The sequence below is a fragment of the Streptomyces sp. NPDC089919 genome (genome assembly GCF_040684615.1).
Lineage (GTDB): Bacteria > Actinomycetota > Actinomycetes > Streptomycetales > Streptomycetaceae > Streptomyces.
On the sequence record NZ_JBFBGK010000059.1, the window covers coordinates 1 to 49,760 of the forward strand.

General features: G+C 73.7%; 37 protein-coding genes, 1 tRNA gene and 3 pseudogenes. 25 read left to right on the top strand and 16 right to left on the bottom strand.

Features of this window, described 5'->3' with window-relative positions; all coding sequences use genetic code 11:
* Nucleotides 1-93: pseudogene (locus tag AB0O40_RS22640) on the top strand (hypothetical protein); the annotation flags it as partial.
* A 67-nt stretch (nucleotides 94-160) separates the two neighbouring features.
* On the opposite strand, the gene AB0O40_RS22645 reads toward AB0O40_RS22640, so the two are convergent.
* Nucleotides 161-3,436 (bottom strand): S41 family peptidase, encoded by a 3,276-nt coding sequence (locus tag AB0O40_RS22645; protein ID WP_365044532.1) that lies wholly within the window; start codon nucleotides 3,434-3,436, stop codon nucleotides 161-163.
* A gap of 210 nt (nucleotides 3,437-3,646) precedes the next feature.
* Between AB0O40_RS22645 and AB0O40_RS22650 the strand changes: the two genes are divergently transcribed.
* On the top strand, nucleotides 3,647-4,237 hold the full coding sequence (locus AB0O40_RS22650; protein ID WP_365044535.1) for a TetR/AcrR family transcriptional regulator: 591 nt from the start codon (nucleotides 3,647-3,649) through the stop codon (nucleotides 4,235-4,237).
* Between the two features lie 121 nt (nucleotides 4,238-4,358).
* Complete coding sequence (locus AB0O40_RS22655; protein ID WP_365044538.1) at nucleotides 4,359-6,554, top strand: MMPL family transporter; 2,196 nt, start codon at nucleotides 4,359-4,361, stop codon at nucleotides 6,552-6,554.
* An 8-nt stretch (nucleotides 6,555-6,562) separates the two neighbouring features.
* Here the strand turns inward: AB0O40_RS22655 and AB0O40_RS22660 are convergent, their stop codons facing one another.
* A complete protein-coding gene (locus AB0O40_RS22660) occupies nucleotides 6,563-7,000 on the bottom strand; it encodes an SsgA family sporulation/cell division regulator (RefSeq protein WP_365044541.1) in 438 nt (145 codons plus the stop codon).
* A 220-nt stretch (nucleotides 7,001-7,220) separates the two neighbouring features.
* Between AB0O40_RS22660 and AB0O40_RS22665 the strand changes: the two genes are divergently transcribed.
* The 4 genes from AB0O40_RS22665 to AB0O40_RS22680 all read left to right on the top strand — a co-directional run bounded on the left by AB0O40_RS22665 (nucleotide 7,221) and on the right by AB0O40_RS22680 (nucleotide 11,131).
* Entirely contained in the window at nucleotides 7,221-8,312 is a 1,092-nt protein-coding gene (locus AB0O40_RS22665) for an energy-coupling factor ABC transporter permease (protein WP_365044544.1), read from the top strand.
* 2 nt (nucleotides 8,313-8,314) lie between these two features.
* Nucleotides 8,315-9,079, top strand: coding sequence for a cobalt ECF transporter T component CbiQ (gene cbiQ, locus AB0O40_RS22670; protein ID WP_365044547.1), 765 nt, complete (start codon nucleotides 8,315-8,317; stop codon nucleotides 9,077-9,079).
* Entirely contained in the window at nucleotides 9,064-9,849 is a 786-nt protein-coding gene (locus AB0O40_RS22675; RefSeq protein ID WP_365044550.1) for an ABC transporter ATP-binding protein, read from the top strand. The genes cbiQ and AB0O40_RS22675 overlap by 16 nt, the downstream gene beginning before the upstream one ends.
* A 112-nt stretch (nucleotides 9,850-9,961) precedes the next feature.
* The gene (locus tag AB0O40_RS22680; RefSeq protein ID WP_365044629.1) at nucleotides 9,962-11,131 is read left to right on the top strand and encodes a serine hydrolase domain-containing protein; all 1,170 of its coding nucleotides are present in this window, start codon (nucleotides 9,962-9,964) and stop codon (nucleotides 11,129-11,131) included.
* Between the two features lie 26 nt (nucleotides 11,132-11,157).
* On the opposite strand, the gene AB0O40_RS22685 is transcribed toward AB0O40_RS22680, so the two are convergent.
* On the bottom strand, nucleotides 11,158-12,753 hold the full coding sequence (locus AB0O40_RS22685; RefSeq protein WP_365044553.1) for a penicillin-binding transpeptidase domain-containing protein: 1,596 nt from the start codon (nucleotides 12,751-12,753) through the stop codon (nucleotides 11,158-11,160).
* Nucleotides 12,754-12,843: 90 nt separating this feature from the next.
* Complete coding sequence (locus AB0O40_RS22690; RefSeq protein WP_365044631.1) at nucleotides 12,844-14,511, bottom strand: phospholipid carrier-dependent glycosyltransferase; 1,668 nt, start codon at nucleotides 14,509-14,511, stop codon at nucleotides 12,844-12,846.
* 142 nt (nucleotides 14,512-14,653) lie between these two features.
* Between AB0O40_RS22690 and rsmI the strand changes: the two genes are divergently transcribed.
* The 12 genes and pseudogenes from rsmI (at nucleotide 14,654) to AB0O40_RS22750 (ending at nucleotide 29,956) form a co-directional block, all read left to right on the top strand.
* On the top strand, nucleotides 14,654-15,553 hold the full coding sequence (gene rsmI, locus AB0O40_RS22695) for a 16S rRNA (cytidine(1402)-2'-O)-methyltransferase (RefSeq protein WP_365044556.1): 900 nt from the start codon (nucleotides 14,654-14,656) through the stop codon (nucleotides 15,551-15,553).
* 269 nt (nucleotides 15,554-15,822) lie between these two features.
* On the top strand, nucleotides 15,823-16,248 hold the full coding sequence (locus AB0O40_RS22700; RefSeq protein ID WP_365044634.1) for a hypothetical protein: 426 nt from the start codon (nucleotides 15,823-15,825) through the stop codon (nucleotides 16,246-16,248).
* 10 nt (nucleotides 16,249-16,258) lie between these two features.
* On the top strand, nucleotides 16,259-17,128 hold the full coding sequence (locus AB0O40_RS22705) for a TatD family hydrolase (RefSeq protein ID WP_365044559.1): 870 nt from the start codon (nucleotides 16,259-16,261) through the stop codon (nucleotides 17,126-17,128).
* Nucleotides 17,129-18,208: 1,080 nt separating this feature from the next.
* Nucleotides 18,209-19,288: pseudogene (locus AB0O40_RS22710) on the top strand (ubiquitin-like domain-containing protein); the annotation flags it as partial.
* Nucleotides 19,285-20,178, top strand: a complete 894-nt coding sequence (gene rsmA / locus AB0O40_RS22715; RefSeq protein ID WP_365044562.1) for a 16S rRNA (adenine(1518)-N(6)/adenine(1519)-N(6))-dimethyltransferase RsmA — start codon at nucleotides 19,285-19,287, stop codon at nucleotides 20,176-20,178. The pseudogene AB0O40_RS22710 and the gene rsmA, both read left to right, overlap by 4 nt.
* Nucleotides 20,175-21,095: a 4-(cytidine 5'-diphospho)-2-C-methyl-D-erythritol kinase gene (locus AB0O40_RS22720; RefSeq protein ID WP_365044565.1), complete on the top strand. Its 921-nt coding sequence runs from the start codon at nucleotides 20,175-20,177 to the stop codon at nucleotides 21,093-21,095. The genes rsmA and AB0O40_RS22720 overlap by 4 nt, the downstream gene beginning before the upstream one ends.
* A 129-nt stretch (nucleotides 21,096-21,224) precedes the next feature.
* Complete coding sequence (locus AB0O40_RS22725; RefSeq protein ID WP_365044568.1) at nucleotides 21,225-23,024, top strand: ABC-F family ATP-binding cassette domain-containing protein; 1,800 nt, start codon at nucleotides 21,225-21,227, stop codon at nucleotides 23,022-23,024.
* A gap of 150 nt (nucleotides 23,025-23,174) precedes the next feature.
* Nucleotides 23,175-24,881, top strand: a complete 1,707-nt coding sequence (locus tag AB0O40_RS22730; protein WP_365044571.1) for a PQQ-binding-like beta-propeller repeat protein — start codon at nucleotides 23,175-23,177, stop codon at nucleotides 24,879-24,881.
* A gap of 34 nt (nucleotides 24,882-24,915) precedes the next feature.
* Nucleotides 24,916-26,727 (top strand): PQQ-binding-like beta-propeller repeat protein, encoded by a 1,812-nt coding sequence (locus AB0O40_RS22735; RefSeq protein ID WP_365044574.1) that lies wholly within the window; start codon nucleotides 24,916-24,918, stop codon nucleotides 26,725-26,727.
* Between the two features lie 147 nt (nucleotides 26,728-26,874).
* A complete protein-coding gene (locus tag AB0O40_RS22740; RefSeq protein ID WP_365044577.1) occupies nucleotides 26,875-27,603 on the top strand; it encodes a response regulator transcription factor in 729 nt (242 codons plus the stop codon).
* A 113-nt stretch (nucleotides 27,604-27,716) separates the two neighbouring features.
* Nucleotides 27,717-28,694, top strand: coding sequence for a UDP-glucose 4-epimerase GalE (gene galE, locus AB0O40_RS22745; RefSeq protein ID WP_365044580.1), 978 nt, complete (start codon nucleotides 27,717-27,719; stop codon nucleotides 28,692-28,694).
* 506 nt (nucleotides 28,695-29,200) lie between these two features.
* On the top strand, nucleotides 29,201-29,956 hold the full coding sequence (locus tag AB0O40_RS22750; protein WP_365044637.1) for a response regulator transcription factor: 756 nt from the start codon (nucleotides 29,201-29,203) through the stop codon (nucleotides 29,954-29,956).
* On the opposite strand, the gene AB0O40_RS22755 is transcribed toward AB0O40_RS22750, so the two are convergent.
* Nucleotides 29,915-30,412: a MarR family transcriptional regulator gene (locus AB0O40_RS22755; protein ID WP_365044583.1), complete on the bottom strand. Its 498-nt coding sequence runs from the start codon at nucleotides 30,410-30,412 to the stop codon at nucleotides 29,915-29,917. The two genes, AB0O40_RS22750 and AB0O40_RS22755, sit on opposite strands and share 42 nt — an antisense overlap.
* Nucleotides 30,413-30,542: 130 nt before the next feature.
* On the opposite strand from AB0O40_RS22755, the gene AB0O40_RS22760 reads away from it, so the two are divergent.
* Both AB0O40_RS22760 and AB0O40_RS22765 read left to right on the top strand, forming a co-directional pair.
* The gene (locus AB0O40_RS22760; RefSeq protein ID WP_365044586.1) at nucleotides 30,543-31,412 is read left to right on the top strand and encodes a trans-aconitate 2-methyltransferase; all 870 of its coding nucleotides are present in this window, start codon (nucleotides 30,543-30,545) and stop codon (nucleotides 31,410-31,412) included.
* Nucleotides 31,412-31,783: a glyoxalase gene (locus tag AB0O40_RS22765; protein WP_365044589.1), complete on the top strand. Its 372-nt coding sequence runs from the start codon at nucleotides 31,412-31,414 to the stop codon at nucleotides 31,781-31,783. The genes AB0O40_RS22760 and AB0O40_RS22765 overlap by 1 nt, the downstream gene beginning before the upstream one ends.
* Before the next feature lie 88 nt (nucleotides 31,784-31,871).
* On the opposite strand, the gene AB0O40_RS22770 is transcribed toward AB0O40_RS22765, so the two are convergent.
* The 4 genes from AB0O40_RS22770 to AB0O40_RS22785 form a co-directional block, all read right to left on the bottom strand.
* Nucleotides 31,872-33,608, bottom strand: a complete 1,737-nt coding sequence (locus AB0O40_RS22770) for a VCBS repeat-containing protein (RefSeq protein ID WP_365044592.1) — start codon at nucleotides 33,606-33,608, stop codon at nucleotides 31,872-31,874.
* A gap of 91 nt (nucleotides 33,609-33,699) precedes the next feature.
* On the bottom strand, nucleotides 33,700-35,427 hold the full coding sequence (locus tag AB0O40_RS22775; RefSeq protein ID WP_365044595.1) for a VCBS repeat-containing protein: 1,728 nt from the start codon (nucleotides 35,425-35,427) through the stop codon (nucleotides 33,700-33,702).
* A gap of 194 nt (nucleotides 35,428-35,621) precedes the next feature.
* Nucleotides 35,622-36,296, bottom strand: a complete 675-nt coding sequence (locus AB0O40_RS22780) for a TetR/AcrR family transcriptional regulator (protein WP_365044598.1) — start codon at nucleotides 36,294-36,296, stop codon at nucleotides 35,622-35,624.
* Entirely contained in the window at nucleotides 36,293-37,273 is a 981-nt protein-coding gene (locus tag AB0O40_RS22785) for a fatty acid desaturase (protein ID WP_365044601.1), read from the bottom strand. Before AB0O40_RS22785 ends, AB0O40_RS22780 begins: the two co-directional genes overlap by 4 nt.
* A gap of 331 nt (nucleotides 37,274-37,604) precedes the next feature.
* On the opposite strand from AB0O40_RS22785, the gene ppc reads away from it, so the two are divergent.
* Nucleotides 37,605-40,337, top strand: a complete 2,733-nt coding sequence (ppc, locus tag AB0O40_RS22790; RefSeq protein WP_365044604.1) for a phosphoenolpyruvate carboxylase — start codon at nucleotides 37,605-37,607, stop codon at nucleotides 40,335-40,337.
* An 88-nt stretch (nucleotides 40,338-40,425) separates the two neighbouring features.
* Here the strand turns inward: ppc and pth are convergent, their stop codons facing one another.
* From pth to AB0O40_RS22815, 5 genes are all read right to left on the bottom strand, one after another.
* On the bottom strand, nucleotides 40,426-41,019 hold the full coding sequence (gene pth, locus AB0O40_RS22795; RefSeq protein WP_365044605.1) for an aminoacyl-tRNA hydrolase: 594 nt from the start codon (nucleotides 41,017-41,019) through the stop codon (nucleotides 40,426-40,428).
* Nucleotides 41,020-41,113: 94 nt separating this feature from the next.
* The gene (locus tag AB0O40_RS22800) at nucleotides 41,114-41,698 is read right to left on the bottom strand and encodes a 50S ribosomal protein L25/general stress protein Ctc (protein ID WP_365044608.1); all 585 of its coding nucleotides are present in this window, start codon (nucleotides 41,696-41,698) and stop codon (nucleotides 41,114-41,116) included.
* Between the two features lie 197 nt (nucleotides 41,699-41,895).
* Nucleotides 41,896-42,873 (bottom strand): ribose-phosphate diphosphokinase, encoded by a 978-nt coding sequence (locus AB0O40_RS22805; protein WP_365044611.1) that lies wholly within the window; start codon nucleotides 42,871-42,873, stop codon nucleotides 41,896-41,898.
* 123 nt (nucleotides 42,874-42,996) lie between these two features.
* Nucleotides 42,997-44,442, bottom strand: a complete 1,446-nt coding sequence (gene glmU, locus AB0O40_RS22810; RefSeq protein ID WP_365044614.1) for a bifunctional UDP-N-acetylglucosamine diphosphorylase/glucosamine-1-phosphate N-acetyltransferase GlmU — start codon at nucleotides 44,440-44,442, stop codon at nucleotides 42,997-42,999.
* Nucleotides 44,443-44,552: 110 nt separating this feature from the next.
* A tRNA-Gln gene (locus AB0O40_RS22815) sits at nucleotides 44,553-44,624 on the bottom strand.
* A 220-nt stretch (nucleotides 44,625-44,844) separates the two neighbouring features.
* Between AB0O40_RS22815 and AB0O40_RS22820 the strand changes: the two genes are divergently transcribed.
* Complete coding sequence (locus AB0O40_RS22820) at nucleotides 44,845-46,095, top strand: histidine kinase (protein ID WP_365044617.1); 1,251 nt, start codon at nucleotides 44,845-44,847, stop codon at nucleotides 46,093-46,095.
* A gap of 68 nt (nucleotides 46,096-46,163) precedes the next feature.
* Here AB0O40_RS22820 and AB0O40_RS22825 read toward each other — a convergent pair whose 3' ends face one another.
* On the bottom strand, nucleotides 46,164-46,673 hold the full coding sequence (locus AB0O40_RS22825) for an SUKH-3 domain-containing protein (protein WP_365044620.1): 510 nt from the start codon (nucleotides 46,671-46,673) through the stop codon (nucleotides 46,164-46,166).
* A gap of 8 nt (nucleotides 46,674-46,681) precedes the next feature.
* The gene (locus AB0O40_RS22830) at nucleotides 46,682-47,257 is read right to left on the bottom strand and encodes a YwqJ-related putative deaminase (protein WP_365044623.1); all 576 of its coding nucleotides are present in this window, start codon (nucleotides 47,255-47,257) and stop codon (nucleotides 46,682-46,684) included.
* A gap of 266 nt (nucleotides 47,258-47,523) precedes the next feature.
* Here AB0O40_RS22830 and AB0O40_RS22835 point away from each other — a divergent pair, with 266 nt between their 5' ends.
* Both AB0O40_RS22835 and AB0O40_RS22840 read left to right on the top strand, forming a co-directional pair.
* A complete protein-coding gene (locus tag AB0O40_RS22835) occupies nucleotides 47,524-48,501 on the top strand; it encodes an SMI1/KNR4 family protein (protein ID WP_365044626.1) in 978 nt (325 codons plus the stop codon).
* An 8-nt stretch (nucleotides 48,502-48,509) separates the two neighbouring features.
* Nucleotides 48,510-49,760: pseudogene (locus AB0O40_RS22840) on the top strand (hypothetical protein); the annotation flags it as partial.

Genomic DNA, 49,760 nt, shown 5'->3' on the forward strand with positions numbered 1-49,760 from the left:
CAGGTGGTGGCCAACGCGAAGGCGCTGGCGGCGGCGCTGCTGGAGCGGGGCTTCGACCTGGTCTCCGGCGGTACCGACAACCACCTGATCCTGGCATCGGCCTGGTAGCAGTCAGGCCCGGCTCGGGAGAGCCGTTCGCGGGGGCCCCGGGGGCCCGTCCTCACTGGCGCGGCGGCAGCTTCGGCCGCCGCCGGTCGGGTACGTCGCTGTAGCCGGGGGGCGCCGAGGCCGGCCGCCGCTCCAGCAGTTCCAGCGCCAGGTGCACCGCGTCGTCGAGCTGGGCGTGCCGGCCCTCGGCCCAGTCCAGCGGGGTGCGCTCTATCTCCAGGTCCGGCTCCACGCCGTGGTTCTCCACGGACCAGCCGTACTCGTCGAACCAGGCGGCGTTCATCGGCACGGTGATCACCGTGCCGTCGCCGAGGGTGTGCCGGCCGGTCATGCCGACCACCCCGCCCCAGGTCCGCTGGCCGACCACCGGGCCCAGCCCCAGCAGCCGGAAGGCCGCGGTGATCATGTCGCCGTCCGAGGAGGTCGCCTCGTCGGCCAGCGCCACCACCGGTCCGCGCGGCGAGTTGGAGGCGTAGGAGACGGCCTGGGCGTTGCGGGTCAGGTCCCAGCCCAGGATCCGCCGGGTCAGCTTCTCGACCACCAGCTCGCTGATGTGCCCGCCGGCGTTGCCCCGGACGTCCACGATCAGCGCCGGCCGGGAGACCTCCAGCCGCAGGTCGCGGTTGAACTGCGCCCAGCCCGAGCCGCCCATGTCGGGGATGTGCAGGTAGCCGCACTTGCCGCCGCTGACCTCGCGGACCACCGCGCGGCGCTTGGCCACCCAGTCCTGGTAGCGCAGCGGCCGTTCGTCGATCAGCGGCACGATCGCCACCCGGCGGGAGCGGCCCTCGCCCTGGGCGGGCTCGAAGGTGAGCTCCACGGTGGTGCCGCCGGCCGCCGCCAGCAGCGGGTAGGGGCCGGCGACCGGGTCCACCGCCCGCCCGTCGACGTGGGTGAGCACCGCGCCGTCCCGGATGCCGGTGCCGGCCAGCGGGGAGCGGGCCTTGGAGTCGGAGGACTCGCCCGGCAGGATCCGCCGGACCGTCCACGCGCCGTCCCGGCAGACCAGGTTGGCGCCCAGCAGCCCCATGGCCCGCTGGTAGTGCGGGGGGCCTTCGTTGCGCCGGGCGGGGGAGACGTAGGCGTGCGAGGTGCCGAGCTCGCCCAGGAGTTCGCGCAGCAGGTCGGCGAACTCGTCCGGGGAGGCGACGCGTTCCACCAGCGGCCGGTACTGGGTCAGCACCGCGTCCCAGTCGATGCCGCACATCTTCGGGTCCCAGAAGTACGCCCGGATGATCCGCCCGGCCTCCTCGTACGCCTGCCGCCACTCGGCCGCCGGGTCGACCTCGTGCAGGATGCGCCGCAGGTCCAGGTAGACCGTGGAGTCCCCGTCGCCCGACTCGGTGGCGGGCACCGCCCGCAGCTCGGCGTCGTCGACCACCACCAGCCGGCTGCCGTCCCCGCTGACCGCGAACCAGTCGAGGTCCCCGACCAGTTCGGCCTTGCGGGCCTTGGTGATGTCGAAGTGCTCCAGGCTGGGCTTGCCGGAGGTGTCCGCCGGGTTGGCGAAGGTCTCGCCCAGGGCGCCCGAGATGGGCCAGCGCAGCCAGACCAGCCCGCCGCCGCTGACCGGGTACAGGGCCGAGTACTTGGAGGCGGCCACCGGGAAGGGGGTGACGCGGTTCTCCAGCCCCTCGACCTCCACGGTCACCGCGCCCTCGGCGGCGCCCTCGGTGTCCGCCGGGTCCAGCCCGCCCGCCGCCGGCCGGCCGTCGGGCAGCAGCGCGAAGGGCGAGGGGGTGGCCGAGGAGAGCGGCACCAGGTACGGGCGGCAGCCGAGCGGGAAGGACAGGTCGCCGGTGTGCACGTCGTACACCGGGTCGAAGCCGCGCCAGGAGAGGAAGGCCAGGTAGCGGCCGTCCCGGGTGAAGACCGGGTTCTCGTCCTCGAAGCGGCCGTTGGTGACGTCCACGATCACCCGGGCGCCGGGGCCCGCGATCCGCGCCATCTTGATCTGCCGCAGCGAGCGCCCGATGCCCGGGTGCGACCAGGTCAGCCAGGTCCCGTCGGGGGAGAAGGCGAGGTCGCGCACCGGGCCGTTGGTGGACCGGATCAGCTCGCTGACCCCGCCGGTCGAGTCCTCGGTGGCGTCGATCAGCAGCAGCCGGCCGTCGTCGGAGGCGACGGCCAGCCGCTCGCCGTCGGGGTCGGAGAGCAGTTCCTGGACCCGGCCGAGCTCGCCGGAGGCCAGCCGGCGCGGCTCCCGGTCGCCGCTGGCCCGGGGCAGGTAGGCGATCTCGATCGCGTCCTCGCCCTCGGCGTCGGTCACGTACGCGACCTGCCCGCCCGAGCCCAGCATCTCGGGCAGCCGCACCCGCACGCCGGGGGTGTCGGCGATGGTGCGGGCCGGCCCGTCGCGGTGGGTGAGCCAGTAGAGCGAGCCGCGCACCACCACGGCGCTGGCCCGGCCGGTGGCGTCCACCGAGAGGGAGTCGACGTGGGCGGCGGCGGAGACCGAGTACGTCCGCCGGCCGGTGCGCGAGCCGCCCAGCCGGACGGCCAGCTTCCGGGGCTCGGCGTCCGGCCCCAGGGAGTCCACCAGCCACAGCTCGCCCGCGCACTGGTAGACCACCCGCCGCCCGTCGCTGGCGGCGTGCCGGGCGTAGAACTCGTCGTGGTCGGTGTGCCGGCGCAGGTCGGTGCCGTCGGGCCGGCAGGAGTAGAGGTTCCCGATGCCCTCGTGGTCGGAGAGGAAGGCGATCCGGCCGGCGACCACCATCGGGCTCTCCAGGTGCCCGCCGATGTCCGGCAGCAGCCGCTGTCCGTGCAGCCACAGCCGGCCGGTCGCGCCGCCGCGGTAGCGCTTCCAGGCGGCCGGTTCGTGCGGCGGCTTGCCGGTGAGGAGGAGGGTGCGCCGCTCGCCGTCGAGCTCGGCGGTGGCCAGGTCGGAGACCGGCCCCCAGGGCAGCCGCTTCCCGGGGGTGCCGTCGGTGGACTGGGTGTAGGCCCAGGAGTAGTACGAGAAGGGCTGGCCGTGCGAGGAGACCGCCAGGATGTCGCTGCGGCCGTCCTGGTCCGGCGGGGTCCAGCCGCAGACGCGGGTGTCGGTGGAGCCCCAGTAGCTCAGCCGGCGGGCCGGGCCGCCGTCCACCGGTGCGAGGTGGATCTCGGGGTCGAGGCTGCGCCAGGTGGTGAAGGCGATCTGGCGGCCGTCCGGGGAGAACCGCGGGTGGCCGACCCGGGTGCGGTCGACCGTGAGCCGCCAGGCGCGGCCCGGGCTCTCCCCCTCGGGGACCAGCGGGGCGATCCAGAGATCGTCCTCGGCTGCGAAGCACAGCAGGTCGTCGTGCAGGTGCGGGAACCGGAGGTACGCGAGGTCGTGGCTCACCCCCCAATGCTTTCCGCGCGGGAGGGGCCCGGCAACTCGTACGGATGAACGCATGAGCGCGCGGGCCGGCGCACTGGAGGCGCACGGCAGCGGCGGTCGGGGCGTGACCGAGGCCACCTCGCAAACGAAACGGAACGGTTTCGTTCTCTGGAGGGGCCGGGGTATCGTCTTAGCGGTACGAAACAGTTTCGTTCGGATGGAGTCGGGAAGATGGCCGACACGGGCGCCGCACGGCGCAGCCGGATCACCCCGGAGCGGGAGGCCGAGCTGCACGAGGCCGTACTCGAACTCCTGCGCGAGGTCGGTTACGAGGCGCTGACCATGGACGCCGTCGCCAGCCGGACGAAATCCAGCAAGGCCACCCTCTACCGCCAGTGGGGGAGCAAGCCCGAACTGGTCGCGAAGGCGCTGCGCTGCACCCAGCCCGTCTCCCTGCGGGAGATCGACACGGGCACGCTGCGCGGGGACTTCGCGGTGATGGTCGCGAACTCCGACGACGCGCAGATGGCGAAGGACACCGCGCTGATGCGGGGCCTGGCCCATGCGGTGCACACCAGCCCCGAGCTCCACAGGGCGCTCCGGGAACTGCTCATGGAGCCCGAGATCACCGGCCTGAACGCCATGCTCGGGCGGGCCGTGGACCGGGGCGAGGTGAGCGCCGGCTGTCCCGCGCTGAAGTTCGTGCCGCACATGCTCATCGGGGCCTTCATCGCCCTGCCGCTGATGGAGGACCGCACTCCGGACCAGGCCTTCCTCTCGGACTTCATCGACTCCGTGGTCTTCCCCGCCCTCGGCGTCTGAACCCGCGGGCGCCCCCGGCGCCCGCACCGCTCCACAGGACCACCTGACACGCCGCTCTCGTCGTCGGGCCGGCTTCCGCATGCCCTGATCCACACCACGACCTGAACGGGAGACCCACCTCGTGGCGACCTTCCTCTACCGACTCGGCAGGGGCGCCTTCAAGCGCCGACGCCTCGTCGCCCTCGTCTGGGTGGCGCTGCTGGTGCTCGCCGGTTTCGGCGCGTCCTCGGCCGCGGCCCCCACCTCCGGCTCCTTCTCCATACCCGGCACGGAGGCCCAGAAGGCCTTCGACCTGCTGGAACAGCGCTTCCCGGGCTCCCGGGCGGACGGCGCCACCGCGCGCGTCGTCTTCAAGGCCCCCGCGGGCAAGAAGATCACCGACCCGGCCGAGAAGGCCGCGGTCGAGAAGGTGGTCGCCGACCTGAAGTCCGGCTCGGGCCAGGTCGAGCGCGTGGTGGACCCCTACGAGGGCGACGCCGTCAGCCACGACGGCAAGACCGCCTACGCGCAGGTCACCTACAAGGTCAGCGGGATGGAGCTGACCGACGAGACCCGTGACGCGCTCAAGGAGTCGCCGAAGGACGCCCAGGCCGCCGGCCTGAAGGTCGAGATCGGCGGCGACGCGCTCATGGCCGTGCCGGAGAACGGCGCGGGCGAGGCCATCGGCGTGCTGATCGCCGGCATCGTGCTGGTCATCACCTTCGGCTCGCTGATCGCGGCCGGTCTGCCGCTGCTGACCGCGCTGCTCGGCGTCGGCATCGGCGTCTCGACCATCACGGCCCTGGCCAACGTCCTGGACCTGGGCTCCACCACCTCCACGCTCGCGATGATGATCGGCCTCGCGGTCGGCATCGACTACGCGCTCTTCATCGTCTCCCGCTACCGCGCGGAGCTGGCGGAGGGCCGGGAGCGCGAGGAGGCCGCCGGCCGGGCCGTCGGCACCGCGGGCTCCGCGGTGGTCTTCGCCGGTCTGACCGTGGTGATCGCCCTGGCGGGCCTGGCCGTGGTCAACATCCCGATGCTCAGCAAGATGGGCTTCGCCGCCGCCGGCACCGTGGTCATCGCGGTCCTGGTCGCGCTCACCCTGATCCCCGCGCTGCTCGGCTTCGCCGGCCGCCGGGTGCTGCCGATCGGCTCCAAGAGCAAGCTCTTCGGCGGCGGCCGGGCCAAGGCCTCCGACGCGGTCGACAAGCCCAACATGGGCACCCGCTGGGCCAGCTTCGTGCTGCGCCGCCCGGTGATGGTCCTGCTGGTCGGCGTCCTCGGCCTCGGCGCTATCGCGCTGCCGGCCGCCAAGCTGGAGATGGGCCTGCCGGACGACGGCGCCCAGCCGGTCAGCACCACCCAGCGCCAGGCCTACGACATGCTCTCCGACGGCTTCGGCCCGGGCTTCAACGGCCCGCTGCTGGTGGTCGTGGACGGCGACAAGGCCGCCGCGGACCACGCGGTCGACCAGATCAAGGGCATGAAGGGGGTCGTCGCGGTCACCCCGCCGACCCTCAACAAGGCCGGCGACACCGCGATGATCACCGTGATCCCCAAGGACCGGCCCTCCTCGGAGGCCACCGAGAACCTGGTCCACGAGATCCGCGCGAAGAGCTCCGACGACGTCCTGGTCACCGGCCAGACCGCGATGAACATCGACTTCTCGCAGAAGATGAACGACGCGCTGGTGCCCTACCTGGCGCTGGTGGTCGGCCTCGCCTTCCTGCTGCTGATGATCGTCTTCCGCTCGGTGCTGGTGCCGCTCAAGGCCGCCCTCGGCTTCCTGCTCTCGGTGGTCGCGGCGCTCGGCGCGGTGGTCGCGGTCTTCCAGTGGGGCTGGCTGGCCTCGCTCTTCGGGGTCGAGCAGACCGGCCCGATCATGAGCATGATGCCGATCTTCATGGTGGGCGTGGTCTTCGGCCTCGCGATGGACTACGAGGTCTTCCTGGTCACCCGCATGCGTGAGGCGTACGTCCACGGCGAGCGCCCGGGCCAGGCCATCACCACCGGCTTCCGGCACGGCGCCCGGGTGGTCGTGGCCGCCGCCGTGATCATGATCGCGGTCTTCTCCGGCTTCATCGGCTCCAGCGAGCAGATGGTCAAGATGATCGGCTTCGGCCTGGCGATCGCGGTGCTCTTCGACGCCTTCGTGGTCCGCATGGCGATCGTCCCGGCCGTGCTCGCGCTGCTCGGCCACCGCGCCTGGTGGCTGCCGGCGTGGCTGGACAAGCTGCTGCCCAACGTCGACGTCGAGGGCGAGGGGCTGCGCAAGCACCTCGGCGACGCCGGCGAGGCCGACCCGGACCAGGAGCGGGAGCTGGTCCGCGTCTGATCAGCCGGTCACCGCGCAACGGACGGCCCGGTCGCACCATCGAGGTGCGGCCGGGCCGTTCGCGCATACGCGGGGCGGGGCGAGGTGCCGGCCGTGGCGGGCGAGGCGGCGTGCGCCCGGCGCAGGAAGCGGCGCAGCGCCGAGGTGTCGAACTGCACCACGGCGACCCCGTCGGGGGAGTGGAACTCGACCACCGTCTGCACCCGCCCGCACGGCCAGACCCGGACGTCGCCGGTGCCGGTGGGGGACTGGATGCCGGTCTCCAGGGTGGTCCGGGAGAGCACCCACTCGTTCTCGGTACCCTCCGGCGAGACGCCGGCCGGGAAGACGATCCGTACGGCCAGCGGTTCGGCGGGGGCGAACCGCAGCGCGACCGGGATCGCGCGGTAGAGGGGGTCGTCGGTGACGACCCGGCCGCGGACACGCTCTTCGATCGGCGAACTCACAGTCCCGGCTCCTCACGACGCGACAGGCGGACACCTTCTTCAAATGTCGCATATGTCCGATGTAAAGGTGCGGGGTGCGAAGTGCGCCCCCTCCGGGCGCTTTCTTGAACCGCGGACGCTCTTGCCACCTGTTTGCAGGTAGGTCCTATCATCAAGCGTTTGCCCAGTCCGGCCGAGAACGCCGGCCGGAGCCGAGGCCACAGCAAGAAGCGGAGCACCCATGCACGTCCCCGACGGATTCATCAACGCACCCGTCTCGGTGGCCGCCGGAGTGGTGGCCGCCGGAGCCGTGGCCGTCAGCCTGCGCGGGGCCCGGCGGGAGCTGGCCGACAGCACCGGCCTGCCCGACGCGGCCGGCCGCACCGCACCGCTGGCCGGCCTGGTGGCCGCCTTCATCTTCGCGGTGCAGATGCTCAACTTCCCGGTCGCCGCCGGTACCAGCGGACACCTGCTGGGCGGCGCCCTGGCCGCGATACTCGTCGGCCCCTGCACCGGCATCCTGTGCGTCGCGGTGGTCCTGCTGATGCAGGGCGTGCTCTTCGCCGACGGCGGCCTGACCGCTCTGGGCGTCAACATCTCCACCATGGGCGTGGTGACCGTCCTGGTCTCCTACGCGATCTTCCGGGGCCTGGTGAAGGTGCTGCCGCGCAGCCGCCGCTCGGTCACCGTCGCCGCCTTCACCGGCGCGCTGGTCTCGGTGCCGGCCGCCGCCGGATTCTTCACCCTGCTCTACGCCATCGGCGGGACCACCGACGTCCCGGTGGGCAAGGTGCTCACCGCCATGGTCGGCGTGCACGTCCTGATCGGCATCGGCGAGGCCTTCATCACCTCCCTGACCGTGGGCGCCGTCCTCGCCGTCCGGCCCGACCTGGTCTACGGCGCCCGGGGCCTGTCCGTGCCGCTCAAGCTCCGGGTCGGCGGCGCGCTGGTCGACGCGCCCGCCGCCGCGCCGGCCGCGGTGCCCGCCGCCGCCCGCTCCACCCGCAGGGTGTGGGCCACCGGCCTGGTCACCGCCCTGGCCCTGGCCGGCTTCGTCTCGTACTACGCCTCCTCGAGCCCGGACGGCCTGGAGAAGGTCGCCGCCGACAAGGGAATTGACCGGCACGTCGAGCCGCACGCCGCCAAGGACTCCCCGCTCGCCGACTACGGCGTCAAGGACATCGCCGATGCCCGCCTCTCCGGCGGCCTGGCCGGTGTGATCGGCGTCGGCGCCACCGTCACCGTCGGCAGCGGCGTCTTCTGGGCGCTGCGCCGCCGCCGTCCCGAGGACGCCGGCACCCCCCGGACGGCCGACGCCCCGACGGCGGCCTGACCGTGGGCGCGGGCCACGCCCACAAGCTCTTCCGGCACGGCCACTCACCGGTCCACCACCTGCCGCCGCACTGCAAGCTGGCCGCGGTCTTCTGCTTCGTCGTGGTGGTCGTCGCCACCCCCCGCGAGGCCGTCTGGGCCTTCGCCCTGTACGCCCTGCTGCTCGCGGGGGTGGCCGCGACGGCCCGCGTCCCGGCCGGCTTCATCGGCCGCCGGATGCTGATCGAGGTGCCGTTCGTCCTCTTCGCCGTCCTGATGCCCTTCGTCGCCCAGGGCGAGCGGGTCGAGGTGCTGGGCACCTCGCTGAGCATCTCCGGCCTCTGGGGCGCCTGGAACGTCCTGGCCAAGGGCACCCTCGGGGTCGCCGCCTCGGTCCTGCTGGCCGCCACCACCGAACTGCGCGAACTGCTCCTGGGCCTCCAGCGGCTCAAGCTGCCACCGCTGCTGGTCCAGATCGCGAGCTTCATGATCCGGTACGGCGACGTCATCAGCGACGAGCTGCGCCGGATGTCCGTGGCCCGCCGCTCCCGCGGCTTCGAGGCCAGCGGCGTACGGCACTGGGGCGTGCTGGCCAAGACCGCGGGCGCCCTCTTCATCCGCTCCTACGAGCGGGGCGAGCGGGTGCACCTGGCCATGGTCAGCCGGGGCTACACCGGGACCATGCCGGTGATCGACGACCTCGCCGCCTCGCGCACCCAGTGGGCGTACGCGGCCGCACTGCCGGCGGCGGCCCTCGCCGTCTGCCTGACCGGATGGATGACCCTGTGACCGACCGGACCGCCGCCACGGAAGCCCCCTCCCTCGAGGTCGCCGGGCTCGCCTTCGCCTACCCCGACGGCCACCAGGCCCTCTTCGGCGTGGACCTGACCGTCCACCGGGGCGAGCGGGTCGCGCTGCTCGGCCCCAACGGCGCCGGGAAGACCACCCTCGTCCTGCACCTCAACGGCATCCTCGGCGGCGGCGTGGGCACCGTCACCGTCGCCGGGCTGCCGGTCGCCAAGCGGCACCTCGCCGAGATCCGCCGCCGGGTCGGGATCGTCTTCCAGGACCCCGACGACCAGCTCTTCATGCCCACCGTCCGCGAGGACGTGGCCTTCGGCCCGGCCGCGGCCGGGCTGCGCGGCGCGGAGCTGGACGCCCGGGTGCACCGGGCGCTGGAGCAGGTCGGCATGGCGGAGTTCGCCGACCGGCCGCCGCACCACCTCTCCTTCGGGCAGCGCCGCCGGGTGGCCGTGGCCACCGTGCTCGTCATGGAGCCCGAGATCCTGGTGCTGGACGAGCCCTCCTCCAACCTGGACCCGGCCTCCCGGCGCGAGCTCGCCGACATCCTGCGCTCGCTGGACGTCACCGTGCTGATGGTCACCCACGACCTGCCGTACGCCCTGGAGCTCTGCCCCCGCTCGGTGGTGCTCAGCGAGGGCGTCATCACCGCCGACGGCCCCACCCGGGACCTGCTCTGCGACGAGGAGACCATGCGGGCGCACCGCCTCGAGCTGCCCTTCGGCTTCGACCCGCGCAGCGTGGCCGTCCCGAGCTAGTCCTGGCGACCCCAGTAGGGGCCGACCCGGAAGCGAGCCGGATCGTTTCACGTTGCACCATGTTGTGTACGGCACCACCGGGGTGCCGGGCACGGACAGCAGGGAGCCGGACGTGGACGTCCAGGGCGGCGTGGCGGCGGGATACGAGCCCGTCAGGGACGCCTTCGTACGCAACTTCACCGAGCGGGGCGACCGCGGCGCGGCGGTGGCGGTCTACCGCGACGGCCGCAAGGTCGTCGACCTGTGGGGCGGCCTCCGGGACGCCGACGGCGGCCCCGGCTCGGCACCCTGGGAGGAGGACACCGCACAGGTCCTCCGCTCGGGCACCAAGGGCGCGGCCGCGGCCGTCCCGCTGCTGCTGCACCAGCGCGGCCTGCTCGACCTGGACGCGCCGGTGGGCACGTACTGGCCGGAGTTCAAGGCGGGCGGCAAGGAGCGGGCGCTGGTCCGCCACCTGCTCTCGCACCAGGCGGGCGTGCCGGCCCTGGACACCCCCCTGACCCCGGCACAGGCCGAGGACGGGCACTCCGGGCCCCGGGCGGTCGCGGAGCAGAGCGCCCGGTGGGAACCGGGCACCGACCACGGCTACCACGCGCAGACCTTCAGCTGGCTGCTCGGCGAGCTGGTCCGGCGGGTCACCGGCCGCACCCTCGGCCGCTGGTTCGCCGAGGAGGTCGCCGGCCCGCTCGGCCTGGACCTGTGGATCGGGCTGCCCCCGGAGCTGACCCACCGGGTCGGCCGGGTCGCCGCCGTCACGCCCCCGCCGCCCGCCGCCGGCGCCCTCAAGCTGCGCCCCCGGCGCACGGTGACCGCCGCCTACGCGGACCCGGACTCGCTGACCCGGCGGGCCTTCGGGGCCATCGACCCGCTGCCCGACGAGAACGACCCCGGCTTCCGGGCCGCCGAGCTGCCGGCCTCCAACGGCATCGCCACCGCCCGGGGCCTGGCCCGCTTCTACGCCGCCACCATCGGGGAGACCGAGGGCGCCGGCCGGCTCTTCGCCCCCGCGACCACGGCGCTGGCCCGTACCGAGGAGGCGGCTGGGCCGGACCGGGTGCTCGTGGTGAACACCCGCTTCGGCCCCGGGTACATGCTGCACGGCCCGGCCTCGCCGCTGTACTCCCCGGCCTCGTACGGCCACCCGGGCCGCGGCGGCTCCCTCGGCTTCGCCGACCCGGAGGCGGGTCTGGGCTTCGGCTACGTGACCAACAGCCACGCCGGCTCGGTGACCGCCGACCCCCGGGCCCAGGCCCTGATAGCCGCCCTGCGGACGGTGGCCTGAGGCCCGGGCCGGCCGGACGAGCGGGATCAGTCCGCGGAGAGGACCGAGGCGACCAGGGGGCCGGCGGCGTCCGCGCCGTGGCCGCCGCCCGCGACGTAGGCCGCCGCGACCAGGTCACCGCGCCAGGCGGTGAACCAGCTGTCCGGGTTGGCCGCGCCGTCCACCTCCGCCGAGCCGGTCTTGGCGCCCTTGTCCCGGCCCGGTACCGAGGCCATCGCGCCGGCGGCCGTCCCGCTCGCCGCCGTCCGCCGCATCATCTGCCGCAGCTGCGCCGAGACCGAGGGCTTCATGGCCCGCTCGGCCGTGGCGACCGTACGGTGGTCCACCTCCGGGGAGACCACCACCGGCTGCCGGAAGGCACCCGTCTTGGCGGTGGCCGTGATGGAGGCGACGGTCATGGCGTTCATCCGGACCCGGCCCTGGCCGATGTACTCGGCCGCCGCCTCGGCGCCGGTCGCCGCCGGCACGTCCCCGTCGAAGGTCGGCACGCCCGTCTGCCAGTCCAGCCCCAGGCCGAAGACCTCACGGGCCTCGTCGGCCAGCGCCGACTCGTCGTCCACCTTCTTGATCTGCTTGATGAAGGCCGTGTTGCAGGAGCGCGCGAAGCTGTCGGCGAAGGGCCGCCCGGCCGAGGAGAACCCGCCCTGGTTCCGGAAGGACTTCCCGTACCAGGACACCGACTCCGGGCACTCGGCGGTCCTGTCGGCGGCCACCACGCCCCGGTCCAGCAGCATCGCCGCCGTCACGATCTTCAGCGTGGAGCCGGAGGCCGTGGTGCCGAGCAGCGCCGCGTCGAAGCCGTCCCCGCGGTGGTTCGCCACCGCCAGCACCTCGCCCGTGCTGGGCCGCAGCGCCACCACCGAGGACTCCGGGTGCCGGGCCACCGCCCGCTCGGCCGCCGCCTGCACCCCCGCGTCCAGCAGCGTCCGGACCTGCCCCGGTACGCCCGGGTCGACGGTCAGCAGGGTCCGCCGGGGCCCGTCCGCCAGCGCCGACTCGATCCACAGCTCGGCGCCGCCCCTGCCGCCGGCCCCCGCGTACTTGCTGCGCAGACCGTCCAGGAGGGGCCGCAGCGACGGGTACTTCTCGCCGCTCAGCACCTTCCCGTGCCGGTCCACCGCCACCACCGGCGGCTGCTCGGGCTCGCCCGTGCGCAGCTTCTCCCCGGCCTGTAGCTGCGGGTGGATCACCGACGGCACCCAGTCCACCAGCGGGTCCCCGCTGGTGAGCCCGCGCACCACGGACAGCGCCGAGGAGTACTGCAGCGGCTTGGTCTTCCCCTGGTACGAGACCTCGGCGCGCACGGTGAACGGCACCCGGTCGTTCACCACCGGGCCCGGGGTGATCACCGCCTTGGTGATGTGCGCCCGGTCGCGGTACTCCGCCACCGCGGTCTGCGCGGCCTCCGGGTTGTTCGTCAGACCGGCGGCCGCGCGCTGGTCCCCCGCGGCCCAGGCGGCGAGGAAGTCCTTCGCCGTCCGCGCCGCCTCCTCGGCGCTCGGCGGACCCGTCGGATGGTCCGCCCCCACCGGCGCCAGCAGGCTGTACACCCCCAGCCCCGCTCCGCCCGCCATGGCCAGGAACACCCCGCCCACGATCGAGGCCTTGACCCCACCCCTCATCACGAACCCCTCCCCAGAGATTTTTGAACGTGATCAAAATAGCGGAGGGGGGTCGCGGTGTCCTGAGTATTCCTACTCAGGACGCGCGGCTCAGACCCAGGTGTCGAACCACATCCGGTTGCGCCAGGAGTCCAGGGGGATGCTCTGACCTGTGTAGATCGGATAGAAGTAGATGAAGTTCCACACGATCAGCAGGACCAGGACGCCCGCGCCGACCGCGCCGACGGTGCGGCGGCGTTCGGTGGCGTGGGCGGGGCCCAGGAGGGCGCCGATCATCATGGCCACCGCCAGGCACAGGTACGGGACGAAGACCACCGCGTAGAAGTAGAAGATGGTCCGCTCCTGGTAGTTGAACCAGGGCAGGTAGCCGGCCGCCACCCCGCAGGCGATCGCGCCGGCCCGCCAGTCGCGGCGGAAGAACCAGCGGTAGAGCACGTACAGCAGGGCGAAGCAGGCGCTCCACCACAGCAGCGGGGTGCCCAGGGCCAGCACCTCGCGGGCGCACTTGCCCGCCGTCGAGGCCGGGCAGCCGTCGGCGCCCGGGGCCGGGGACTCGTAGAAGTAGGAGACCGGCCGGCCCAGGACCAGCCAGCTCCACGGGTTCGACTCGTAGGTGTGGCCGGCCGTGAGGTTGACGTGGAACTTGTAGACCTCGGTCTCGTAGTGCCACAGGCTGGTCAGCCAGTCCGGCAGCCAGGACACCCCGCCCTGCTTGGCCGACCAGTCGCGGAAGTAGCCGCCGCTGCCGTCGTCCGGGCTGAGGATCCAGCCGGTCCAGGAGGCGAGGTAGACGCCCAGCGAGACCGGGACGGTGGAGAGGAAGGCCGGGAACGCGTCCCGCTTGAGCATCGCCACCCAGGGGGCGCCCGCGCCCGCCACCCGGCGCGCCGAGACGTCCCAGACCACCGTCAGGATGCCGAAGAACGCCAGCACCACCAGGCCGTTCCACTTGGTGCCGAAGGCCAGGCCCAGGCAGACGCCCGCCACCAGCCGCCAGGGCCGCCGGCCCAGCCGCAGGGTCTCGGCCACCACCGAGTCCGGCCGGGCCCGGCCGTCCTCGTCCAGCGGCAGCGCCGCCGCCAGCCGGGCCCGCGCCTTGTCCCGGTCGATCAGCAGCGCCCCGAAGGCCGCCAGCACGAAGAACATCAGGACCAGGTCGAGCAGGGCCGTCCGGCTCATGACCAGGTGCAGCCCGTCCACCGCCATCAGCAGCCCCGCCAGGCAGCCCAGGAAGGTGGACCGGAAGAGCCGCCGCCCGATCCGGCAGAGCATCAGCACCGACACCGTGCCCAGCAGCGCGGTCATGAAGCGCCAGCCGAAGGGCGTCAGGCCGAACATCCACTCGCCCAGGCCGATCACCCACTTGCCCACCGGCGGGTGCACCACGTACCCCGGGTCCAGCGGCAGCGCGAGGCCGGACGGGTCGCGGATGATCGACTTGTCGATCTCCTTGGGCCAACTGGCCTCGTACCCCTGCTTGATGGTCGCCCAGGCATCCTTGGCGTAATACGTCTCGTCGAATATCACCGCCTTGGGGCTGCCCAGGTGCACGAACCGCACCACCCCCGCGACCAGCGCCACCAGCAGCGGGCCGGCCCAGGCCAGCAGCCGCCCGGCGCGCTCCCCGCCCGCCGCGGAGATCCCGAGCGAGGCCCAGAGCCGAGGAGAGGCCTGCGCGTAGGGGGGCACCAGCCGGTCGCGTACGTCCACCAGCGCGGACGGCGCGGGCACGTAGCCGAACCGGCGCAGCCGGTCCAGCCGGCTCTCGGGTCCGGTGGGGTCAGCCGGGCCGGGCGGGGCCCCCGCGGGGCTGGGCTGGGGCGTCGCGGTACTGGTCACCGGGTCATCGTAGGGAACACATCTGTGTGAGACCCCTGTTCCGGGCTGCGAGGATGGAGGGGTGACAGATCAGCAGCCCCAGCCCAGCCGTCCCCAGCCGAACTCCGCCGGGGTGCTCGTGCTCGCCGGCACGCCCATCGGCGACATCGCCGACGCGCCGCCGCGGCTGGCCGCCGAGCTCCAGGGCGCCGACGTGATCGCCGCCGAGGACACCCGGCGGCTGCGCGGACTGACCCGGGCGCTGGGCATCCACACCTCCGGACGCGTCGTCTCCTACTTCGAGGGCAACGAGTCCGCCCGCACCCCCGAGCTGGTCGAGGCGCTGGAAGGCGGCGCGCGGGTGCTGCTGGTGACCGACGCGGGGATGCCCTCGGTCTCCGACCCCGGCTACCGGCTGGTCGCGGCCGCGGTGGAGCAGGACATCAAGGTGACGGCCGTGCCGGGGCCCTCCGCGGTGCTGACCGCGCTGGCGCTGTCCGGACTGCCGGTGGACCGCTTCTGCTTCGAGGGCTTCCTGCCCCGCAAGGCCGGCGAGCGGCTGGGCCGGCTGCGCGAGGTGGCCGAGGAGCGCCGCACCCTCGTCTACTTCGAGGCCCCGCACCGGCTGGACGACACCCTCGCCGCGATGGCCGAGGTCTTCGGCGCCGAGCGCCGGGCCGCCGTCTGCCGCGAGCTGACCAAGACGTACGAGGAGGTCAAGCGCGGCCCGCTGGCGGAGCTCGCGGCCTGGGCGGCCGAGGGGGTCCGCGGCGAGATCACCGTCGTCGTCGAGGGCGCCCCCGAGACCGGACCGGCCGAGCTGGACGCCGCGGAGCTGGTGCGCCGGGTGCAGGTGCGCGAGGAGGCGGGGGAGCGCCGCAAGGAGGCGATCGCGGCCGTGGCGGTGGAAGCAGGGCTACCCAAGCGCGAGGTGTTCGACGCGGTCGTGGCGGCAAAGAATGCGGCTCAGAAGGTGCCGTAAGACGGTAAAGGACTAACCTGAAAAGCAAAGATTAGGCCGCGCACCGGGCACTTTGGGCATGTACTGCCCAAAGTCCGTCCATAAGTCGACAGGGCCTGATGCGCTCCCGCCGGAAGAGGCGTCCACTGGCTAGTGCCACCAGCGGAACCAGAGGAGCTGGCATGAGTGAGATCGCAGACACCCCCGTCCCCGCAGCGGCCCCGGTCACGGCCGCCCGTCCCGTGGACACCGGCATAGCCACGGTCCGCGAGGCCTATTCGTTCGCGTGCATGAAGTGCGGGTACGGCTGGGAGCAGTCGTACGAGATCGAGCACCACGTGGACGGCAAGGGCCAGCCCTTCATCATCTACACGGTCCAGGGGGAGCGCGTCCCGTCGCCGCTGTCCAACCCGACCTGCATGAACTGTGGCGGACACGTGGTGCGGATCATGCGGGAGGGTCAGGTCTCCTCGGTGCTCGGCATGCTCGACCAGCTCTACCACCACCGCCGGATCGCGCCCGGGATCGCCGGCCCGGTGCCCGCGACCGTCGACGAGCACGAGCGCGAACGGCTCGCCCGCCGGGACCGGACGCCCCGGCAGGCCCGCGGCGGCACCGCGCACCCGGCACCCGGACCGGTGCCGGTGACCGAGGAGGACCGCGGTGCGGGCGGCGGCTGGCTGGCCCGCCTCATGAGGCGGTTCCGTTCCTCATAAGATCGTCCGTATGAGCCCGAAGGACGCCCCGCCGCCGCTGCCCGAGCCGCTCCGCGTGGCGGTCGCCGATTCGCACACCCACCTGGACATGCAGGAGGGCACGGTCGAGGAAGGCCTGCGCAAGGCCGCCTCGGTCGGTGTCACCACCGTCGTCCAGGTGGGCTGCGACGTGAAGGGCTCCCAGTGGGCGGCCGACACCGCCGCGCAGTACGACGCCGTCCACGCGGCGGTCGCCCTGCACCCGAACGAGGCGCCCCGGATCGTGCTGGGGGACCCCGACGGCTGGTCCCGGCAGGGCGCCCGGGTGCCCGGCGGCGAGCCGGCCCTCGACGAGGCGCTGGCCGAGATCGACCGGCTGGCCGCGCTCCCGCACGTCAAGGCCGTGGGCGAGACCGGTCTCGACTACTTCCGCACCGGCCCCGACGGCATGGCCGCGCAGGAGCGCTCCTTCCGCGCCCACATCGAGATCGCCAAGCGGCGGGGCAAGGCCCTGGTCATCCACGACCGGGAGGCGCACGCGGACGTGTTGCGCATCCTGCGGGAGGAGGGCGCGCCCGAGCGCACCGTCTTCCACTGCTACTCGGGCGACGCCGAGATGGCGAAGGAGTGCGCCGAGGCCGGCTACTTCATGTCCTTCGCGGGCAACATGACCTTCAAGAACGCCCAGCACCTGCGCGACGCCCTGGCCGTCGCCCCGCTGGAGCTGGTCCTGGTGGAGACCGACGCGCCCTTCCTGACGCCCGCGCCGTACCGCGGACGGCCCAACGCCCCCTATCTCATTCCGGTCACGGTCCGGGCGATGGCCGCGGTCCGCGGCATCACCGAGGACGCGATGGCCGAGGCACTGGCCGCCAACACCGCCCGCGCCTTCGCCTACTGAAACGCGCGTTCGGCACTCTCCGTGGTCGTGCCGCTTTGGTGAGTGACGGTCGCTCCGCTAGTGTCCCGTGCCCGTCCCCAGGCGGGGGGCCAGGACCGGTGGGAGCGCGTCGTGACCGATGGGCAGGGCAGTCGTCGAGCCCGGGCGGTGCCGTCCGCGGGCTACCCCGACGTGGCGGGCCCGCCGCCGGACGCCCGGTACCCGGCACCCACCGCGGCCGACTGGCTCGCCACCGGCCCGGGGCCGGCCGAGGGGGTCGTCCCCGCACCCGCTCCGGGCGACTGGACCGACTGGCCGGGCGTCGCGAGCGCACCCGCCGGCGGCCACCCGGGACCGGGGTCCGGCCTGCCTGAGCCCGGCGGGCCGCCGCCGTCGGTCGCGGACCGGCTCGCCACCGCCGCCGACTGGCTCGCCCCGGCGGGACCGCCGCCCGCGAGCGGGTACCCGGCCGGGGCCGACTGGCTCGCCTCCGCGGAACCCCTGCCGCCGGGCAGCTACCCCGGCCCCCCGGACCCGCAGCCCGGGGCGGCCGACTGGCTCGCCACGGCGGAGCCGCTGCCCGACGGGCGCTACCCGGGCCCCGCGGACGCGGCCCGGCTCGCCGAGGCCGACACCCTGCCCGCCGCCTACCCCCCGGGGGCCGACCCGTACGAGGCCGCCCTCGCCCCCGGCAGCGGCCGCCGCCGGCGCACCGCGGAGGTGCCCGCCCCGCGCACCGAACCCGACCGGCGGGCCGCCCGCCGCCGCAGGTCCGGCCGCGCCGACGTCCCGCCGCAGGCCGCCCCCGCCGAGCCATCCCCCGGGGCTGCCCCGCCCGCCCGGCCCGGCCCCGGCCGACGGGCCGCCGCCCGCCGCGGCAAGGCCTCCGGAGCGGGTACCGGCACCCGGCGAGCACCGGAGAACCCCGGGGCCGGGGCACCCGGCGCCCCGCGCGGCCGGCGGGCTGACCGGACGGCGGGGCCGGACGGCACCCGGGGCCGCCGGGCCGGCGCGGGCGCCGAGGCCACGGCCCCCGGCGGCGCGCCGCCCGCGGGCGCCCGGTCGAGACGGGCCGCCGGCCCCAAGGGCCCCGGCACCTGGCGCCGGCTGGTCCCGCAGGCCCTCGTCGTCGCCTTCCTCGCCGGCGGCACCTCCGCCTTCGTGGCCAGCGACAAGGCCGTCCGGCTCACCGTCGACGGCGTCCCGCGCACCATGCACACCTTCGCCGACGACGTCACCGAACTCCTCGGCCAGCAGGGCGTCGGCGTCGGCGAGCACGACCTGGTCGCCCCCGCCCCCGGCAGCCCCCTCGCCGACGGCGACGAGGTGGTCGTCCGGTACGGGCGGCCCGTCGTCCTCACCCTCGACGGCACCCGCCGCCGGGTGTGGACCACCGCCGGTACCGTCGAGGCGGCCCTGCGCCAGCTCGGCGTGCGCGCCGAGGGCGCCTACCTCTCCGCCTCCCGCAGCACCCCCATCACCCGCCGCGGGATGAGCCTGAGCGTGCGCACCGAGCGCAGCGTCACCTTCCTCGCCGACGGCCGCGAGCGGACCGTCCGCACCAACGCCGCCACCGTCCGCGAGGCCCTGGACCAGGCCGGCATCTCCCTCCAGGGCCAGGACACCACCTCCGTCCCGCCGGGCTCCTTCCCCCGCGACGGCCAGACCGTCACCGTGCTGCGCATCACCGGCACCCGGGAGGTCCGCGAGGAGCTCATCCCGTACCGCACCGAGAAGGTCACCGACGACGAGCTCTTCGCCGGCACCGAGGTGGTCGAGCGGACCGGCAAACAGGGCGCCCGCCGGGTCACCTACGCCCTGCGGACCGTCAACGGCGTCCGCCAGCGGCCCCGCCGGATCGCCGAGGAGGTGGTGCGCGAGCCGGTCACCCAGCGGATCCGGGTCGGCACCCGGCCGCTGCCCACCTCGGTGGCCGGCGCCGACGGGCTGGACTGGGGCTCCCTGGCGCACTGCGAGTCCGGCGGCCGCCCCGGCGCGGTCGACGGCTCGGGCACGTACGGGGGGCTCTACCAGTTCGACGTACAGACCTGGCAGTCCCTCGGCGGCAGCGGCCGCCCGCAGGACGCCAGCGGCTCCGAGCAGACCTACCGGGCCAAGAAGCTCTACGTGCAGCGGGGGGCGAGTCCGTGGCCCCACTGCGGCCGTAGGCTTTACCGGTGAGCACCCCTGAACAGCACGACAGCAACGACGCCCTCCTCGGACCCGCCGACATCCGCGAACTGGCCGCGGTCCTGGGCGTCCGCCCGACGAAGCAGAAGGGCCAGAACTTCGTCATCGACGCCAACACCGTGCGCCGGATCGTCCGCACCGCGGAGGTCCGGCCCGAGGACACGGTCGTCGAGGTCGGACCGGGCCTGGGGTCGCTGACGCTGGCCCTGCTGGAGGCCGCGGACCACGTCACCGCCGTGGAGATCGACGACGTCCTGGCCGCCGCCCTGCCCGCCACCATCGAGGCCCGGCTGCCGGCCAAGGCCGCCCGCTTCGCGCTGGTGCACTCCGACGCGATGCTCGTCCAGGAACTGCCCGGACCGGCCCCCACCGCGCTGGTCGCCAACCTGCCGTACAACGTCGCGGTACCCGTGCTGCTGCACATGCTCGACCGCTTCCCGAGCATCGAGCGCACCCTCGTCATGGTCCAGGCGGAGGTCGCCGACCGGCTCGCCGCCCGCCCCGGCAACAAGGTCTACGGCGTGCCCTCCGTCAAGGCCAACTGGTACTGCGAGGTGAAGCGGGCCGGCGCCATCGGCCGCAACGTCTTCTGGCCCGCGCCCAACGTCGACTCCGGGCTGGTCTCCCTCGTCAAGCGCGCCGAGCCGGTGAAGACCACCGCCACCAAGCGGGAGGTCTTCGCCGTGGTCGACGCGGCCTTCGCGCAGCGCCGCAAGACCCTGCGCGCCGCCCTCGCCGGCTGGGCCGGCTCCGCCGCCGGCGCCGAGCAGGCCCTGGTCGCCGCCGGGATCTCCCCGCAGGCTCGAGGGGAGTCCCTTACGGTCGAGGAGTTCGCCCGGATCGCCGAGCACAAGCCCGCCCCCCAGGAGGCCGCCCTGTGAGCGTCGCGCAACCCGCCGCGGGCCCCGTCACCGTACGGGTCCCCGCCAAGGTCAACGTCCAGCTGGCGGTGGGTGCCGCCCGCCCCGACGGCTTCCACGACCTGGCCAACGTCTTCCTCGCGGTCTCCCTGTACGACCAGGTGACCGCCACCCCGGCCGAGGAGCTGACCGTCACCTGCAGCGGCCCGGACGCCGCCCAGGTGCCGCTGGACCGCACCAACCTCGCCGCCCGCGCCGCCGAACTCCTCGGCGCCCGGTACGGCATCGAGCCCCGGGTCCACCTGCACATCGCCAAGGACATCCCGGTCGCCGGCGGCATGGCCGGCGGCAGCGCCGACGGCGCCGCCGCCCTGCTGGCCTGCGACGCCCTCTGGGGCACCGGCGCCTCCCGCGCGGAACTCCTGGAGATCTGCGCCGAACTGGGCAGCGACGTGCCCTTCAGCCTGGTCGGCGGGGCCGCGCTCGGCACCGGCCGGGGCGAGGTGCTGACCCCGCTGGAGACCGGCGGCACCTTCCACTGGGTCTTCGCCATGGCCGACGGCGGCCTGTCCACCCCGGCCGTCTTCCGCGAGTTCGACCGGCTGGCCGAGGGGCGCGAGATCCCGGTGCCCGCCGCCCACCCCGGCCTGCCGGCCGCCCTGGCCGCGGGCGACGCCGATGCGCTGGCCGCCGTCCTGGCCAACGACCTGCAGGCCGCGGCCGTCTCGCTGCGGCCGCAGCTCGCGGACACCCTCGACGCCGGGCTCGGCGCGGGCGCCCTGGCCGCCCTGGTCTCCGGCTCCGGCCCGACCACGGCCTTCCTGACCGCCGACGCGGAGTCCGCCGACAAGGTCGCCGCCGCCCTCCTCGCCTCCGGCACCTGCCGCACCGCCCGCACCGCCACCTCCCCCTCCCCGGGCGCCACCGTCGTCTCCTGACCCCGCTGGGCCGGCCGCACCACCCCCACCCGCCCCCGGGGCGGGACCGGTGGGTGGGACGGAGCGGGCGGGCGGGTCGCAGCGGGTTAGGCTGAGGGGCTGATCGATCCCCTTCCCTGGAGCGCGTGGATGGCCGTCAACCTGGTCAATGTCGAGGCAGTCAGCAAGGTGTACGGAACCCGCACCCTGCTCGACGGCATCTCCCTCGGCGTGTCCGAAGGGGATCGGATCGGGGTAGTCGGCCGCAACGGAGACGGCAAGACCACCCTCATCCGCATGCTCGCCCAGCTGGAGGAGCCCGACACCGGCCGGGTCACCCACAGCGGCGGCCTCCGGATGGGCGTGCTCACCCAGCACGACTCCCTCGACCCCAAGGCGACCATCCGCCACGAGATCGTGGGCGACCTCGCCGACCACGAATGGGCCGGCGACGCCAAGGTCCGCGACGTGCTCACCGGCCTCTTCGGCGGCCTGGACCTGCCCGGCTTCGGCCAGGGCCTGGACACCGTCATCGGCCCCCTCTCCGGTGGCGAGCGGCGCCGCATCGCGCTCGCCAAGCTGCTCATCGCCGAGCAGGAGCTCCTGGTCCTCGACGAGCCCACCAACCACCTCGACGTCGAGGGCATCTCGTGGCTGGCCGGCCACCTCCAGACCCGCCGCTCGGCCCTCGTCTGCGTCACCCACGACCGCTGGTTCCTCGACCAGGTCTGCACCCGCATGTGGGACGTGCAGCGCGGTGACGTCCACGAGTACGAGGGCGGCTACAGCGACTACGTCTTCGCCCGCGCCGAGCGCGACCGGATCGCCGCCACCGAGGAGAGCAAGCGGCAGAACCTGATGCGCAAGGAGCTGGCCTGGCTGCGCCGCGGCGCCCCGGCCCGCACCTCCAAGCCGCGCTTCCGCATCGAGGCCGCCAACGCCCTCATCGCCGACGTGCCGCCGCCCCGCGACACCAGCGAGCTGATGCGGTTCGCCAACTCCCGCCTCGGCAAGACCGTCTTCGAGCTGGAGGACGTCTCCGTCGAGGCCGGCCCGAAGCTGCTGCTCAAGCACCTCACCTGGCACCTCGGCCCCGGCGACCGGATCGGCCTGGTCGGCGTCAACGGCGCCGGCAAGACCTCGCTGCTGCGCGCCCTGGCCGAGGCCGCCCGCACCCAGGGCGAGACCCAGCCCGCGGCCGGCACCATCACCGTCGGCAAGACCGTCAAGCTGGCCTACCTCTCTCAGGAGGTCGGCGAACTCGACCCGTCCCTGCGGGTCCTGGAGGCCGTCCAGCGGGTCCGCGACCGGGTCGACCTGGGCAAGGGCCGCGAGATGACCGCCGGCCAGCTCTGCGAGCAGTTCGGCTTCACCAAGGAGAAGCAGTGGACGCCGGTCGGCGACCTCTCCGGCGGCGAGCGCCGCCGGCTGCAGATCCTGCGCCTGCTGATGGACGAGCCCAACGTCCTCTTCCTCGACGAGCCCACCAACGACCTCGACATCGAGACCCTGACCCAGCTCGAGGACCTGCTCGACGGCTGGCCCGGCTCGATGATCGTGATCTCCCACGACCGGTTCTTCATCGAGCGCACCACCGACACGGTGATGGCCCTGCTCGGCGACGCCGCCCTGCGGATGCTGCCGCGCGGCCTGGACGAGTACCTGGAGCGCCGGGCCAGGATGATCGAGGCCGCCGCCCCGGCGCCGGCCCCGGCCGCCGCGGCGAAGGACAAGCCGGCCGGCGACAGCCGCGCCCAGAAGAAGGAACTGCAGAAGATCGAGCGCCAGCTCAACAAGATCTCGGACCGCGAGACCAACCTGCACGCCCAGATCGCCGACCACGCCACCGACTTCGAGAAGGTCGCCAAGCTCGACGCGGAGCTCCGTGAACTGATCGCGGAGCGCGACGAGTTGGAGATGAAGTGGCTGGAGCTCGCCGAGGACGTCTGACCGGCGGCTTCCGGCCGCGTCCGATAACGGCCGTGTCACGGGCCGGTTCGCCCTTTGGTACAGGGGCTGAACCGGCCCGTTCGGTGTCTCGAACGGGTGGTAGAAAGAGTGGCCCCCCTGCCCGAACCACCGACGCCGAGGTATGCGCTGATGACCACGCCGCCCACCCAGCCTCCCGGCGGCTACGGGGCCCCGCAGCCGCCGCACCAGCCGCCCCAGCCGCCGAACCAGCCGCCGCCGCCCGCCGGTTACCCCGGCGCCACGCCCAACCCGTACGCGCAGCCCGACGGGCAGAACCCCTATGCGCAGCCCGCCGCGGCCCCCTACGCCCAGCCCGGGCAGGCCCCGTACGGCCGGCCGGGCCCCTACGGCCCGCCGCAGGGCGCCCCCGGCTTCCCCCAGGCCCCCGGCTTCCCGCCGCCGCCCGCGCCGCCCGCCGGACCGCGCAAGAAGCGCACCGTGATCCTGGCCGCGGCCCTGGCCGGCATCCTGGTCATCAGCGCCGGCGCGTACTTCGCCTTCGGCCGGGACGGCGACAAGAAGGACGCCGAGCTCCCGGTCGCCCAGGCCAGCGGCGACGCCAAGCCCTCCGCCTCCCCGACGGTGGACGAGGGCAACGGCGACGGTGACGGCAGCAAGGCCGGCGAGGACCTGAACGCGGACCGCAAGCCCGGCGAGGACAAGGTCCTCTGGCTGAAGATGAACGACCAGGACGTGCCGGGCGGCGGCGCCGACGCCCCCGTCATGTGGGTGGTCGGCGACACCGTCGTCAAGGTCGTCTACCGGACCGTCACCGGATACGCCGTCAAGGACGGCAAGCCCCGCTGGACCGTGCCCTTCACCGGCGACATCTGCGGCACCCCGCGGCAGACCACCGCCGACGGCAAGGTCGTCCTCGCCTTCAAGAACGGCACCTCCAAGAACGCCAAGTGCAACCAGCTCCGCCAGCTCGACCTGAAGACCGGCACCGCCGGCTGGAGCCACGACATCCCCGAAGAGGGCATGTTCGACATCATGACCACCCCCGGCATGGCGATCACCGGGGACACCGTCACCGTCAGCCGCATGGGGCCCTCCAGCGCCTTCCGGGTCAGCGACGGCAAGAAGCTCTTCGTCAAGGCCACCGGCAACTGCCTGCCCGACGCCTACGCGGGCGGCACCAGGCTCGTCGCGGTCGCCAACTGCACGGTCAAGGTCGGCGACGTCCGCAAGGAGCAGATCCAGGGCCTCGACCCGGTCACCGGCAAGGTGAACTGGACGTACAAGGCGCCCGACGGCTGGCGCGCCAACAAGGTCTACTCCGTGGACCCGGTCGTCGTGGACCTGAACAACGACGACAAGAAGAAGCGCGCCATCATCGTGCTCGGCACGGACGGGAAGATCCGCGCCCAGATCAAGAGCAAGAGCCAGTTCGCCACCGACTGCGGCTGGTCCCTCGTCACCCGCGACCTGCAGAGCTGCTACGGGCCCGTGGTCGACGGCAACACCTTCTACTTCCCGACCGCCGACGACTCCGACAACGCCGTGGTCGCCTTCGACCTGACCACCGGCAAGGAGAAGTGGCGTTCGACCGCCGGCGCGGGCCGCACCCTCCAGCCGATGACGGCGCAGGGCGGCACGGTCTACGCCTACCGCAAGGCCGTCGAGGGCAAGGGCGGCGAGGTCGTCTCCCTCACGGGCGGCGGCAAGCCGAAGGCGGTCCTGCGCAACCCGTCCTCCGCCGCGTCCGTGGACGTCGAGAAGTCCTTCTACGAACCGCAGATCGCCTATGCCGACGGCCGTCTCTTCCTGTCCGTCACGCACCTGACGGGCAAGGACGACGTGCAGGAGAAGCTGATGATGGTGTTCGGCAAGTGAGCGCCGCCCACCGCCACCGAGAGGTAACCACGCCATGAGCACCCCGCCCCAGCCGCCCAGCGAGGGCTTCGGCGCCCCCCAGGACCCCCGGGCCGGCTTCGGTGCCCCGCCGCCGCCGAGCCAGCCGCCCCAGCAGCCGGGCCAGCCGCCGGCCGCGCCCCCGCAGGACGGCTACGGCTACCCGCAGCAGCCCGGTCCGTACGGGCAGCCCGCGGAGGGTCCCTACGGTCAGCAGCCCGGCCCGTACGGCCAGCCGACGGCTCCCTTCGGCCAGCCCGCGGCCCCCTACGGCCAGCCGCCGGCCCAGCCCGGCCCGTACTCCCAAGCCCCTGCCACCCAGCCGATGTACGGCCCGGGCGCCCCGGCCCCCAAGCCGGCCGGCGACGGCCGCAAGGCCCGGCTGGCGATCGTCGTCACCGCCGTGGTGGCGGTGGCCGCCATCGTCGGCGGCGGCCTCTGGTACGTCGGCAAGGACGACGGCGGCACGGACGCCAAGGGCGGCGGCGCCAAGCCCTCCGGCTCCTCCTCGGCGCAGCCCGCCGGCGGCGGCGCGGACGCCCCGGTCGGCCCCGCGGTCGAGAAGGCCCCGGCCGACCCGGCCTCGAAGATGCTGATGGCCCTCCAGATCCCCAAGATCACCGATCTGGTGAAGGTCGACGGCTCCTGGCTGACCGACGCCACCTACGCGAAGACCGACGTCCTCAAGATCGTCGGGTACGACGCGGCCACCGGCAAGCCCAAGTGGACCCTGCCGCTGCCCGGCCAGGTGTGCGCGGCCAGCCGCACCGCCTCCGAGGACGGCAGGGCCGCCTTCCTGTACGAACCCGCCAAGCGCGTGGGCAAGTACGGCTACCAGCCGTGCACCGAGGTCGCGGTGTTCGACGTCGAGACCGGCAAGCTGGTGTGGAAGGGCTCCGCCAAGGGCCAGACCGGCGGCGACCAGAAGATCGAGTTCCGCAAGATCACCATCAGCGGGCAGACCGTCGCCGCGGGCGGCCTGCGCGGCGGCGCCGCGTGGAACCTGGCGGACGGCAAGAACCTCTGGCTCCCCAAGATCACCGCGGACGCCTGCTACGACATGGGCTACGCCGGCGGCCCCGGCCTCGCGACGGTCCGCAAGTGCGGCCAGCCCGACGCGCGTTACCTGGAGGTCCAGGCCCTCGACCCGCGCACCGGCGCCCCGCTCTCCACCTACCGGATGTCCCCGGGCATCGAGTGGGCCAGCATCGTCTCCAGCAAGCCCCTGGTGGTCGCCGCCGACGTCGGCGAGCAGGCCGGCGACGGCAGCGGCATCTCGGACCTCTTCTCCATCGACTGGCGCACCGGCAAGCTCCTCCAGCGCATCCCGCTCAAGAGCGACCTGTACGCGGCCAAGTGCGAGGGCACCGAGGTCGAGTCCTGCCAGAAGATCGCGGTGGGCAACGGCCGGGTCTACGTCCCGACCGAGGAGCACGAGGTCAAGTCCGGCTCGTACGACAAGTCCAACGAGATCGTCTCCTTCGACCTGGCGACCGGCAAGCAGACCACCGACCGCGCGGACGCCGGCGGGGACACGACCATGTTCCCGCTGCGCATGGACGGCCCGAACCTGATCGCCTACAAGAAGGCGGACTACGACACGGGCGGCGAGATCATCAGCCTGGACGGGAAGACCTTCAAGCCGACCCTCCTGATGCGCAATCCGGCGGACAAGACCCTGTCCAACCCGGAGAACAAGTTCTCCGACTCGTACGCGGAGTTCCGCTACTCCAAGGGCCGGCTGTTCATCTCCGAGACGATGATCGACAAGCCGTACTCGAGCACGGCCGAGAAGGACTACATCATCGTGGCCTTCAAGACGGGCTGAACCGGCCCGTACCACCAGAGGTCCGCAGGGGCGCCGTCCGGCAACGGACGGCGCCCCTGCGCCCTTCCGGGGGCTTCTCGCCGGTAACCGGAGCGCGGCGTCGAACAAGCGTGTAGCTTGCCGGGGCAGAAGGGTAGGGGGCACCTGATGGGTGTAAGGGTCATGGTGGTCGACGAGCACCGGCTGCTGGCCGAGGCGCTCGCCTCCGCGCTCAAGCTCCGCGGGCACCGCGTGCTGGCCGCGGCCGCCCCGGCCGCCGGGGCCGCCGAGCTGGTGATCAGCCGCGCCCCCGAGGTGTGCCTGCTGGGTACCGCCTCGCCCGCCGAGCCGGGCGTGTTCGAGCCCGTGGTGCGCATCAAGCGCGAGCGCCCGCAGATCGCCGTGGTGGTCCTCGGCCCGGTGCCCAGCCCCCGCGGGATCGCCGCCGCCTTCGCCGCCGGCGCCTCCGGGTACGTCCGCCACGACGAGCGCATCGAGGGCGTGGAGCGGGCCCTGGCCAAGGCCCGGGCCGGGGAGGCCGCGGTCGCCCCCCAGCTGCTCCAGGGCGCCTTCGCCGAACTGCTCAACCCGGCCGCCGCCCCCGACGACGAGGCCGGCCGGCTGCTCAGGCTCCTCACCCCGCGCGAGATCGAGGTGCTGGTCCGGGTCGCCGAGGGCGAGGACACCCGGCTGATCGCGGCCGGCATGAGCATCGCCCCCAGCACCGCCCGCACCCACGTCCAGCGGGTCCTGATGAAGCTCGGCGTCGGCTCCCGGCTCGAGGCCGCCGCGCTGGCCGCCCGGACCGGCCTGCTGGACCGCGCGGCCCTGCCCTTCCCGGACGGACCGGGGACCGGCAGTGCCACCATCCCGGCCCAGCCGGGCCCGCGGGAGTGACGCCCCGGCGCTGACCCGCCCGCACGCTCCGCGCCACAGCGGCCGCACAGTCCCTTCTGGCATTGTGGCGCCGTCAGTTGGGCCACGGAGCGACAGGGACTGGGAGCGAGCGAGTGAGCAAGTACTTCGTCACGGGCGGTGCGGGATACGTCGGCAGCGTGGTCGCCGCGCACTTGTTGGAAGCGGGGCATGAGGTCACGGTCCTGGACGACCTGTCCACCGGTCACCGCAAGGGCGTGCCGGCCGGCGCGGCCCTGATCGACGGGCGGATCCAGGACGCGGCGCGGTACCTCGACGGCTCCTTCGACGCGGTGCTGCACTTCGCGGCCTCCTCGCAGGTCGGCGAGTCGGTGGCGGACCCGGGCAAGTACTGGGCCAACAACGTCGGCGGCACGCTGGAGCTGCTGGCCGCCATGCGCACCGCGGGCGTGCGGACCCTGGTCTTCTCCTCGACCGCGGCCACCTACGGCGAGCCCGCCGAAGGGCTGCTCACCGAGCGCTCGGTGACCGCCCCGACCAACCCGTACGGCGCCTCGAAGCTGGCGGTGGACCACATGATCGCCGGCGAGTGCGCGGCGCACGGCCTCGCCGCGGTCTCCCTGCGGTACTTCAACGTCGCCGGCGCCTACGGGCAGTACGGCGAGCGGCACGACCCCGAGACCCACCTGATCCCGCTGGTGCTCCAGGTCGCACTGGGGCAGCGGGCGTCCATCTCGGTCTTCGGCGACGACTACCCGACCCCGGACGGCACCTGCGTCCGCGACTACATCCACGTCGCCGACCTCGCCGAGGCGCACCTGGCCGCGCTCGCCGCGGCCACCGCGGGCGAGCACCTGGTGTGCAACCTGGGCAACGGCAGCGGCTTCTCGGTGCGCGAGGTCATCGACACCGTCCGCAAGGTGACCGGCCGGGAGATCCCCGAGGTGGTCGCCGAGCGGCGGGCCGGGGACCCGGCGGTGCTGGTGGCCTCCGCGGCCACCGCGGCCGAGCGGCTGGGCTGGACGCCCCGGCGCTCGGACCTCGCCGGAATCGTGTCCGACGCATGGGAGTTCGCGCTGCGCCGCGAGGCGGAGGCCCAGGACGGGGAGTAGCGCCGCTGCCGGCCGACGCGGGTGCGGGGCGGTGAAACCCCGGCGCAGAGCGGGCGCGTGCGCCGATCGGCGCGCCGTCTCCGTGCCCGCGCGCGGGCGCCCGGCGCACACACGCGGCGTGTAGTGCTCCCCGTGCACCCGCTCGTGGGCGGTCCGTTGTATACCGGCGGTTTTCAGCCATCCGGGAGACCCGGAGCGGGCCGGTCCGAAAGGTCGGTCGGTGAACACACCATGTAGTTCGAGGGAGTTCTCCGACGGCCGCCGGAAAAAGTGCCCGGAGAACTTCTGGGATTCGGCCAACCGCCGGGCGCCGGCACCCGTACGCTGATGCTCAGCACCGGTGGGGGCCGGTGCCGTTTCAGGGGTCGAGACAGTCGGGTACGGCGTCCGGACCGGGGTAGCAGTCCAGTTGCGGCGGCGGCCGTGACTCCGGACCGCGCAGCACCCGCTCCGTGCCGGGCGTCGTACCCGCCTCCGGTCCGTTCCCCGTCCCTCTGGGGGTGTCTGTGGTTCGTATCCGGGTCCTCGTGGTGGACGACCACCGCATCTTCGCCGAATCGCTCGCGGCCGCGCTGGCCGCCGAGCCCGACGTGGACGTGTCCGCGGCGGGCAGCGGTCCGGCGGCCCTGCGCTGCCTGGACCGCGCGGCGGCCGAAGGCCGCAGGTTCGACGTCCTGCTGGTCGACGCCGACCTCGGCGCCGTGGCCGGGTCCGCCCGGGTCCCGGACGGCCAGGCCGGCGGCCCCGCCGACGGGATCTCCCTGGTCGCCGGGGTGCGCGGGGCCCAGCCGGCGGTCCGTACGGTGGTCCTCGCCGAGCGGGACGACCCCCGCCGGGCCGCGTTGGCGCTCCAGGCCGGCGCCTCGGGCTGGGTGGCCAAGGACTGCTCGCTCTCCCGCCTCCTGGCGGTCGTCCGGGGCGTCCTGCGGGAGGAGACGCACCTGCCGCCGGCGCTGCTCACCGGCGTGCTGCGGGAGCTGACGGCCGCCCGCAAGCACCGCACGGACAGCGAGCGGCTGGTGGACTCCCTCACCCCGCGCGAACACGAAGTGCTGCGCTGCATGGTGGCCGGGCTCAACCGCAAGGACGTGGCCGCCCGGCTCTTCCTGTCCCCGCACACGGTCCGCACCCACATGCAGAACGTCCTCGGGAAGCTGGGCGTGCACTCCACCCTCGCGGCGGTGGCACTGGCCCGGCGGGCCGGGGTGCGGCCGGTGGACCTACCCGGGGATGTTGTCGAACGGAGCGGTCAGCTGGCGTAGCAGCCCGGCCAGCTCCGTGCGCTGGGCGCGCGGCAGCTGGGCCAGGATCGCCCGCTCCTGGGCGAGCAGCCCGGCCAGGGCCTGGTCCGCCCGGTCGCGCCCCTCGGGGGTCAGGCGGACCAGCACCCCGCGCCGGTCGCTGGGGTCGGGCAGCCGCTCGACCAGGCCCTTCTTGGCCAGCCGGTCGATGCGGTTGGTCATGGTGCCGGAGGTGACCAGCGTCTGGGTCAGCAGCTGGCCGGGGGAGAGCTGGTAGGGCGCGCCGGCGCGCCGCAGCGACGTCAGGACGTCGAACTCCCAGGGCTCCAGGCTGTGCTCGGCGAAGGCAAGCCGACGGGCCCGGTCGAGGTGGCGCGCGAGCCTGCTGACCCGGCTGAGCACTTCGAGCGGTTCCACGTCGAGGTCAGGGCGCTCCCGCCGCCATGCCGCGACCAGTCGGTCGACCTCGTCCTCCATGCCGATCAGTGTAAGGGGTCTGTCGACATGAAGTCTCTTGACATCAAGATATATTTCTGCCGACCATGGGGCATGGAGGGCCCGGAACGGCTTCCGCTTCCGTTCGCCCAGCCAGTAGGGAGGCTCGAACATGCATTCCGATACCGCGTCCACGAGCTCTACAGCGATCACGGTCACCCCGCAGGCGCCGCCCGTCTGGGACCCGCAGCAGTACCTGCGGCACTCCGGACACCGCGCCCGCCCCTTCCACGACCTGCTCGCCCGCATACCGGAGCTCCCGGACACGGGCCGCCGTCCCCGCATCGCCGATCTCGGCTGCGGACCGGGGAACGTCACGGCCCTCCTCGCCGACCGCTGGCCCGACGCCCACATCACCGGGCTCGACCTCTCGCCGGAAATGCTCGCCCGGGCCGAGCACGAGCACGCCGGCAGCACCCCCGGCGGCGGCACCCTCGACTTCCGGCACGCGGACATCGCCCGCTGGATGCCCGCCGAGCCCTTCGACCTGATCGTCTCCAACGCCGCGCTCCAGTGGGTGCCCAGCCACCCCGGGTCCTTCCCGGCCTGGGTCAACGCCCTGGCGCCCGGCGGCACCTTCGCCTTCCAGGTGCCGGACAACTACACCGCGCCCAGCCACTCCCTGCTCTCCGCGCTCTGCGAGACCCCGCGCTGGCGCGACCGCCTCGGCGGCCAGGGCAAGCGGTACGTCCACCTGCTCGAACCGGCCGAGTACCTGGCCCGGCTGATCGAGCTGGGCTGCACCACCGACGTCTGGGAGACCACCTACCACCAGCTGCTCCAGGGCCCCGACCCGGTCTTCGACTGGGTGAAGGGGACGGCCCTGCGGCCGGTCCTGACCGCCCTGCACGGCGACCCGAAGGCCACCGAGGAGTTCCTGGAGCAGTACCGGGACGTGCTGCGCGGGGCCTACCCGCCGGGACCCCGGGGGACGGTCTTCCCGTTCCGCAGGATCTTCGTCGTCGCACACAAGGAGGACTGATGCTCGTCGCCGTGGACCACGTCCAGCTCGCCGCCCCGCCGGGGTCCGAGGACCTGCTCCGGACCTACTACACAGGGGTGCTGGGCATGGTGGAGATCCCCAAACCCCCGGTCCTCGCCGCCCGGGGCGGCTGCTGGTTCGCCGCCGGACCGGTCCAGCTGCACCTCGGCGTCGAGGCGGACTTCCGCCCCGCCCGCAAGGCCCACCCGGGGCTGCGGGTGAGTGGCATAGAGGCGTACGCGGGGCAGTTGGAGGAGCGCGGGGCCAAGGTCGTCTGGGACGACGACCTCCCGGGCCACAAGCGCTTCTACTCCGAGGACCCGGTGGGCAACCGCCTCGAGTTCCTGGAGCCGCTGGCGCAGACGGGCTGAGCGCCCGTGGAAAGGCGGCGGCCCCGCCCCCGGTCTCCGGGGGCGGGGCCGCCGCCTCACTGGGCTCTGGGAGCCGTCCTGCCGGCGGCTAGGACAGGCCCGCGTACATGTTCCAGCCGCCGCCGATCAGGCCGCGCGCCGAGAAGGTCGAGCTGCCGCGCTTGCCGGTGGCGACGTAGCGCCACAGCTTGCCGGCGGAGTCCCGGGCCACCAGGTCCGCGCGGCCGTCGCCGTTCAGGTCACCGGGGGAGGCGAGCTGGTCGTACTGCTTCCAGCCCGCGCCGACCTTGAAGCGGGTGCCGAACGGCTTCGAGGCCGAGCCGGTGCCCGGGTAGACGTACAGCACGTCGGTGCCGCGGGCGATCAGGTCCGGCCGGCCGTCGCCGGTCACGTCCCCGCCGCCGACCAGGTTCTTGTAGACGCCCCAGCCGCCGCCGACCTTCACGGCCGTCTTGAAGGCGGTCCGGGAGCCGGTGCCCGGGTTCAGCCACAGCACGCCCGCGGCGTCGCGGCTGAGCAGGTCGCCCCGGCCGTCGCCGGTCAGGTCGGCCGGACCGGCCACCGGCTTGGCGCCGGCGCGCAGGCCGGTCAGCGGGCTGTCGCCGGACGGGTAGGGGAGCTTGGCGGTGCCGTCGCCCTTGACCTGCACGGCGGTGGCCCAGTTGAACTTGTCCAGCCCGGACGCCGAGATCATCGACGCGCCGGCCTCGATGGGCGCGTACTTGGTCTCGGTGCGCGGGAAGAAGTTGCCGTCGGTCTGGCCGACGTACTCGTAGATCTTCCCGGCGCCGTCCCGGGCCTGGAGGCTGTGGCGGCCCAGCACCGGCGTGATGCCGGAGCCGAACATGAACTCCACGTCCTGCCAGTTGCTGCCCGCGTCGTAGCGGGGGGTGAAGTGGCCGTTGCCGGTGGAGAAGTACCAGTAGATCTTGCCGTTGAAGGCGCGGGCCATGATGTCGGTCTTGCCGTCGCGGTCCACGTCGTCCGCCGCGATGATCTGGTTGTAGGCGTTCCAGCCCGGGCCCACCTTCACCCGGGACTTGAACGGCTTCGTGGCCGAGCCGGTGCCCTTGTAGTAGTACAGGACCCCGTCGACGGTGCGGGCCAGCACGTCCGCGACGCCGTCGCGGTCCAGGTCGCCGGCGCCGACCAGCTGGTCGTAACCGCCCCAGCCCGGGCCCACCTTGATGCGCGGGGCGAAGGGGTCCTGCAGGTTCCCGGTGCCCTTGTACAGGTACAGGTCGCCCGAGGGCGTGCGGGCCAGCAGGTCGGGGCGGCCGTCGCGGTTCAGGTCGGCCGCGGAGACCACGCGGTTGTAGGCGGTCCAGCCGTAGCCCGACCAGGTCGGCGCGCCGGCGCCCTTGGTGGTGGTGGGGTGCAGGGAGAGGCGCCCGTCGAAGGACAGCGTCAGCAGCTCGGGGCGGGAGGAGCCGCCCGCGTTGCCCACCGGGATGATGTTCTTCACGGTCTCGAGCGTGTCGTGGTAGATCGTGAACTCGGTGGACTTGTTGCTCGAGGAGCCGGACAGGAACGTCCCGCAGAAGCCCCACACGCCGCGCCAGACCCAGTCGGGCCGTCCGTCGCCGTCCAGGTCCAGCCGGGGCTTGGCCGCGGCCGCGGCCGTGGCGTAGCCGGCCGCGGCGTGGTCCGCACGCGCGGGCAGCGTCAGCGAGGGCTGCGCGGCCGCGTCGGAGACGGCGGTGCGGTCCGCCCGGCCGTCGACGGCGGCTGCGGGTCCGGCGGTGAGCAGGGCGCCGGCCGACAGGGCCAGGGCGGTGCAGGCCGCGAGCCGCGCCAGGCGACGGGGACGGGTGGTGCTGTGCATGACGGACAAGGGTCCCTCCGGGGACGGTGGTTCGGGGGTGTGGTGCGGTGCTGAGGGGTGCTGCGGCCGGCCCGCCGACGGGGCCGGCCGGTCAGCCGAGGTGCGTGTACGCGCCCCAGCCGGTGGCGAGCTTGACCCGCGGGCCGAAGGTCGCGGTGCCGGCCAGGCCGGTGGCGGTGTAGCGGTAGACGGTCCCGGTGGTGTCCCGGGCGATCAGGTCGGCCCGGCCGTCGCCGTTGAGGTCTCCGGTCGCGGCGAGTTCGTCGTAGCCGCCCCAGCCGGTGCCGATCTGGGCGCGGGCCGCGAAGGGCGCCGCCGCCGAGCCGGTGCCGGTGTACAGCCAGACGCGTCCCGCGGTGTCCCGGGCGATCAGGTCCGTGCGGCCGTCGCCGCTGAAGTCACCCGCGCCCAGCAGCCGGTCGTAGCCGTTCCAGCCGGGACCGACCCGCACCCGGGCGGTCGTCGCCAGGCCGCGGCCGTCGCCCGGGTGGAGCCACAGGACGCCGGCGGCGTCGCGGGTGAGGAGGTCGCCCTTGCCGTCGCCGGTGAGGTCGCCCACGCCCAGCAGCAGCTTGGCACCGGTCCAGTCGCCGGTGAGGTCGGCCTCGGTGTCGTAGTCGTGCACGGTGTCGGTGCCCAGCCGCAGCAGGTGCGGCTCGTCGCGCAGGTCCAGCCCGGCGGCGGCCACCGGGCGGCCGGTGAAGGCGTGCTCGTAGCCGGCGGAGGCGCGGCGCCGGAAGGTGCCGTTCGCCAGCTCCAGGTACTCGTACAGCTGCCCGTCGGCCTCGCGGGCCAGGACGCTGTGCTTGCCGTAGTCCGGGACGCCGCCGTGGCCGCCCAGGAACCGCAGGGCCTCGCCGCCGGTGCCGTACTTCGCGCGGGCCGTGAAGACCCCGCTGCCGGTGGACCGGTAGAGCCACAGGGTGCCGTCGAAGGCCCGGGCGACCAGGTCCGCCCGGCCGTCGCCGTCCAGGTCGTCGGCGCCGGCGAGCTGGTTGTAGGCGTTCCAGCCGGGACCGACCTTGACCCGGGCCCGGAACGGCGCGGTGGCCGAACCGGTGCCCTTGTAGAAGTACAGGTCGCCGGTGGGCGTCTTGGCGAGCAGGTCGCCGATGCCGTCCCGGTCCAGGTCGTTGCCGCCGACCAGCTGGTCGTACGCGCCCCAGCCCGCGCCCACGTACACCCGCGGGGCGAAGGGCTCGCCGGTCAGGGCGCCCGTGGAGCGGTACAGGTAGAGGCTGCCGGACGGGGTGCGGGCCAGCAGGTCCGGCCGGCCGTCGCGGGTCAGGTCGCCCGGCGCCAGGAGCTTGTTGTACGCGCCCCAGCCGCCGCCGGCCCAGGTGCGGCGGCCCGCGTTGTACGGGCCGGTGGTGCTGTGCAGCGAGAGGATGCCCCAGCCGGACAGGGTCAGCAGCTCGGAGTTCTTGTCCCCGCCCAGGTCGCCGACCGGCACGATGTCCTTGGCGACCTCGGCCATGTCGGTGGTCTGGATGTTGAAGTCCACCTGCTGCCCCGTCGTGGACAGCGTCACGCCCACCCGGCCGTCCGCGTCCCGGAAGAGGGCGTCGGGACGGCCGTCGCGGTCCGCGTCCAGCCGCGGCTTCACGGTGGCCGCGGCCGCCCCGGCGGCGTAGCCGGCCGCGGCCGGGCCGCCGTGCTGCGGCGGGAGCAGGCGCAGGGCGGGCAGCGCGGGGCGCCCGCCGTCCGCGACGGCGGGGCCGGCCGGCAGCAGCGTGCCCGCGGACAGGGCGAGGGCCGTGCAGGCCGTCAGCAGTCCCCGCCGCGCGGCGGCACGCGCGGAGTGCCGCAGTGAGTTCAAAGGTCCCCCCCGGGACGATCGTGGTGCGCCGGGGGACGGGCGAGCGGAACGGGCGTGCGAGATGCACGCGGGCCGGCGGGTCCCTCGGTGAGTCACAGGAGGTTAACCCCGTCGCTTCCGCAAAAAGAAGCGATTTCCCGTACAACCTTTTGCCGACGACCGGTCCAGGCCAGTGCGGCCCGGACCGGCCCCCGTCAGCTCTTGCGGTGCCCCACCAGCCGGGGCTTGGCCTCCAGGCCGTCCAGGCCGTGCCAGGCGAGATTCACCAGGTGGGCGGCGACTTCGGCCTTCTTCGGGCGGCGGGTCTCCAGCCACCACTGGCCGGTCAGGGCCACCATGCCGACCAGCGCCTGCGCGTACAAAGGAGCCAGTTTCGGGTCGAATCCGCGCGCCTTGAACTCCAGGCCCAGAATGTCCTCGACCTGGGTGGCGATATCGCTGATCAGCGAGGCGAAGGTGCCCGTGGACTGCGCGACGGGGGAGTCCCGGACCAGGATCCGGAATCCGTCCGTATACGTCTCGATGTAGTCGAGCAGGGCGAACGCGGCCTGTTCCAGCAGCTCCCGCGGGTGGCCCGCGGTCAGCGCCCCGGTCACCCCCTCGAGCAGCTGGCGCATCTCCCGGTCCACGACGACGGCGTAGAGGCCTTCCTTGCCGCCGAAGTGCTCGTACACCACCGGCTTGGAGACCCCGGCCTTCGCGGCGATCTCCTCGACGGAGGTGCCCTCGAAGCCCTTCTCCGCGAACAGGGTGCGACCGATGTCCAGGAGCTGCTGGCGGCGTTCCGCGCCGGTCATCCGGACCCGGCGGCCGCGCCGGGGCTTGTCGTTGCTGGGGGTACCGCCGTCGATCGCCACGTCACCCATCATGCCGCGTTCGCGGCATTCTCCCTGCGCCGGGCCTCGATCCGGGCGTCCGAGGGCCAGCGCACGTCATGGGCCCAGCCGGCCTGCTCGAACCAGCGGATCAGCCGGGCGCTGGAGTCGATCTGGCCGCGCAGCACGCCGTGCCGGGCCGAGGTCGGGTCGGCGTGGTGCAGGTTGTGCCAGGACTCGCCGCAGGAGAGCACCGCCAGCCACCACACGTTGCCGCTGCGGTCCCGGGACTTGAAGGGCCGCTTGCCCACCGCGTGGCAGATCGAGTTGATCGACCAGGTGACGTGGTGCAGCAGCGCCACCCGCACCAGCGAGCCCCAGAAGAACGCCGTGAAGGCGCCCCACCACGACATCGTGACCAGTCCGCCGACCAGCGGGGGGATCGCCAGCGAGAGCATCGTCCAGTAGATGAAGTCGCGCGAGATGCGGCGGATCGCCGGGTCCTTGACCAGGTCCGGGGCGTACTTCAGCTGGTCGGTCTGCTCCTCGTCGAAGAGCCAGCCGATGTGCGCCCACCACAGGCCCTTCATCAGCGCCGGCAGGGTCTCGCCGAACCGCCACGGCGAGTGCGGGTCGCCCTCCGCGTCGGAGAACTTGTGGTGCTTGCGGTGGTCAGCCACCCAGCGCACCAGCGGCCCCTCCACCGCCATCGAGCCGGCGATCGCGATGGCGATCCGCAGCGGCCGCTTCGCCTTGAAGGAGCCGTGGGTGAAGTACCGGTGGAAGCCGATGGTGATCCCGTGGCAGGCCAGGAAGTACATGAAGGTCATCAGGCCCAGGTCCAGCCAGCTGACGCCCCAGCCCCAGGCCAGCGGGATCGCCGCGAGCAGCGCCAGGAAGGGCACCGTGATGAAGACGAGCAGGGCGATCTGTTCGATCGAACGCTTGTTCTCACCGCCCAGAGTGGCGGACGGCGGCGCCCCGCCGTCCGCCCCGGGGGCGTCTTCGATCACATCCGGGCTCATGGTCATGAGTCATCCCCTGACAGGGTTGGGAAGCGGCGACTGCCGGGTGTGCGGACCGGCCCCCGGCGGCTCGGGCCGGGCTACGGATCCGTAACCTACGGCATCGTAAGTATCCCAGCGCGCCTCCGTCCGGCAAGAGGGACCGACCGGCGCGGTGGACGCGTTGACCGGACCGTGGACGCGTTGACCGGTGCACGAGGGATGGCACATATCCTTAGCCCGTCGGACAGCGCGGTCCGCACGGGCAGCCGGGCTGCACAACCGCGGCACACACCGCCGCGCGCAGCGTCCCGGGCCCCCTCCAGTAGCGCTCGAAACACTGCAAGGAGCCGCACCTGTGAGCAGTGCTGACCAGACCACCACCGGCAACGCAGAGCTGCGCGCCGACATCCGCCGCCTCGGCGACCTCCTCGGCGAGACCCTGGTACGCCAGGAAGGCCAGGACCTGCTCGACCTCGTCGAGCGGGTGCGCGCCCTCACCCGGACCGACGGCGAGGCCGCCGCCACCCTCCTCGGCGACACCGACCTCGAGACCGCCGCCAAGCTGGTGCGCGCCTTCTCCACCTACTTCCACCTCGCCAACGTCACCGAGCAGGTGCACCGCGGCAAGGAACTCCGGGCCCACCGCGCCGCCGAGGGCAGCCTGCTGGCCCGGACGGCCGACATGCTCAAGGACGCCGACCCCGAGCACCTGCGCGAGACGGTCAAGAACCTCAACGTCCGCCCCGTCTTCACCGCGCACCCCACCGAGGCGGCCCGCCGCAGCGTCCTCAACAAGCTGCGCCGCATCGCGGCCCTCCTCGAGACCCCGGTCACCGGGGCCGGCGACCGCCGCCGCCACGACCTGCGCCTGGCCGAGAACATCGACCTGATCTGGCAGACCGACGAACTGCGCGTGGTCCGGCCCGAGCCCGCCGACGAGGCCCGCAACGCCATCTACTACCTCGACGAGCTGCACGCCGGCGCCGTCGGCGACGTCCTCGAGGACCTGGCCGCCGAACTCCAGCGCGTCGGCGTCGAACTGCCCCCCGGCACCCGCCCGCTGACCTTCGGCACCTGGATCGGCGGTGACCGCGACGGCAACCCCAACGTCACCCCCGAGGTCACCCGCGAGGTGCTGATCCTCCAGCACGAGCACGGCATCACCGACGCCCTCGAACTGGTCGACTACCTGCGCGGACTGCTCTCCAACTCGATCCGCTACGCCGGCGCCACCGAGGAACTGCTCACCTCCCTCCAGGCCGACCTGGAGCGCCTGCCCGAGATCAGCCCCCGCTACAAGCGCCTCAACGCCGAAGAGCCCTACCGGCTCAAGGCCACCTGCATCCGGCAGAAGCTCGTCAACACCCGCGAGCGGCTGGCCAAGGGCACCCCCCACGAGGAAGGCCGCGACTACCTCGGCACCGCCGAGCTGCTCAGCGACCTCACCCTCGTCCAGACCTCCCTGCGGGAGCACCGCGGCGCCCTCTTCGCCGACGGCCGCATGGACCGCACCATCCGGACGCTGGCCGCCTTCGGCCTCCAGCTCGCCACGATGGACGTCCGCGAACACGCCGACGCCCACCACCACGCCCTCGGCCAGCTCTTCGACCGGCTCGGCGAGGAGTCCTGGCGGTACGCCGACATGCCCCGCGACTACCGGCAGCGGCTGCTCGCCAAGGAGCTCCGCTCCCGCCGCCCGCTGGCGCCCACCCCGGCGCCCCTGGACGCGGCCGGCGCCAAGACCCTCGGCGTCTTCGGCACCATCAAGGACGCCTTCGAGAAGTTCGGCCCCGAGGTCATCGAGTCCTACATCATCTCGATGTGCCAGGGCGCCGACGACGTCTTCGCCGCCGCCGTCCTGGCCCGCGAGGCCGGCCTGATCGACCTGCACGGCGGCTGGGCCAAGATCGGCATCGTGCCGCTCCTGGAGACCACCGACGAGCTGCGCGCCGCCGACGTCATCCTCGACGAGATGCTGGCCGACCCCTCCTACCGGCGCCTGGTCTCGCTCCGCGGCGACGTCCAGGAGGTCATGCTCGGCTACTCCGACTCGTCCAAGTTCGGCGGCATCACCACCAGCCAGTGGGAGATCCACCGCGCCCAGCGCCGGCTCCGCGACGTGGCCCACCGCTACGGCGTCCGGCTGCGCCTCTTCCACGGCCGCGGCGGCACCGTCGGCCGCGGCGGCGGCCCCTCGCACGACGCGATCCTCGCCCAGCCCTGGGGCACCCTCGAGGGCGAGATCAAGGTCACCGAGCAGGGCGAGGTCATCTCCGACAAGTACCTCGTGCCCTCCCTGGCCCGGGAGAACCTGGAACTGACCGTGGCCGCGACCCTGCAGGCCTCCGCCCTGCACACCGCGCCCCGCCAGTCCGACGAGTCCCTGGCCCGCTGGGACGCGGCCATGGACACCGTCTCCGACGCCGCCCACGCCGCCTACCGGGCGCTCGTGGAGGACCCGGACCTGCCGGCGTACTTCTTCGCCGCCACCCCGGTCGACCAGCTCGCCGACCTGCACCTCGGCTCCCGGCCCTCCCGCCGGCCCGACTCCGGCGCCGGCCTCGACGGCCTGCGTGCCATCCCGTGGGTCTTCGGCTGGACCCAGTCCCGCCAGATCGTCCCCGGCTGGTACGGCGTCGGCTCCGGCCTCAAGGCCCTGCGCGAGACCGGCCGGGACGACGTCCTGACGGAGATGGGCGAGCGCTGGCACTTCTTCCGCAACTTCCTCTCCAACGTCGAGATGACGCTGGCCAAGACGGACCTGCGGATCGCCCGCCACTACGTCGACACCCTCGTGCCCGACAACCTCAAGCACGTCTTCGCCCTCATCGAGGCCGAGCACGAGCTGACCGTCCGCGAGGTCCTGCGGATCACCGGCGGCGAGAAGCTGCTCGACCAGCAGCCGGTGCTCCAGCAGACCTTCTCGGTCCGCGACGCCTACCTGGACCCGATCTCCTACCTCCAGGTCTCGCTGCTGGCCCGCCAGCGCGCCGCCGCCGCGGCCGGCGAACCGGCCGACCCGCTGCTCGGCCGCGCCCTGCTGCTGACGGTCAACGGCGTCGCCGCGGGCCTGCGCAACACCGGCTGACCCGGCCGGGCGACACCGCAACGGCCGGTGGCCGCGTCCGTCCCCCCTCGGGGTGACGGACGCGGCCACCGGCCGTTCTCCGTGCGCGCTACGAGTTGTACGAGCCCTGGGCCCGCTCCAGGCCCTCCAGGACCAGGCACTCCACCGCGTCCGCCGCCCGGTCGACGAAGAAGTCGAGCTCCTTGCGCTCGGTGGACGAGAAGTCCTTCAGCACGAAGTCCGCGACCTGCATCCGGCCCGGCGGCCGGCCGATGCCGAACCGCAGCCGGTGGTACTCGGCGCCCATCGACTTCGTCATCGACTTCAGGCCGTTGTGGCCGTTGTCGCCGCCGCCCAGCTTCAGCCGCAGCGTGCCGTAGTCGATGTCCAGCTCGTCGTGGACCGCCACGATCCGCTCCACCGGCACCTTGTAGAAGTCCCGCAGCTGCGTCACCGGCCCGCCGGACAGGTTCATGAACGACATCGGCTTGGCCAGCACGATCCGCCGGTTCGCCGGCCCGGGCGGGCCGATCCGGCCCTCGACCACCTGCGCCCGCGCCTTGTGCGCCTTGAACCGGCCGCCGATCCGCTCCGCGAGCAGGTCCGCGACCATGAAGCCGACGTTGTGCCGGTTGCCCGCGTACTCCGGGCCCGGGTTGCCCAGGCCCACGATCAGCCACGGGCTGCTGGCGTCGTCCGCCATCACACGCTCCTCACCACAGCGGTCAAAAGGAACGACCGCCGTCCCGCTCCAGTGGAGCCGGACGGCGGTCGGTCGGCAAGCAGAGGGGGGAGGCTCAGGCCTCCTCGGTCTCCGCAACCTCGGCCGGGGCCTCCTCGGCCTGCGGGGCGACGACCTGCAGGACGGCGGTCTCGGGGTCGACGGCCAGGGTGGTGCCCTTCGGCAGGACCAGGTCCTTGGCGTGGATCGAGGCACCGGCCTCGAGGCCCGCGATGGAGACGGTCACGGCCTCGGGGAGGTGGGTGGCCTCGGCCTCGACGGCGATGGTGGTGAGCAGGGTCTCCAGCATGTTGGCGCCGGCGGCCAGCTCGCCCTCGGTGTGCACGGGCACCTCGACGGTGACCTTCTCGCCCTTCTTGACGACCAGGAAGTCGACGTGCGAGATGGTGCGCTTCAGCGGGTGGCGCTGGATGGCCTTCGGGAGGACCAGCTCGGTGCCGTCGCCCTTGATGTCCAGGGAGATCAGGACGTTCGGGGTCTTGAGGGCCATCATCAGGCCGTGGGCCTCGACGTTGACGTGCTTCGGGTCCTGGCCGTGGCCGTAGATGACCGCGGGGGTCAGGGCGTCGCGACGGGCCTGGCGGGCGGAGCCCTTGCCGAAGGTGGTGCGGGTCTCGGCGGACAGCTTGACCTCGGACATGCTCACTCCTCGTGGGGTGACGGGAAAAAGGACACGGTCACCCGGCCGATACGGCCTGCTACGAAGAGCGCGTCGATAACGGAGTGCCGGGACCTGGCTGGAAACAGCCGGGCGCGGCCTCCCTCGCCGAGCAACTCGATGAGTCTACCCGGCGGGGTGGCCGCGCCCAAAAGGATCTAGTTCAGATCCTCATCCGCCTACTGCTGCTCCTCGAAGAGGCTGGTCACCGAGCCGTCCTCGAAGACCTCGCGCACCGCGCGGGCGATGGTCGGGGCGATCGACAGCACGGTGATCTTGTCGAGCTCCAGGTCGCCCGGGTCGGGCAGGGTGTTCGTGAAGACGAACTCGCTGACCTTGGAGTTCTTCAGGCGGTCCGCGGCCGGGCCGGACAGGATGCCGTGGGTGGCCGTCACGATGACGTCCTCGGCGCCGTGCGCGAAGAGCGCGTCGGCCGCGGCGCAGATGGTGCCGCCGGTGTCGATCATGTCGTCGACCAGGACGCAGATGCGGCCCTTGACGTCACCGACGACCTCGTGGACGGTCACCTGGTTGGCGACGTCCTTGTCGCGGCGCTTGTGGACGATCGCCAGCGGCGCGTCCAGCCGGTCGCACCAGCGGTCGGCCACGCGCACGCGGCCGGCGTCGGGGGAGACCACGGTCAGCTTGGTGCGGTCGACCTTGGCGCCCACGTAGTCCGCCAGCACCGGCAGCGCCGACAGGTGGTCCACCGGGCCGTCGAAGAAGCCCTGGATCTGGTCGGTGTGCAGGTCGACCGTCAGGATGCGGTCCGCGCCCGCGGTCTTGAGCAGGTCGGCCACCAGGCGGGCCGAGATCGGCTCGCGGCCCTTGTGCTTCTTGTCCTGACGGGCGTAGCCGTAGGACGGGATGATCACGGTGATCGATCGGGCCGAGGCGCGCTTGAGCGCGTCCAGCATGATCAGCTGCTCCATGATCCACTTGTTGATCGGAGCCGTGTGGCTCTGGATCAGGAAGCAGTCGGCGCCGCGCGCCGACTCCTGGAAGCGGACGTAGATCTCACCGTTGGCGAAGTCGAAGGCCTTGGTCGGCACGAGGCCGACTCCCAGCTGGTGCGCGACCTCCTCGGCCAGCTCGGGGTGGGCGCGGCCGGAGAAGAGCATCAGCTTCTTCTCGCCGGTCGTCTTGATCCCGGTCACAGCACTGTCTCCTCAGACGTGTTGAAGCTGCTCGCCCCCGCGCGCGTCCGTCCCGCGCGCGGCAAGCCAGCCGAATTGCGTGCACCTATCACGGTACGCCGACTCCGGCGTACCTGTTTCCGGTCAGACTTCGCCGGCGGGCTCCTCGCCCGCCGACTGGGCCGCCTGCGCGGCCGCGCTGCCCGGACGCTTGCGGGCCACCCAGCCCTCGATATTCCGCTGCTGGCCCCGTGCCACGGCCAGTGCGCCGGGCGGCACATCCTTGGTGATCACCGAGCCGGCGGCCGTGTAGGCGCCGTCCCCGATGGTGACGGGAGCCACAAACATGTTGTCCGAACCCGTCCGGCAGTGGGAGCCCACGGTCGTGTGGTGCTTGCTCTCGCCGTCGTAGTTCACGAACACGCTCGCGGCGCCGATGTTCGTGAACGCGCCGATGGTGGCGTCGCCCACGTACGAGAGGTGGGGGACCTTCGTGCCCTCGCCCACCGTGGCGTTCTTCATCTCGACGTACGCGCCGGCCTTGGACTTCGGACCCAGGTCCGTGCCCGGCCGCAGGTAGGCGAAGGGGCCGACGGTCGCGCCGGCGCCGATCACGGCCCGGTCGGCCACGGTGTTGTCCACCCGGGCGCCCTCGCCCACGCGGGTGTCGGTCAGGCGGGTGTTCGGGCCCACCTCCGCGCCGGCCGCGATGTGCGTGGCGCCCAGGAGCTGCGTCCCGGGGTGCACGACCGCGTCCTGGCCGAAGGTCACCGACACGTCCACCAGCGTGCTCGCCGGGTCCACCACCGTCACGCCGGCCAGCATCGCCCGCTCCAGCAGCCGCGCGTTCAGCAGCGTCCGGGCCTCGGCCAGCTGGACGCGGTTGTTGATGCCCAGGATCTCGCGGTGGTCCCCGCCGACCGAGGCGCCCACCCGGTGGCCGGCGCCCCGCAGGATGCCGAGCACGTCGGTCAGGTACTCCTCGCCCTGGCTGTTGTCCGTCCGGACCTGGCCCAGGGCCTCGACCAGCAGCTTGCCGTCGAAGGCGAAGACCCCGGAGTTGATCTCCCGGATCGCGCGCTGGTCCTCGGAGGCGTCCTTGTGCTCCACGATCGCGGTCACCGCGCCCTGCGCGTCGCGCACGATCCGGCCGTAGCCGGTGGAGTCCGGCACCTCGGCGGTCAGCACGGTGACCGCGTTGCCGTCGCCGGCATGGGTCTGCGCCAGCTCCCGCAGCGTCTCGCCGGTCAGCAGCGGGGTGTCGCCGCACACCACGATCACGGTGCCGTCGACGGTCCCCCCCAGCTCCTCCAGCGCCATGCGCACGGCGTGGCCGGTGCCGTTCTGCTCGTGCTGCACGGCGGTGCGGGTGCCCGCGTAGTGCTCTTCCAGATGGGCTCTGACCTGCTCACGAGCGTGGCCCACGACCACCACGAGGTCCTGCGGGTCCAGCTCGCGGGAGGCGGCGACCACGTGCCCCACGAGGGAGCGTCCACTGATCTCGTGGAGGACCTTGGGGGTGGCCGACTTCATGCGGGTGCCCTCACCCGCTGCGAGGACGACGACGGCTGCCGGGCGGTTGGCGCTCACGGGTGTGCCCTTCGGCTTTTCGGGGGTGGACGACCGAAGGATACCGGGGGGCTACGTTCCCGTAACGAGCGCGGGTCCCGACCGTGACGGCCGGGACCCGCGATGCGCTGCTCCCCCGCCAGGACTCGAACCCGGACATAAGGCACCAAAAGCCTCAGTGCTGCCAATTACACCACAGGGGATAGCAAATCTGACCGAATCGGGCATACCGCGATGTGGATCCGGTCGACGGCACCTACTATGCCGCACCGCATGCCCTCGGTGCGACGGTAAAGCCCGGCGCCCCGGCGGACTTGGGCGCGGCCCGGCCCGCCGTGCACGCCCCGTGGGCCGCACGCCGGGCCGGGCCGGGGCGCCGGTAATCACCGGGAAGCGGCACAGGGGCGAACGTAGGCTGGCGGTATGACCAGTACGGGGGAAGAGTCGGTGGGGGCCGGGCGGGACGGGCCGCTGTGGTGGGGGCGGCGGCGGAGTGCCGTGCTGGACGTGGGGCTGGCCGCGGTGTCGGCCCTGGAGTGCGCGCTCGAAGGGATCGCCTTCGCCGGGGACGCCGGGCTGCCGGTCCCGGTGGGCGTGGCGTTCGGGTTCGTGGTGGGGGCCGCCCTGGTGCTGCGGCGGCGCTGGCCGGTCGCGGTGGTGCTGCTGGCGGTCGCGGTCACCCCCGCGGCGATGGGCTTCCTGCTCGCCGTGGTCGGGCTCTACACCCTCGCCGCCTCCGAGGTGCCCCGGCGGATCACCGCCCTGCTGGCCACCATGTCGCTGGCCGCCACGCTCGTGGTGACGTACCTGCGCACCCAGGACGACATCCAGGCCGACCGCTGGTACGTGCCGGTGGTGTCGGTCTTCATGGCGGTGGCGCTGACCGCCCCGCCGCTGCTGCTGGGGCTGTACGTGGGCGCCCGGCGCCGGCTGATGGAGAGCCTCCAGGAGCGGGCCGACTCCCTGGAGCGGGAGCTGTCGCTGCTGGCCGACCGGGCCGAGGAGCGGGCCGAGTGGGCCCGTCAGGAGGAGCGCACCCGGATCGCCCGGGAGATGCACGACGTGGTGGCCCACCGGGTCTCCCTGATGGTGGTGCACGCCGCCGCGTTCCAGGCGGTGGTGGCCGAGGACCCGGCGAAGGCGCTCCGGAACGCCGAACTGGTCGGGGACATGGGCCGGCAGGCGCTGACGGAGCTGCGCGAGATGCTGGGGGTGCTGCGGGCCGAGCCGGTCCGCGCCGCGGCCCCGGCCGTCCCGGTGGCGCTGGTGGCGGTGCCCCCGGAGGGCGCGACCCTCGCCGAGCTGGACGCGCTGGTGGGGCAGTCCCGGGCGGCCGGGATGGTGGTCGAGCTCGAGGTGCAGGGGGAGTGCCGGCCGTACCCGCCGGAGGTGGAGCAGACCGCGTACCGGGTGGTGCAGGAGGCGCTGACCAACGTCCACAAGCACGCCCCGGGCGCCCGGGTCCGGGTGCGGCTGGCGCACCGGGACGCCGAGGTCGCGATGCAGGTGGAGAACGGCCCCTCGGACGCGGCGGTCGCCGACGCGGGGCTGCCCAGCGGGGGGAACGGCCTGCTGGGGATGCGCGAGCGGGTGCTGGGGCTGGGCGGGGTCTTCGTCTCGGGCCCCACCGACGCCGGCGGCTTCCGCGTCTCGGCGGTCCTGCCGCGCGGGTAGCCGGTACGCCGGGTCCGGGCGCGTCGCGTAGCCGGTACGCCGGGCGGGGCCGGTCCGGCCCGCCGGCGTCAGCCCGCCGTCGTCAGGCGGGCCGGCTGGAGGCCGGTGAGGAGGGTGGTGAGGGCTTCGTCGATGCCGCCGCCGAGGTACCAGTCGCCGGTGTGGTCGATGGAGTAGACCCGGCCCTCGCGGTCGACGGCCAGCTGGGCGCCGCCCTCGCCCTCCTGCCCCAGCGGGGCGACGCTGGTGCCCAGCGCCCGGCCGAGGTCGGCGAAGGTGCGGGCCAAGTGCAGTCCGCTGAGCGGGTCGAGGGTGAGCCGGGCCGGGGCTATCTGGCGCCCCGGTGCGGGCGTGCCGACCGTCAGCCCGCCGAACTCCGCCCAGGCCTCGACGGCGGCCGGGAAGACGGTGTGCCGGTGCCCGGCCGGGCTGGTGTGGTCCCGCAGGGTGTCGGCCCAGAACTCGGCCTGCTTGATGTCCCAGCGGCCGGGTCCCCAGCCGGCCGCGCGCAGGGCTGCGTCCACGGTGACGGGGAAGCGGGTCGCCGAGGAGCGGTCGTAGGAGGCGGAGGCGGCCATCGGGCGGGTCAGCCCTTCTCGTTGTCGGGTGCGGTGAGGTCGACGGCGCGGACGCCGAAGTGGGCGAGGAGCGCGTCGCAGGACCGGCAGGGCGGTGCGTAGCTGCCGTGCAGCGGGTCGCCGTCCTCGCGGATGCGGCGGGCGGTCAGGCGGGCCTGCTTGAGGGAGCGGCGGGCCTCGCCGTGGGTCAGGGGCTTGCGGGAGGCCCGCCGGCTGCGGCCGGCCTCGACGGCGGTGAGGTGTCGGGAGAGCAGCAGTGCCTCCGGACATCGGCCGGTGTGCCGGTCGCGCTGCCCGGTGGTGAGGGTGTCGAGGAAGTCCTGGACGAGCGGGTGCAGCTCGGGGGCCCGGTCGCCCTTGGCGGCGGTGCCGGTCAGGGTCTCGCCACGGACGGAGAGGGCGGCGGCGACGGTCGGGAGGATGCCGTCGCGGCGGTGCAGCAGCACCGGGGGCCGCAGCCCGTCCTCGCTGCTCCAGCGGCGTCGGGGGTCGCCGCCGGGCGCCGGGGCGGCCCGGCCCTCGTCCCGGCCGGGCTGCTCCGGCCCGGTCCGTGGTGCGGCGCTCGTCTGTGTGGTCGTTGCCATGGTGTCGCTCGTCCCTCCCCGTGGCCGCGGCGGTGGCCGCCGTCGCGCACGCCCCCGTGCTGCGGGGACAGCCTGCCAAATGTCCGCCGTCATGCGGAAGCTGGGTCGAATATTCGTATCAATTCGGATGTTCCCGGCGGGCGCCGGGGGTACCGGTGGTACGAGACCGGACGGGCCGGCTCCGCTGCACGTACGGGGAGGGTGGGCCGCTTGCCCTACGGCTTAGGCTGTGCGCAACCAGCCAGATCCAGCAGGGGGCTACCGCCATGACGACAGGTCGGCTCGGGCAGCAGGCCGCGCCACCCAACGCCGCGTACGCCGGGCAGGTCGTGCACTTTCCGGACCCGGTCCGGCGTGCGCGGCATCCCGAGGGCGTGCGGATGGACGGGGACGGTCACCCCGACTTCTCCCCGTACGCGCGCGCGGCCGCGGAGATCGCCGAACCGCCGGAGGGCTTCGGCGTGGACGAACTGCGGCTGACGGACTACGTGTCCGCCAACGCCGCGCTCAAGGCCTCGGGGCACGAGCTGTGGGACACGCTGCCCTCGGTGGCCACCCCGCACGGCTGGACCTGGCACCACGTGGCCGGCACCCGCCGCCTCGAGCTGGTGCCGGTGGACGTCAAGGCGCTGCTGCGGCACCACGGCGGGCTGGCCACCTCTCCGGTGGACCCGGAGAAGCGCGGCACCCGCCCGCTCCAGGAGACCCGCCCGATGCACCTGACCCTGCCCAAGGCGGTCGTGTCGGTGACGGAGCAGCAGGTCCAGGGCGTGGAGGAGGACCTGGGCTACCGGCTGCCGGAGGCCTACCGGTCCTTCCTGAAGGCGGCCGGCGGCTGCGCGCCGGCGGGCGTGGGGCTCGACCCCGAGCTCGGCCTGCTGGTGGACCAGCCGTTCTTCACGGTGCGCGAGGAGGCGGCGGTCAACGACCTCGTCTACGTCAACAAGTGCCTGCGCGACCACCTGACGAAGGACTACCTCGGCGTGGGCTTCGCGCAGGGCGGCCTGCTCGCGCTGAAGGTGCGCGGCGAGGGCGCCGGCTCGGTGTGGTTCTGCCCGTACGACGACGGGCGGGACCGGGACGGCTGGACGGTGCAGGAGCGGGTGGAGCGGCTGCTGCTCCCCTGCGGTGCGGACTTCGACGCGTTCCTGGAGCGGCTGGCGGGCAACCCGCCGGAGCTGGAGACGGTGGCGGGTCTGATGGTGGACGGCGGCTTCGCCCGCGTCGTCCCGGTGGAAGGGTAGTTCCGGCGATGGTGACGTTCGCGCAGGCGCAGGAGCGCGCGGAGGAATGGGTCAACGGCGACGTGCCCGCGTACCAGCACCGGGAGGTGCGGGTGCGCGAGTTCGGGCTCGGTTTCGTGGTCTGGGCGGAGGACCGCCCGGGCGTGCCCGTCTCGGGCGGCGGCCGGCAGCGGCTGGTGATCGCCCGGGACAGCGGCGAGGCGACGCTGTGGCCCGGACTGCCGGTGGGCGAGGTGATCCGCCGGTACGAGGAGGAGTACGGCACGGGTCCGGCGGTGGCGTCGGAGGCCTCGGTGCCGCCGCAGCGGATCGACTCGGAGATGACCTCCTTCATGCTGAGCCCGCCGGAGTGGGCGGACGCGGTGCCGGGCGGCGCCCCGGCGGGCGGGGCCGGTGCACCGGCCGCCGTGCCGCCGGTGCCGGACCTGCCCGCGGACCCGCCGGCCGGCTCGGGCGAGCGCTCGGTGGCCTTCGCCGACCCGGCCGACCGGGCGGAGCCCTTCGGGGCCCCGGCCGGCGGTGCGCGGGACGCGGCGGACCCGTACGCGGGGGACTTCGTCCCGCAGCCGCCGGCCCAGGCGCCCGCGGCGGACGGCTCGCTGCGGCTGTCGGGCTCCGGTGCGTCCGGCGGCTCCGAGGAGCAGGACGCCCCCGGTGCCGCCGGCCCGGGTGACGTGCCGCCGCCCGGCGCCCCGGGCGGTTCCGGCGGGGAGGCCTTCGCGGCTCCCGCCGTCCCGCCGCTGCCGCCCGTGCCCCCGTCGGCGCCCGCCGCCGGCGGGTCGCTGCGGCTCTCCTCCTCCGGTGCGGCTCCCGATGCGGCCGCGGACGCCCCGGCCGACCCGCTGCCCGGCACGGTCGTGCTGGGCGCGATCGGCGGCGGCGCCGAGGACGGGCCCGCCTTCCCGGAGCCGGCGCCGGTGCCGTCCGGGTCGACCCCCTGGGCCGGTACGGACACCAACCAGGACTCGGACGACGCGTCCGTGCCGCTGCCGGCGACCGTCTTCGCACCCCCGCTCTCCGGCACGGACGCGGACGAGCCGGCCCGCCCGGGCGCCGCGCCCGAGGCCAAGACCACGCTGATGGCGGGCGGCAGCCAGCTGCCGAAGACCGCCGTCTCCCCGGTCATCGGGGACGGCCCGGCCGCGCGCCCGGAGGCGGAGGTACCGGCGCCGGCCCGGCCGGCGCCGCCGGCCCCGCCCGGTCCGTCCAGCACTACCTCATGCAGTTCTCCAACGAGCTCGGCCTCGGCACCGGCAACA

Excerpts from the sequence above, each read along its gene's own strand:
- AB0O40_RS22650 (WP_365044535.1), top strand. The coding sequence starts at position 3,647 with ATGGCCGACACGGGCGCCGCACGGCGCAGCCGGATCACCCCGGAGCGG.
- AB0O40_RS22665 (WP_365044544.1), top strand. The coding sequence starts at position 7,221 with ATGCACGTCCCCGACGGATTCATCAACGCACCCGTCTCGGTGGCCGCC.
- AB0O40_RS22675 (WP_365044550.1), top strand. The coding sequence starts at position 9,064 with ATGGATGACCCTGTGACCGACCGGACCGCCGCCACGGAAGCCCCCTCC.
- AB0O40_RS22685 (WP_365044553.1), bottom strand. The coding sequence starts at position 12,753 with ATGAGGGGTGGGGTCAAGGCCTCGATCGTGGGCGGGGTGTTCCTGGCC.
- AB0O40_RS22700 (WP_365044634.1), top strand. The coding sequence starts at position 15,823 with ATGAAGTGCGGGTACGGCTGGGAGCAGTCGTACGAGATCGAGCACCAC.
- AB0O40_RS22705 (WP_365044559.1), top strand. The coding sequence starts at position 16,259 with ATGAGCCCGAAGGACGCCCCGCCGCCGCTGCCCGAGCCGCTCCGCGTG.
- AB0O40_RS22725 (WP_365044568.1), top strand. The coding sequence starts at position 21,225 with ATGGCCGTCAACCTGGTCAATGTCGAGGCAGTCAGCAAGGTGTACGGA.
- AB0O40_RS22730 (WP_365044571.1), top strand. The coding sequence starts at position 23,175 with ATGACCACGCCGCCCACCCAGCCTCCCGGCGGCTACGGGGCCCCGCAG.
- AB0O40_RS22735 (WP_365044574.1), top strand. The coding sequence starts at position 24,916 with ATGAGCACCCCGCCCCAGCCGCCCAGCGAGGGCTTCGGCGCCCCCCAG.
- AB0O40_RS22740 (WP_365044577.1), top strand. The coding sequence starts at position 26,875 with ATGGGTGTAAGGGTCATGGTGGTCGACGAGCACCGGCTGCTGGCCGAG.
- AB0O40_RS22755 (WP_365044583.1), bottom strand. The coding sequence starts at position 30,412 with ATGGAGGACGAGGTCGACCGACTGGTCGCGGCATGGCGGCGGGAGCGC.
- AB0O40_RS22760 (WP_365044586.1), top strand. The coding sequence starts at position 30,543 with ATGCATTCCGATACCGCGTCCACGAGCTCTACAGCGATCACGGTCACC.
- AB0O40_RS22765 (WP_365044589.1), top strand. The coding sequence starts at position 31,412 with ATGCTCGTCGCCGTGGACCACGTCCAGCTCGCCGCCCCGCCGGGGTCC.
- AB0O40_RS22770 (WP_365044592.1), bottom strand. The coding sequence starts at position 33,608 with ATGCACAGCACCACCCGTCCCCGTCGCCTGGCGCGGCTCGCGGCCTGC.
- AB0O40_RS22780 (WP_365044598.1), bottom strand. The coding sequence starts at position 36,296 with ATGATGGGTGACGTGGCGATCGACGGCGGTACCCCCAGCAACGACAAG.
- AB0O40_RS22785 (WP_365044601.1), bottom strand. The coding sequence starts at position 37,273 with ATGACCATGAGCCCGGATGTGATCGAAGACGCCCCCGGGGCGGACGGC.
- pth (WP_365044605.1), bottom strand. The coding sequence starts at position 41,019 with ATGGCGGACGACGCCAGCAGCCCGTGGCTGATCGTGGGCCTGGGCAAC.
- AB0O40_RS22800 (WP_365044608.1), bottom strand. The coding sequence starts at position 41,698 with ATGTCCGAGGTCAAGCTGTCCGCCGAGACCCGCACCACCTTCGGCAAG.
- AB0O40_RS22820 (WP_365044617.1), top strand. The coding sequence starts at position 44,845 with ATGACCAGTACGGGGGAAGAGTCGGTGGGGGCCGGGCGGGACGGGCCG.
- AB0O40_RS22825 (WP_365044620.1), bottom strand. The coding sequence starts at position 46,673 with ATGGCCGCCTCCGCCTCCTACGACCGCTCCTCGGCGACCCGCTTCCCC.
- AB0O40_RS22830 (WP_365044623.1), bottom strand. The coding sequence starts at position 47,257 with ATGGCAACGACCACACAGACGAGCGCCGCACCACGGACCGGGCCGGAG.
- AB0O40_RS22835 (WP_365044626.1), top strand. The coding sequence starts at position 47,524 with ATGACGACAGGTCGGCTCGGGCAGCAGGCCGCGCCACCCAACGCCGCG.